The following is a 55607-nucleotide window of genomic DNA, read 5'->3' on the forward strand; positions in this document are numbered from 1 at the left end:
CACCCCAGCCCTCTCCCCCAGGGGGGCGAGGGGGAAAGGGAGCCGATCGGGGGATGCTCCAGTCCTGAGTTCAACACAAGATTTTCAGGTCGGTGTACTTCGAACATTCAACTCCGTCAGTCCCCTCTCCCTCGGGGAGAGGGCTAGGGTGAGGGGAACGGCTTCACGCGGTCGTGCTGACCAGCGAGCCAGACGTACTCGAATCAGACTCCTGCAACGCCGCCAACAACGCCGCCGTCGCCGTCTGCAACGAAGCCGAAGTCGTCGCGATCTGCGATTGCGCCGCCGCAACGTCCGCCGCCTTGGCATCCTGACTTTCCTGCTTGGCCTGTGCCGCTTGCAGAGCCTGTTGCTGTTCCTGCAATTGCTTCTGCAACTCGGCAATCTGCTTGCGCAGTTCTTTCACCGTATCCGATTCATCGCTGCTGGAACTGCTGTCACCCGACGGTGCAGCGCCGCCACCCGCCGCCACTTTGCTGGTGTCAGCTTTCACACCGGCGCTGGCCGCCGCAGTGGTCGAGGTGTCGTCGCCCGTGTCGGCGATCGAGGTTTTGCTGGTAGGCGTGGTGACGGTCTGATTAATCGAAACAGACGTGATGCTGACCATGGGAATTCTCCAATGACGGTTATGAATAACCGGCCATCGGCGGCGGCCTGCACGAATTGAGATCGACTGTGTACCGACTCGGTAACCGGGCCGGTACACAGTCACTGGCGGGTCAGACGCTCAGGCGAGCGGTGACGTCGTTCAGTTGGCCGGACAGACCGTGCAGGTTCTGGCTGGCGCTTTCGGTGCGCTGCACGTTGTCGAGGTTGGTGCTGGCGATCGACGTGATCTCGGTCAGGTTGCGCGAGATGTCCTCAGCCACCGACGTTTGCTCTTCAGCCGCCGTGGCGATCTGGCGGTTCATGTCGCGAATCGCTTCCACCGCGTGAGTGATGCGCTCGAGCATGGCGCCGGCCTGGGTCACTTGCTCGACGCTTTCATCGCTGCGGGTCTGGCCGCTGTCGATGGCGTGGGCCGCATCCACTGCGCCGGTCTGCACGCTCTGGATGATCTGGTTGATCTCGATGATCGACTCCGCCGTACGCTGCGCGAGGTTACGCACCTCATCGGCCACCACCGCAAAACCACGCCCCGCTTCACCGGCACGAGCCGCTTCGATGGCGGCGTTGAGCGCCAGCAGGTTGGTCTGCTCGGCGATCCCGCGAATCACTTCCAGCACCTTGCCGATGCGACCGCTGTCGGCTTCCAGACGACGGATGACCGTGGCGGTGTTGGCGATTTCGCCGCGCATCTGGGTGATGCTGTGGATGGTGCTCTGCATGACCTTTTCACCCTGCTGGGCGGACTGGTCGGCATCGTCGGCAGCACGCGCTGCGTCGGCCGCATGACGGGCGACTTCCTGGGCGGTGGCGGACATTTCGTTCATCGCCGTGGCTACCTGATCGGTGCGGTTGAACTGCTCGTTGGTACCGCCGGCCATCACGGTGGCGATGGCGTTCAACTCGCCGCTGGCGCTGTCCAGATCCTTGGCGCTGCGCTGCAGGTGGTTGAAGGTTTCAGCGAGGAAATCACGCAGGGTGTTGGCCGCGGCGGCCAGGTTGCCCAACTCGTCCTGACGGCTGCTGGACACACGCTCGACCAGACGGCCCTTGCTCAACTGGGTGACGTAGTCGATGAGCTTGCGGATCGGCTCGACCAGGTTGCGGTTGACCAGCCACAGGCTCAACAGACCGATCAACAGGCCGGATGCGAGCATCACCAGAATCCCCAGCAACACGGTGCGATCAGCACTGGCACTGATCAGCGCCGACTGTTCGGTGCCCTGCTTGCGCAGTTCGCCCACCAGTTCGCTCATCTGGTCGCTGGCGGCGCGGTCGACGCCTTTGACGGCGGTGTCGCCCGCGGTCGGATCTGCACCGGCGGCTACGTAGGCATCGCGACCTTTCTGGTAAGCGGCGCCGAGCAGACGGTGTTCTTCACGCAGGCGCTCGATACGGGTTTTCAGCGCAGGCTCAAGGCCTTTCTGATTGGCCAGTTCACCGAGGATGTTCTGCACATCGCGCTGGCGATCTTCGAACTGGCCCCAGTACTTGGCCAGGTCTGCCGGTTGTTTGCCGCGCAACAGGACGTTTTTCCACTCCTGCACCTGCACCTTGAATTGCAGGTTGGCTTCGTCGATCAGTTGCGACGTGTGCAAGGGGCCGGCAATCAACTGGCTGTAGTTCTGCACGCCGTTGGACAGGAAATGAAAGCAGGCCAGCGCGATCAACAGCATCGCCAACAGACTGCCGCTCAGCAGGGCGAGAATTTGCGCTCTCAGGGATTTTTGCAACATCGCAGGTACTCATGACAGGGATGAGGCACGTCCGGTAAGACGTGAATTGTGGCCGGACATCCGTGTCGGCGAACCTTGGCTCTTGGCCGAAGGCGCGCAACCTAACTCATGCGTGATCGGCGTGCCAGAGGGCTTCTTGAGAAAAATCCGACCACCGGTAAGGCATTGATTCTGGCGTCATTTAGCTGTCACCAAAACGTCACACCGCATTGCAATGATGCGGCTCAGGTGAATCTGCAAATCCCGCGACAGACGCCCTCCTCCCAGCGAGACTTCATGAACCACAGCCTCGATATCAGCCATCGCGATCCAGACCTGTTCGGTTTGCTCTACGGTTTCCGTTTCCGCCCCGGCGAGCGTGGTCGCGAAGTCGACTCGGCGACTGCCCTGCGCTGCCTGCAGGACGACAGCGATAGCGATGAGTTTCTCTGGCTGCACCTGAACCTGGCGCACGCCGCGTGCGAGCGCTGGATGAAAAGTCATCTGCAATTACCCGAAGAGTTTTTCGAAGCGCTGCATGAAGGCTCGCGCTCGACCCGTATCGAGCATGTCGATTCGGCGTTGCTGGCGGTGGTCAACGACGTGGTGTTCAACCTCAGCAGCATGGTGTCGTCGGACGTGTCGACGCTGTGGGTCTGCGTGCGCAGCAAACTGATCGTCAGTGCGCGCCTGCAACCGCTGCACTCGGTGGACAAGCTGCGTTCGTCGGTGAAGGCCGGCGAGTGCTTTCGCTCGCCGTCGGAATTGCTCGTGCACTTGCTGCGCGACCAGGGCGAAGTGCTGACCCAGATCGTGCGCAAGACCAGCATGAGCGTCGATCAGGTCGAGGACGAGTTGCTGTCTTCGCGACTGTCGACCAACCGCGCCGAACTCGGCGCCAACCGACGGGTGCTGGTGCGCCTGCAACGACTGCTGGCGCTGGAGCCGGGTTCGCTGCTGCGCCTGCTCAATCGGCCGCCACCGTGGTTGCAGAAGGAAGACGTGAAGGAGCTGCGCAAGTCCACCGAGGAGTTCGCGCTGATCATCAACGACCTCACGGCCCTCGGTGAGCGGATCAAGTTGTTGCAGGAAGAGATCGCCGCCAACCTCAATGAGCAGAGCAACCGCACGCTGTTCACCCTGACCGTGGTGACGGTGCTGGCGCTGCCGATCAACATCATTGCCGGTTTCTTCGGCATGAACGTCGGCGGTGTGCCGCTGGCCACTGATCCGGAAGGGTTCTGGATTCTGGTGGCGCTGGTGGTGACGTTTACCGTGATTGCCGGGCGCTGGGCGTTTCGCAAGCGCGGGGATTACTGAGCGCTGCCGAGCGCCGACACGCTCGTTCCCACGCTCCGCGTGGGAATGCATCAGGTGACGCTCTGCGTCACAGGGACGCGGAGCGTCCCGGGCGGCGTTCCCACGCAGAGCGTGGGAACGATCAGTCACTATTAAGCAAGACCAACGGCGCGGCTAATCCGCCAAACACTGACCTGCCGCAGTCTCTCTGTAATATTTAGCAACGATCATGGGCAACACTCCTTCCCCCGCTCAGGATTGTCCTCCCATGGCTACTCCCTCCCTGACCGCCAGCCCGGCCTCCGCCCCCAGCGGCAGGCCGGCGCTCGACAAGAAAACCGGCCCCTTCACTTACGTGGTGTTCTTCGCCGTGCTGGCCATGGGGATGCTGTTCACCGCCTACAGCCTGATGCACGACATGCACGAGCTCGGCACGGTGGTCACCACCTGGACCCCGTTCCTGCTGCTCGGCGTGGCGCTGTTGATTGCGCTGGGCTTTGAGTTCGTCAACGGTTTCCACGACACCGCCAATGCCGTGGCCACGGTGATCTACACCCACTCGCTGCCACCGAATGTGGCCGTGGTGTGGTCGGGTTTCTTCAACTTCCTCGGCGTGTTGCTTTCGAGTGGCGCGGTGGCGTTCGGCATCATCGCCCTGCTGCCGGTCGAGCTGATTCTGCAAGTCGGCTCGTCCGCCGGTTTCGCGATGATCTTCGCCCTGCTGATCGCCGCGATTCTGTGGAACCTCGGCACCTGGTGGCTGGGCCTGCCGGCCTCTTCGTCGCACACGCTGATCGGTTCGATCATTGGCGTCGGCGTAGCGAATGCCCTGATGCATGGCCGCGACGGTACCAGCGGTGTGGACTGGGCCCAGGCCACCAAGATCGGTTACGCACTGCTGCTGTCGCCGCTGGTGGGTTTCGGTTGCGCGGCGCTGTTGCTGCTGGCATTGCGCGCGTTCGTGAAGAACCGCTCGCTGTACAAGGCCCCGGAAGGCAACACCCCGCCGCCGTGGTGGATTCGCGGTCTGCTGATCCTGACCTGCACCGGCGTGTCGTTCGCTCACGGTTCCAACGACGGCCAGAAAGGCATGGGCCTGATCATGCTGATCCTCGTTGGCACCCTGCCGATGGCTTATGCGCTGAACCGCACCATGCCGGCGGATCAGGCGTTGCAGTTCGCCGCCGTGGCTGAAGTCACCCAACAGGCGCTGGTAAAAAGCGCACCGCTGCCGGCCCCGGCCGATCCGCGTCCGGTGCTCTCGGATTACGTGCGCAGCAAGCAAGCCTCGCCGCAACTGGTTCCGGCCCTCGCCGCACTGACCGGGCACATCGGTGAAGAAGTCAAAGGCTACGGTTCGCTGTCGAAAGTCCCGGCCGAGGCCATGGGCAACGTGCGGAACGACATGTACCTGGCCAGCGAAACCATTCGCCTGATGGACAAGAACAAGGTCGGCACCTTCGACGCCGACACCACCAACAAACTGCAATTGTTCAAGCAGCAGATCGACAACGCCACCCGGTTCATCCCGCTGTGGGTGAAGATCGCCGTAGCGATTGCATTGGGGCTGGGCACCATGGTTGGCTGGAAGCGGATCGTGGTCACGGTCGGCGAGAAGATCGGCAAGACCCACCTGACTTACGCCCAGGGCGCCTCGGCGGAAACCGTGGCGATGCTGACCATCGGCGCCGCCGACATGTTCGGCCTGCCGGTGTCGACCACCCATGTGTTGTCCTCAGGCGTGGCCGGGACCATGGTCGCCAACGGTGGCGGCCTGCAGATGAAGACCATCCGCAATCTGCTGATGGCGTGGGTGCTGACCTTGCCGGCAGCGATTCTGCTGTCGGGCAGCCTGTACTGGCTGTTCACCCAGATCTTCTGATCAACCGGAATCCCTGTGAGAGCCTTTGCTCCCACAGGGATTTGCGGCAGGAATCAGAGCGTCGAACGAATCAATTCCCCCAACCAGTCCATGAACACCCGCACTCGCAACGGCAAATGCCGCTGCCGGGCGTACAGCAGTGAAATGCCCATCGCCGGCGCGGTGTATTGCGGCAACACGGTCACCACCTCACCGGTGTCCAGATAGGTGTTCATGCCGGTACGCGGCACCTGGATCAGACCGAACCCACCCAGGCACGCCGACTCGTAGGCATCGGTGCTGTTGACCGTCACACTGCCCGCCATCGGCAAGCGGTAGATCTGCCCGTCCTGCTCATAGACAAACCCTTCCGATCGCGAACCCAGCACACCGACGTAATGCACCAGTCGATGCTGCGCCAGATCCTCAAGGGTCTGCGGCACACCGTAGCGCTGCAGATACGCGGGGCTGGCGCAGTTGATCATGCTGAAATCCCCCAGGTGTCGCGCCACCACCGACTGATCGGGTTGTGCGCCGATGCGCACCACGCAATCGAAGCCTTCGGCGAGCAGGTCGACCCGGCGATCGGTGCTGCTGATTTCCAGCTCCAGGTTCGGATGACGGGCCATGAATTCCGGCAACTTCGGCATGATCAGCCGCCGCGACAGAATGTTCGGCATATCGACCCGGATCCGCCCGGTCAGCGACGCTTCGTCCTGACGGAACAGGTTCTCGATTTCGTCCATGTGCGACAGCAGATCCTTGCTGCGCTCATACAACGCAAGGCCGTCCTGAGTCGCCTGGACCTTGCGCGTGGTGCGTTGCAGCAGACGCGTGCCGAGCAGGGTTTCCAGCGCCTGCACCTGCTCGGACACCGTCGAGCGCGGCAGCCCCAGACTCTCCCCTGCCATCGTAAAACTCGACAATTCGCTGACCCGGACGAAGGTGCGCAGCAGTTCCAGTTTGTTCATGGGCCACCCATTGATTGTTCGGACAATCCGACCAGTGATTCCGGTTTCAGTCTGTTTATCACCTCACGGCGGATAAATAAACTGGGCCCCATCAACCGTCACTGCCCTCGAGGAAGACCCATGAATCGCAAAATCGCATTGATCACCGGTGCCAGCCGTGGCCTCGGCAAGAACGCCGCCCTGCACCTCGCCGCGCAAGGCGTGGACATCATCGGCACCTACAACAGCCGCGCCGATGAAGCGCAATCGCTGGTCGAGGAACTGAAAACACTCGGCGCCAACGCCGTGATGCTGCAACTGGATGTCGGCCGCAGCGAAGGCTTTGCCGATTTCGCCGTGCGGGTCGGGCAAGCACTGCAACAGCTCGGGCAGTCGCGTTTCGACTTCTTGATCAATAACGCCGGGATTGGCGTGCATGCGTCCTTCGCCGAAACCACGCCGGAGCAGTTCGACCTGCTGATGAACGTGCAGTTGAAAGGGCCGTTCTTCCTGACTCAGCAATTGCTGCCGCTGATCAACGATGGCGGGCGGATCATCAACATCTCCAGCGGTCTGGCCCGTTTCACCCTGCCGGGTTATGCCGCCTACGCGGCGATGAAAGGTGCGATGGAAGTGCTGACCCGTTATCAGGCCAAGGAGCTGGGTGCGCGGCAGATCGCCGTGAATATCCTCGCACCGGGCGCCATCGAAACCGACTTCGGCGGCGGCGCGGTGCGCGACAATTCGGCGTTGAATGCGATGGTCGCCAGCAACACCGCACTGGGCCGTGCCGGGCAGCCGGATGACATTGGTGGTGCGCTGGCGCTGCTGCTGTCGCCGGGGGCGCAGTGGATCAACGGTCAGCGGATTGAAGCGTCGGGCGGGATGTTTCTCTAAACCCGGCAAAAATCCCGGACAAAAAAAATCGCAGCCCTCACAGGCTGCGATTTTTTTGTTTTCAGCTCTGGCAGACGCTGCGCATCACCAGCCGCTCGCGCACCACGTCATAACCCCAGTGATAGACGTAGGTGTACGGCAGGAAGAACAGCAGCACGCCAATGTCGAGCAGGAACGCCTGCCACAGGCTGACCGACAGCCACCAGGCAATCAGCGGCACGCCCATCACAATCAACCCGCCCTCGAACAGCAGCGCGTGCACCACCCGCACCCAGGCGTTGTGGGCGATGTTCCAGCGTTTGAGCAGACGGTCGAAGAAGCCGTTGAACACCACGTTCCAGCCCAGGGCCAGCAACGCGATGGCCATGGTGACGGCACCCATTTCGACCAGCGGTTTGCCCATGATCCACGCCAGCAATGGAGTACAGATCAGGATTGCCAGCAGTTCGAAACCGATGGCCTGGAAGATACGTTCAGTGATGGATTTGTTGGCAGTCATGGCCGAGTTCCTCTGTGAAGATGGTTGCCATGATCCAGCACCACACCGATACTTCATAACCAATAACCATCGATCAAGGCGATAGTTCATGGCCTCTCAGGAAGTGTTGCTCGCGTTTGTCCAGGCCGCCACTCAAGGCTCTTTTTCGGCAGCGGCGCGCAAACTCGGGCGCAGTCAGTCGACGGTGAGTGCGGCGGTGGCCAGTCTTGAGATCGATCTGGACCTGATCCTGTTCGACCGCAGCAGCCGCAAACCGACCCTGACCCCGGCCGGTCACGTGATGCTGCAACGGGCCGAGGCGATTCTGTCGGCCACCAGCCGACTGGAAATGACCGCGCGGCAATTGGCCCAGGGCGTCGAGCCGAAACTCACGGTGGCGATTTCCGACACTTATCAGTCCGACCGTTTCGAAGCCGCATTGGTGGGCTTCGAGCAGCGCTATCCGGATCTGGAGCTGGAATGCCTGATCGCCGAGTGCGATGACCTGATCGAACTGGTGCAACGCGGTCGGGCGCACCTGGCATTCGCCGAGATGCAGGACAACTACCCGCCGGACCTGGCGACCTCGACCGTCGCCGAACGCACTGAAATCGCCCTGTTCGTCGGCCGTAATCATCCGTTGGCGACGCAGGAATCCATCGATCAAACAGTCCTTGAACAGCATCGCGAGCTGCGCCTGGCCACCATCGTCAATCCCTATGACAGTCGCGGCAAAGGCCGGGTGTGGTCGGCGCCGAGTTATCTGATGCTGCTGGAGATGGCCGAAAAGGGCTTCGGCTGGGCACCGCTGCCGCGCTGGCTGGTGGAGCGTTTCGGTAACGATCTGCTGGTTGAGCTGAAGGTGCGCGGCTGGCCGAAACCGGTGTTCGTCGATGCGCTGTGGTCGCGGCTGTACCCGCCGGGGCCGGCGGGGAGCTGGTTGCTGAGCAAGATGCTCGAGTGACGATTCAAGCGGCAATCGCCGGCGGCCGATTGTGTTGAAAGTGCTCATGCAACCCGCGCATCGCCGGCAATTCCAGCGCCTGCGCCGCGTAGCACAACCCCACCCGCCGGGTCGGCGCCGGCAGGTGCAGCGCACGTACGACGATGCGTTCATGCCCGCTCACCAGCGACTGCGGCAACATCGCCACGCCGACACCCGCCGCCACCATGTGCAACGCCTGTTGCAGTGAACCGGCGTGCCCCGCCACCGCTTCCGGCGAGCGTCCGTAAAGCGCCATCAACCGCTGATGGGACGGATGTTGCGGGCAGGTGATCCAATCCTCGATCGGCGCCCAGCCTGCCTGCGCGTTGGCCATCGGATGGTCGAGTGGCAGCGCCATCACGTAAGACTCTTCCCATAGCGGCAGAAACAGTTCGTCCTCGCAGCACATTTCCTCGACCGCCAGCCGACCATCGCCGTGACAGCCTTCTTCCAGGGTCAGCAGCAGATTGGGCAACGCCTGATGGGCCATGCGCACAAAGGCTTCGATGTGACTGGCGGCGATGTCACCCTCGATGCCGAGGGTCAGCGGCGCGCGGTTTTCGCGGCCGCGAAACATCCGGCTCAGCGCCTCGGACTCGGCCACCATCCGTCGTGCCTGCGGATACAGCAGCCGCGCTTCGTCGCTGACCTCCACACCACGGGGCTGACGCACGAACAGCGTCGCGCCGAGTTCTTCTTCCAGCTGTTTGATGGTCACCGACAATGTGGGCTGACTGATGAACAGCCGTTGTGCGGCGGCGGTGATGTTGCGTTCCTCAAACACGGCGAGGAAGGCTTTGAGATGGCGGATATCCATAGGAGATTCCGATAGCAGACAGAGGAATAAGGCATTTTTCAGCCTCCAGCGGGCTAAATATACTGCGCTTCGAATCTGGTTATTTGTTTTTCTTATCTCAGGAGTTCAACCATGGGCAAGCCATTGATCATCATCACCGGCGCCAGCTCGGGCATCGGCGAAGCCACCGCACGGCGCTTGAGCGCTGCCGGTCACCCGCTACTGTTGCTGGCGCGGCGCATCGAACGCCTCGAAGCGCTGGCCCTGCCGAACACCCTCAGCCGCCGCGTCGACATCACCGACCGCGCCGCGTTGCTGGCCGCCGTTGCCGAGGCCGAAGCCCAATTCGGCCCGACCGATGCGCTGATCAACAACGCCGGGGTGATGCTGCTGGGCGAGATGAGCAAACAGGACCCGGCGCAGTGGGACCAGATGCTCGACGTCAACGTGAAAGGCTTGCTTAACGGCGTGCACGCGGTGGTCGCCGGGATGATCGAGCGCAAGCACGGCACCATCATCAACGTCAGCTCGGTGGCCGGGCGCAAGACGTTCCCGAACCATGTGGCGTACGTCGGCACCAAGTTTGCGGTGCACGGGTTGTCGGAAAACCTGCGTGAAGAGCTGTCGCCGCATAACGTGCGCGTGACCACGATTGCGCCGGGTGCGGTGGAGACCGAGTTGTTGAGCCACACCACGGATGAGGCGATCAAGACCGGGTATCAGGCGTGGAAGCAGGACATGGGTGGCACGGTGCTGAGCGCCGAGGATGTGGCGACGGCGATTGCTTATGCGTATGGGCAGCCGCAGGGGGTTTGTATTCGGGAGATTGTGATGGCGGCTACCCGCCAGCAGGCCTAAAGGCGAAAGGCAAAATCAAAAGTTCCCTCACCCCAGCCCTCTCCCGGAGGGAGAGGGAGCCGACCGAGGTGTCTTGCGTCTTACATCGACCTGAAAAATCGAGTCGATTATGGATTTAGAGCAAATCGCTCACGTCAGCACCGAGGTGTCTTGCGTGATACGCCGACCTGAAAGATCTGGTCGATTATGGATTCACGACGAATCGTTCAGGTCGGCGTATCTCTCCAATATCCCCGGATCGGTCCCCTCTCCCTCCGGGAGAGGGCTAGGGTGAGGGCAAGCGATCCAAAGCCGAAAGCCGCCCTTCAATAAACCGCCGCTCCGGCTCCTGCCGAGTCAATTCCAAGGCCCGCCGATAAGCCGCCCGAGCCTCCTCAACCCGCCCCAACTGCCGACAAAACTCCGCCCGCGCCGAATGCGCCAGGTGGTAATCCTGCAACTCCCCACGGTCCAGAATTCCTTCAATCAAGGTCAACCCGGCCAACGCCCCGTCACGCTTGGCCACCGCCACCGCCCGATTCAACTCGATCACCGGCGACGGCACCGCCCGCAGCAACACCTCATACAGCCCGACAATCTGTTCCCAGTCCGTCTCCCCTGCCGTCGGCGCTTCGGCATGCACCGCCGCAATCGCCGCTTGCAGGCAATACGGCCCGAAGCGTCCGGTGGTCAGCGCCTTTTCCACCAGATCACAGCCTTCGGCAATCAGTTCGGCATTCCACAATCCGCGATCCTGATCATCCAGCAGAATCAGCTCACCCTCGGGCGTCGACCGCGCCGACCGACGCGACTCATGCAGCAACATCAACGCCAGCAACCCCATGACTTCCGGGTCCGGCAACAACTCCAGGAGCAACCGCCCGAGACGAATCGCCTCACGGGTCAAATCCTCGCGGGTTACCTGGGCACCGCCGGACGCCGAGTAGCCTTCGTTGAACACCAGATAAATCACCCGCAACACGCTGTCGAGGCGCTCGGGCAACTCGCTCAGGCTCGGGACTTGATAAGGGATTTTTGCATCGCGAATCTTCGCCTTGGCGCGCACGATGCGCTGGGCAATCGCCGCCGGGGCCGAGAGAAATGCGCGGGCGATTTCCTCGGTGGTGAGATCGCAGACTTCGCGCAGGGTCAGCGGCACTTGCGCGTCCGCCGCCAGTGCCGGGTGGCAGCAGGTGAAGATCAGGCGCAGGCGATCGTCTTCCACGTCTTCAACGTCCCATTCGGACTGTTCCAGCTCCTCCAGTTGCGCCAGCAACAACGGCTGCGACGCTTTGAACCGTGCGCGCCGACGCAACACATCAATCGCCTTGAAGCGCCCGGTGGACACCAGCCACGCCCGCGGATTGTCCGGCACGCCGTCGCGTTGCCAACGCTCGACCGCAACGAAGAACGCCTCGTGCAAGGCTTCTTCGGCGAGGTCGAAATCGCCGAGCAGACGGATCAGGGTCGCAAGGATCCGCCGCGAGTCTTCGCGGTAGACCTGCGCGACCCGGGCCGCGACCTCAGACATTCAACTGCCGCACAGGACGCACTTCGACACTGCCGACCCGGGCCGCCGGAATGTTGCCGGCGACCTGGATCGCTTCGTTGAGGTCCCGCGCGTCGATCAGGTAGAAACCGGCCAACTGCTCCTTGGTCTCGGCGAACGGGCCGTCGGTGATCGACAACTTGCCGTTGCGCATGCGCACCGTGGTGGCGGTCTGCACCGACTCCAGTGCTTCGGCGGCGACCATCCGGCCGCTGCCCTGAATCGACTCGGCGTAGGCCCAGCATTCGGCGTCTTCCGGGCTGTCGGGCGACGAATGCAGCAGGCGCTCATCGCTGTAGACCAGGCATAAATACTTCATGGCGTTCTCCTGAATCGGACGGATCAACTATGGCTGAAGATCAGGGTTTCACATCAAACAGGGTCGAGCCAGTCATCGGATCGAACGGCGCCGACCAGTGTTCGTGGGCGATTTTCCACGCACCGTCGACCAGCCGATAGCAGGCGGTGGCGCGCATCCAGCAACTCTGGGTTTCGCCTTTTTCATTGGTGCCGCCGCAATTGGCGACCCAGTGGGCGAAGGCGATGTTGTCCCCGGTCTCGATGGCGATTTCGTGGAATTCGAAGATGTGCGGGCCAGGGCACATTTCCATGCAGGCCACCCAGTGGGCGCGGTAGGCCTCCTTGCCCTTGAATTGCAGGGCCTTGATCGCATCGAACGAGAGGATGTCGTCGGCGTACAGGGTCATGACCTTTTCCACGTCCTTGGTCATGACGGCCTGACGGTAGGTGTCGATCACGGCTTGAATCTGCGCTTGCGTACTCATGGGTTTTCTCCCTGGTTTTTGTTGTGAAGACACACTTGGTCGCTTGGCGATTGGCCGGATCGACAGCTGAAACAAAAAAATTCCAGAGAACGCAAAATCGCTAGAATCCGAGGCTCATCTTTGTAGGAAAAAGGAAATTCCCGTGTCAGCCCGACTCGTGCCTTACGAAAGCCTGAACGCCACCCAACGCCAACAGGTCGAGGCCATTGAAATCCACGCCGAGCAGATCAAGTTCTCCGGCGACATCCACGGCGCCCTGCACACGCTGCTGTCGAAACCCGGCCCCGGCGTGAAAGGTTTTGCCCTGCTGGCCGAGGAAGTGCCGGTGGCCTTCCTGCTGCTCAAGCGCCCGCCGGTGTTGCCGGAATGGGCCGATGAACACAGCGCCACCCTGCATGCGTTGCAGGTCGATCACCGGGCCCAGGGCAAGGGTTATGGCAAGGCCTGCCTGCTGGCGTTGCCGGAGGTTGCGCGCCAGGCCTGGCCGGAAATCAAAGGGCTGGAACTGTCGGTGGACGCTGACAACGATGCTGCGATTGCGCTGTATGCCAAGTACGGTTTCGTCGACAGCGGCGAAGCGTACAAGGGGCGCATCGGTTACGAGCGGCGCATGGGCCTGTTCTTTTAATCGTCGAGGGAGCAACGATGATCGATTCAATCGAAGCACTGGAAGCTATTTACGGATTGCCCCACGAACGGGCGGTGCGCAAACAGATCGGTTTTCTCAACGAGGACTATCAGGCGATGGTCCGGGTTTCGCCGCTGGTGATTGTCAGTTCGGTCGGCGCCGATGGCATCGACGGTTCTCCGCGCGGGGACGCGCCGGGGTTCGTGCGAATCATCAACGAGCGCACCCTGGCCCTGCCGGATCGCCCGGGCAACAACCGCATCGATACACTGCGCAACGTGCTGCACGATCCGCGAGTGTCGCTGCTGTTCATCATTCCGGGGATTGGCGAGACGTTGCGGGTCAATGGCACGGCGACCATCAGCGCTGATCCGGAGTTACTGGAAAGCTTCGCGGTCAACGGCAAACCGGCGCGCACGGTGTTGTTGGTGACGGTGGAGGCGGCGTTCTTTCATTGCTCGAAAGCGTTCGTGCGTTCGGACGCGTGGAATCCGCAAACCCACTTGCCGCGCTCGGCGCTGCCAACGGCAGGCGCGTTTCACAAGCGCCTGAACGAAGGTCAGTTCGATGCCGAGGCCTACGACCGTGAGGCCCCGGCGCGGGTGCGTGAAACCCTTTACTGACGCCGCCCATCGATCGTTCCCACGTCGAGGCGTCGAACCGTCTGCGTGGGAATGCAGCCTTTGACGCTCTGCGTCATGACGGTGCCAGGCGTTACATCAGCGGTGCGGCAGGAACGCGGAGCGTCCCGGTATGCATTCCCACGCAGAGCGTGGGAATGATCATGGGTCAGAGGGTCAGGATCATCTCGTGCCACGCCATCCCGCCGTGGTCGGACTCGGACGGTTTGATGTAGGCAAAACCGAATCCGGCGTACAGCGGGATGTGCCGTTCCTTGCACATCAGGTGAATCGTCGCCTTGCCCTGAGCGCGCATGCGCTCGATGAATTCGCCCAGCAGACGCTTGGCCAGGCCCAGGCCTTGATAGTCCGGGTGCACCACCACCGACATGATCACCACGTTCGGCCCCGCCGGATCGTGGCCGATCAGTTCCTTGAACGCCTCGTCGGACATCTGCACCTCGAACGCCGCGCCGGAGTTGATGAAGCCGGCCACCTGCCCGTCCACCTCGGCGACGATGAAACCGTCCGGCCAGGTGGCGATACGCGTGGCGATCTTCTCGCGGGTCGCGGCTTCGTCGCCCTCGTAGGCGAGGGTTTCGATGGCGTAGCAGCGATCCAGGTCGGCGGCGGTGACGTGGCGGATGACGGTGTTCATGGCGGCTCGAAATCAGTGGAAACAGGGCCGCCAAGGATAAAGGAATAAGGTGTTCATATCGATCCGCATGGGCGGCGTAAAGCCTGCGTATAAGCGCTTTTCTTCGGATTCGGGACGGTCTATTCCTGACCACTGTCTCTGATCACCCGAAGGGGAACAGTTTATGAGCAGCATGGAAATCGGTTTGTTGATGGTGTTGGGTATCAGCTTTTTCGGCTTCATCACCTTGGGCATCGACCTGTTGCGGGCACGACGGATCAAGGGCAAGTAAGGCTTGATCGGCAGCGCGAAGCGGGTTCGCGCTGCCGGTCGTTCATCAGGTTTTCTTTTCCACCGGGACGCAGATTTCCAGCTTGCCGGTATTGGTTTTCGGATTGAAATCGGCGCTGTAGCGTTCCAGCTCCGGGGCGTTAAGACCCTTGTATTCGGAGGCCGGCAGCCAGGTTTTGTAGATGTATTCAATGGTCTGCGGCAGAAGATCCAGCGAACCCTTGTGTTCGAATACCGCGTACTGGCGCGGGAGGACTTCGATCCACGGATACTTTTCCTGCGGGAAGTCATCCAGCTTGCGGATTTCGACCCCGGCCATGTAATCGAAACCGCCGTTGCCGTCGAAATTGCTGCAAACGCCGTAGGTCACTTCGCCCTTCTGACCCGGAATATTTCCGATGTGCGGGATCAGTTTCTCCCACAGCGCGGGGATGTCCTGGACGGTCTCTTTGGTAAAGCGATCGCGAAAACCTGCAATCAGCAGGAAGTGTCCATGTTCGAAGCGAGGTTCAGCCACTTCGACGCGTTTTTGCTCATCCATGACTCGACTCCTTGGAACGAAAAAAGTGGGTTCGGCTGGGAGTATAGAAGCCAAACCCGATTCGCACATTTACAGCGTGTGCAGGGCGTCGACGGCACCGGAACCGACGAACTCGTTATAACCGGATACGATCACGTAGACCGCGAAATAGCAGAAGATCGCCGCCGATGCCATGTAGGAATAGCGCAGCAGTTTGTCACCCAGCAGTTTGCCGCCATGGCTCGCCGCAAAGCACAGACCCGCCGACCACAACAGCCCGGCACACAGGAAGCCGCCAAGGAACAGCGCCGAACTGAGCGGACCGCCGCCACCGGAACGGGCGATCAACGTGCCACCCACCGCCGCGAACCAGAGGATGGCGCTCGGCGACGACATGGCGAGAAAAATCCCACGGAAGAATTCCTTGCGATGGGAGTTCTGGCCGACCTCCGCCGTCTCCGCCAAGAGCGCTTCGTGGTGGATCGCCGAATAGATCATCTTCGCCGCGAAGTAGATCAACAGCGCCGAACCGCCGATCCACAACACCCAGCGCACGGTTTCGTATTGCAGCAGAACGGTCATTCCGGCCAGGGCAAGAACGGCGTAGATCAAGTCGCCGACGCAGGTGCCGAGGCCCAGCGCGAAGCCCTGAAAATAGCCGCGCTGCATGGCCAGGGTGATCATCGCGATGTTGGCCACGCCGATGTCCAGGCACAGCGAAAGGCTCAGCAAGAAGCCGCTGGTGAATTCCATTAACCGTTTTCCTTGGGAAAAAATTGTTGTCGTGCACGCTGGACAGTCTGCCATCGCTGCCCTTATCTTCCGCCACAGGTCACCGCAGTGACCAGCGTCGCTCGGACGGTTCCGGGCGCTTACGTTATCCGAGGCAACAATGGCTGAACAAGGTTCGCCGCGCCGCTTTGCGCGCATAGATCGACTCCCCCCTTACGTTTTCAACATCACTGCCGAGCTGAAGATGGCCGCCCGACGTCGTGGCGAAGACATCATCGACTTGAGCATGGGCAACCCCGACGGCGCCACGCCGCCGCACATCGTTGAAAAACTGGTGCAGGTTGCACAACGCGAAGACACCCACGGTTACTCCACGTCCAAGGGCATTCCGCGCCTGCGCCGGGCGATTTCCAACTGGTACAAGGAACGCTACGAGGTCGATATCGACCCGGAAAGCGAAGCCATCGTCACCATCGGTTCCAAGGAAGGCCTGGCGCACCTGATGCTGGCGACCCTGGATCAGGGCGACACCGTGCTGGTGCCGAACCCGAGCTACCCGATTCACATCTACGGTGCCGTGATTGCCGGCGCCCAGGTGCGGTCGGTGCCGCTGGTGCCGGGCGTGGACTTCTTCGACGAGCTGGAACGGGCGATTCGCGGCTCGATCCCGAAACCGAAGATGATGATCCTCGGCTTCCCGTCCAACCCGACCGCGCAGTGCGTGGAGCTGGATTTCTTCGAACGGGTGATCGCCCTCGCCAAACAGTACGACGTGCTGGTGGTGCACGACCTGGCCTACGCCGATATCGTCTACGACGGCTGGAAAGCCCCGTCGATCATGCAGGTGCCGGGCGCCAAGGACATCGCGGTGGAGTTTTTCACCCTGTCCAAGAGCTACAACATGGCGGGCTGGCGCATCGGTTTCATGGTCGGCAACCCGGAACTGGTCAACGCCCTGGCGCGGATCAAGAGCTACCACGACTACGGCACCTTCACCCCGCTGCAGGTCGCTGCGATTGCCGCGCTGGAAGGCGATCAGCAATGCGTGCGCGACATCGCCGAGCAGTATCGCCAGCGCCGCAACGTGCTGGTCAAGGGCCTGCATGAACTGGGCTGGATGGTCGAAAACCCGAAAGCCTCGATGTACGTCTGGGCGAAGATTCCCGACGCCTACGCGCACCTCGGCTCGCTGGAATTCGCCAAGAAGCTGCTGGCCGAGGCCAAGGTCTGCGTCTCGCCGGGTGTCGGCTTTGGTGAGTACGGCGACGATCACGTGCGTTTCGCGCTGATCGAGAACCAGGACCGGATTCGTCAGGCCGTACGCGGGATTCGCGGGATGTTCCGGGCGGATGGCCTGGTCACCAAGTAACAGCCTCCGCAACCTGATCGTTCCCACGCAGAGCGTGGGAACGATCCAGGCACAAAAAAACCGCATCGCTGCGGTTTTTTTGTGTCTCGCGTTCGAGGTTAAACGAACAGCGACAGCAGCAGGATAAAGCCCAGCGCAACCACCGACAGGATGGTTTCCATCGCGGTCCAGGTCTTGAAGGTTTCCGCCACGGTCATGTTGAAGTACTGCTTCACCAGCCAGAAACCGGCATCGTTGACGTGGGACAGGATCAAGGAACCGGCACCGGTGGCCAGCACCAGCAACTCACGGTTCACGCCCGGGATCATCCCCACTACCGGCACCACAATGCCCGCGCCAGTAATGGTCGCCACAGTGGCCGAACCGGTCGCGATGCGGATCACCGCTGCCACCAGCCACGCCAGCAGGATCGGCGAGATCTGCGCGCTGACCGCCATGTGGCCGATCACGTCGCCCACACCGCTGGTCACCAGCATCTGCTTGAAGCCACCACCGGCACCGATGATCAGGATGATCGCGGCGGTTGGCGCCAGGCTCGCATCCAGCCATTTGAGCATCTGCTGAGAACCGATGCCCTGCTTGGCGCCGAAGGTGTACAGCGACAGCAGCAAGGCCAGCAGCAGCGCCGAGATCGGGTGACCGATCATGTCCATCCAGGTACGGAAGAAATGACCGTCCGGCAGCGCCACGTCGGCGAAGGTTTTCAGCAGCATCAGGAACACCGGCAGCAGCACGGTGACCAGGGTGATGCCGAAGCTTGGCAGCTTGGCCGAATCGGTTTCACGGGCCAGTTGATCAACCAGTTCCTGGTTCGGATGACCCGGGATGTGCTTGGCGATGAACGTACCGAAGATCGGACCGGCAATGATGGCGGTCGGCAGCGCGACGATCAGACCGTAGAGAATGGTCTTGCCGATGTCAGCACCGAACACGCCAATGGCCAGCAGCGGGCCCGGGTGCGGTGGCACCAGGCCGTGCACGGCGGACAGGCCGGCGAGCAGCGGGATACCGATCTTGATGATCGACACACCGGTGCGGCGGGCAACGATGAACACCAGCGGAATCAGCAGCACGAAGCCGATTTCAAAGAACAGCGGAATGCCCACCAGGAACGCGGCGAACATCATTGCCCACTGCACGCGCTCTTTGCCGAACGCGCGAATCAGGGTCTGGGCGATCTGATCGGCACCGCCGGATTCGGCCATCATTTTGCCGAGCATGGTGCCCAGCGCGAGAATGATGCCGACGAAACCGAGCACGCCACCGAAGCCGTCCTGGAACGCCTTGATGATGGTGCCGATCGGCATGCCGGACGTCAGGCCGAGGAACGCGGCGGCGATGGTCAGGGCAATGAAGGGATGGAGCTTGAACTTGGTGATCAGGACGATAAGCCCGATCACCGTGACCACTGCATCAAGCAGCAGGTAGGCGTCATGGGACATGCCAAACATTGGGGGTGTCTCCTGGTTTGTTGTTGTTATTAAAGCGGGTTAATCAGAAGTCGAAAGGACAGCGCTATCTTCGCAAACACGCTCATATCGCCTGTTTCAGGCCATGGGCCTGCCACCAGACGTGGGCTTGCGACGCCAGTTCTTCAACGCTGTGGATCGAAGCATTCAGGGCCAGGGTCAACGGCTCGCCCTTGGGCGATTCGAGGGTGGCGAACTGGCTTTCGATCAAGGTGGCCGGCATGAAGTGGCCCGGACGATGGGACACACGTTCGGCGGCAACTTCCGGCGTCAATTCGAGGAACACGAAGCCCAGGCCCGGCAAGGCGCTGCGCAGACGTTCGCGGTAAATGTGCTTGAGGGCCGAGCAGGTCAGCACCGGGCGTTCGCCCAGGGCATCGACGCGGCGCAGTTCATCGCACAGGCTGTCGAGCCAGCCGGCACGGTCTTCGTCGTTCAGGGGGATCCCCGCGCTCATCTTTTCGATGTTCGCGGCCGGATGGAAAGTATCGCCTTCAATGGCAGTGGCGCCGCTCAATTGGCACAGGGCCTCGCTGACGCACGTCTTGCCGCAACCGGCAACGCCCATGATGACCAGGGCGGTGATGGGATGATTCATGAAACACCTCAGCGCGCAGACAGCGCTACCTTTGCTAACTATGACTCTAGTGCACAGGCAGAAATTGCCGACGCCTTCTTGTCGTTTTTTTGGGTTGCAGCAGGTTGGGTCCCAACGCCAAAAAGCGAGGATCAGGCAGGACCTCGCTTACGCATTTGCAGCTGCATAAGGACAGCGCTACCTTAGTGCCTTGATTTTTGTTTGGCAAGCCGCCCGATGACCACCCCTAAAAACGATAAAAACACCCGCACCACCGGCCGTCCCACCCTCAATGAAGTCGCCCGGCTGGCTGGCGTCAGTCCGATTACAGCTTCTCGCGCCTTGCGCGGGGTCAGCACCGTCGCCACCGAACTGGTGGAAAAAGTCCAGAAAGCCGCGCTGGAACTCAACTACGTGGTCAACCCCGCCGCCCGCGCCCTGGCCTCGGCCCAGAGCCATTCAGTGGTGGTCCTGGTGCCTTCGCTGGCCAACCTGTTGTTCATCGACACCCTGGAAGCCATTCATCGGGTGCTCACGCCCAAAGGCTTCGAAGTGCTGATCGGCAACTTCCACTATTCCCGCGATGAAGAAGAAAACCTGCTGCGCAACTACATGGCTTATCAGCCACGGGGTTTGCTGCTGACCGGTTTCGACCGCACCGAAACATCGCGGCGGATGATCGAGGCCAGCAACATTCCCTGCGTGTACATGATGGAACTGGACAGCGCCGCCGGAGTGAACTGCGTCGGCTTCTCCCAGCTCAGCGCCGGGGAAACCGCCGCCGAACATTTGCTGTCCCGTGGCCGCAAGCGTCTGGCGTACATCGGCGCGCAGCTCGATCAGCGCACCCTGCTGCGCGGTGAAGGTTTTCGCAAAGCGTTGCAGAAGGCCGGTCGCTACGACCCGGATCTGGAAGTGCTGACCCCGCGTTCTTCGTCCGTGGGCCTGGGTGGCGAGTTGTTCCTGCAACTGCTGGCGGCGCATCCGGACGTCGATGCGATCTTCTTCGGCAACGACGACCTGGCCCAGGGCGCCCTGCTCGAGGCCCTGCGCAACGGGATCAAGATCCCCGAGCAAGTGGCGATCCTCGGCTTCAACGACCTGCCGATGTCCGAGCACATGGTGCCGCGCCTGAGCAGCATCAACACCCCGCGTGAGGCCATCGGCCGGCGTGCGGCGGAACAGATGCTGACCCTGATGGCCGGCAACAGCGTGGCGCGACCGGTCGAGGACATGGGCTTCGAACTGAAAATCCGCGAAAGCACCTGACCTCCGCGTTCGGCTCTGGAAGGGACGCGGAGCGTCCCGGGCTGCGTTCCCACGCAGAGCGTGGGAATGATCACCGGCCGAGTATTTCAACCAATGCCGCCGCCCCCTTCTGCAACGGCTGGCTCTTGAGCCACACCGCGTGCACCGGCAGCACCAGACCGTTCTCGATGTTGCGGAAGTTCAGCCGTTTCAATCGCCCCGAATCGAGCCACGGCTGCACCACCGACAACGGGAAATTGCCCCAGCCCAACCCCGCCTCGACCATCTCCAGCGCCGTCTCCAGGCTGTCGGTGCGCCAGTGGGATTCGGCCACCAGCGGCCGGGTTTCGCTGATCGGCAAGTCGCGACTGCCGACAACGATCTGCCGCACATGCACCAGATCTTCGAGAAACAGATCCTGCCCCTGCAACAGCGGACTGTCCGCCGCCAGCGTGGCGATCATCCGTTCACTGCCGACAAACTGAAACCGCTCCAGCACGTTCACGCTCAACCCGGCGAACGCCAGGCACACGCTGATCCGGCCGCTGTGAAGCATCGCCAGCACGTCATCCTGCGGCGCGGTCAGCACTTCGATGTCGAGCAGCGGGTGGCGCTCACTGATGTCCTTGATCGCCGCCAGCAAACGTCGCCGGTCGATATCCGCCGCCACGCCAATCGACAACTTGCTCTCCAGCCCCAGCGACAACTGCACCGCATGCACCTGCAATTGCTTGAGCTGATCGGCGATCAGTCGCGCATGGGGCACCAGCGACAGCGCCATCGCCGTGGGTTGCGGTTCGCGGTGACTGCGATCAAACAGCGGGTAGCCAAGTTCGGCCTCCAGATTGCCGATGGCCATGCTCACCGCCGACGGGACTTTGCCCAATGCCCTGGCTGCGGCGGAAAACGAGCCGCGCTCAATCACTGCGAGAAACAGTTCGATGCTTTCGCTGTTGAAATTCACATCATCTACCTATCAATAAAACTGAAAGCTACTGACTTTTTCTGTCATCACCATTGAAGCTATCTTTCGTCGCCTTCGCCAGCCCCGCTGGCCACCAGTCGCAAGAAAGAGGCAATTCCCCATGCAAGGCGCCAAACGCAAACTGGTCTACGTGTCGCTCTATGAAGTGATCGGCATGACCTTCTCGGCCCTCGGCCTGGCCCTGTTGTCCGGCACCTCGCCCGGCAGCACCGGCCCGCTGGCGGTGATCATCACCACCATCGCCGTGACCTGGAACTTCATCTACACCTCGCTGTTCGAGCACTGGGAAAGCCGTCAGGTGTCGCGCACCCGCACAGTCAAACGCCGTATCGCCCACGCGGTCGGCTTTCAATTGACGCTGATCGTGTTCCTGATTCCGCTGATCGCCTGGTGGATGAATATCAGCCTGGTGCAGGCCTTCCTGCTGGATCTGGCGCTGATCGTGTTCATCCCTTGCTACACCTTCGCCTTCAACTGGCTGTTCGATAAGGTGTTCGGTTTGCCGGCCTCGGCGCTGCCGGATCCCGTGCCCGCAGCATGAATCGCTAATTGGTAAGCGGATATTGCAAGAAATCGGCGGTTTTCCCGTACCAACCGCCGATATAAACAATCCTTGATTTCCGATAGCAGGCTAAGCTTTTCCATCATAAAAAAATGGATCGGCCCATGACTGCACACGCCCCCGCCGCCGCGCAAAGCGATGGCATCGACCCGATACGCGCCGCACAGGTTTCCGCCCGCATCGACCGTCTTCCGGCGGTCGCCACGATCTGGCGGCTGGTGGCGCTGTTGTCGATCGGTGGTTTCTTCGAACTCTATGACCTGTTCCAGACCGCCTATATCAGCCCCGGCCTGATCCGCGACGGCATCTTCGCCACCGGCAATCAGGGCGTGTTCGGGTTCTCCGATCAAGCCGCGTTCGCCTCGGCGACGTTCCTCGGGTTGTTTCTCGGCGCCAGTCTGCTCAGTCCGTTGGCGGATCGTTTCGGACGGCGGGCGATCTTCACCTTCGCGCTGGTCTGGTACACCGTGGCCACGGTGCTGATGGGCGTGCAGAGTTCGGCGCTGGGGATCATCTGCATGCGTTTTCTGGTGGGCATCGGCCTCGGCATCGAACTGGTGACCATCGACGCCTACCTCTCGGAACTGGTGCCCAAACGCATGCGCAGTTCGGCGTTCGCCTTCGCGTTTTTCGTGCAGTTCCTGTCGGTGCCGGCGGTGGCGCTGATGTCCTGGTGGCTGGTGCCGCAGGCGCCGTTCGGGGTGTCCGGCTGGCGTTGGGTGGTGCTGGCCAGTGCGGTGTTTGCGCTGTTCATCTGGTGGCTGCGCAAACGGCTGCCAGAGTCGCCGCGCTGGCTGGCCCAGCATGGCCGCTTCGATGAAGCGAACCGGATTCTCGATGGCATCGAGGCGCGCTGCGAGAAAGATCACCGTCAACCACTGGATGCGCCGGAAGCCGTGGCCGTCGACGTCGAAGGCAAGGGCCGTTTCGCCGATATCTGGCAGCCACCGTACCGGCGCCGGGCACTGATGCTGATCGTCTTTCACATCTTCCAGGCCATCGGTTTCTTCGGCTTCGGCAACTGGCTGCCAGCGTTGCTTTCCGGTCAGGGCGTCAGCGTCACCCACAGTCTGATGTACGCATTCATCATCACCCTCGCCTACCCGCTCGGGCCGTTGCTGTTCGTCAAATTCGCCAACCGCTTCGAGAACAAGTGGCAGATCGTCGGCTCAGCCTTGGGCGCCATGACCTTCGGCACCTTGTTCGCGTTGCAGACCAGCGCCTTCAGCCTGATCTTCTGCGGGGTGATGATCACCTTCTGCAACGCCTGGCTGAGCTTCAGTTATCACTCCTATCAGAGCGAACTGTTCCCGACCAACATCCGCGCCCGGGCGGTGGGGTTCTGTTACTCGTTCAGTCGTTTGTCGACGGTGTTCAGCAGCCTGTTGATCGGTCTGTTCCTCGACCACTTCGGCACACCGGGCGTACTGGCGTTCATTGTCGTCAGCATGTTGATCGTGATGCTGACCATCGGCTATTTCGGCCCCCGCACCCGCAACCTGGCGCTGGAAAACATCGCCCATCGCTGACGGGCAACGGTCATCTTCTGCCGCCGGACGGCAAAGGATGACCGCTTCCGAAAACCGTAAATTCCTTAATCTGCTGAATTCATGAGACTTATTCTGACGGCACGGTAATTGCTGTTTTACCGCCGACAGCAATTACCACAAGGTCCTTCATCATGTTGGTCAGTTCGAAACAGGCGAATTTGATTCATCTGCCCAAGCGCATCACCGAAGACGCCACCGCTTCGGCGGCTGCCGGTCTGCAAGGCGGGCTCCACGGCGCGATGCTGCAATCGCTGCAAAACCAGGCGCAGGCGCAAACCACTGACGCCACCAGTCAGATTCGAAGCTCGGCCACGCAACTCGCCACCCAGCAAGTCAACGAAGCCACGCGCATCAGCGACAACGTCGATGAAGCGTTCGCCAAGACCCGCGTCGGCCTGCAGACTTCTGACGCTTCGCAGACCAAGGCCACCGGCACTTCCGCCACCGACGAGTTCAAGGACTACATGAGCAAGTCGCCGGAACAGCGTCTGCGCGACAGCATCCTCAAGGAAATGGGTTTGACCGAAGACGACATCAAAGCCATGCCGCCAGAGAAACAACTGGCTGTCGGCAAAGAGATCGCCCAGCGCCTGCAAGACAAGATGCAACTGGCGCAGTCCGATAAAGAGAACCCTAACGACGTCAAGGACAGCGACAAGATGGCTGACAAGTTCCTCGCTTCGCTCTGACGCTCATCGCTCTGAAGGGTGGCGCAATGAAAAAAGGATCCCCACGGGGATCCTTTTTTTTCAGCCGTAAACCGTCAGTTCAACTGCAACGTCTCGTTGAACTGGCTGATCGCATCCACCACATGCCGCGAGCCCTGCTGAATCTCGCGGATCGCGTCGCCCGCCTCGTTCGCCAGTTCCACCCCGAGCCCGGTGCGGCTCAGGCTCGACTGCATGCTCGACACCGCACTCAGTGACAACTCATGGTTCTTGCGCACCACATCGACGATCTCCAGGGTCGCCTGACTGGTCCGCGCCGCGAGGCTGCGCACCTCATCCGCCACCACCGCAAAACCGCGTCCGTGCTCACCCGCCCGCGCCGCTTCGATGGCCGCGTTGAGTGCCAGCAGGTTGGTCTGGTCGGCAATCCCGCGAATGGTCTGGACGATGGTGCCGATGATGTCCGACTGCTTGCTCACCGCATCGATGCTCAGTGCCGCTTCGTTGAGGTCGCGGGAAATGTCCTGAATGATCTGCACCGTCTGCTGCACGACCTGTGAGCCTTTTTGCGCGCAGGCGTCGTTTTGTACCGAGGTGCTGTGGGCCGATTCCGCAGCGGTCTGCAAGGTGGTCATCTGGTGGGTGATGTCGCTGGCGAACTTCACCACTTTGTACAACCGGCCCTTGGCATCGAACAACGGGTTATACGAGGCTTCGAGGTAAACGGTCTGCCCGGACTTGTTCTTGCGTTCGAAGCGGTGCGAGTGATATTCGCCGCGATTGAGCGAGGCCCAGAACGCTTTGTATTGCGCGGATTCGGCTTCGGCGCGATGACAGAACAGGCTGTGATGATGGCCGACAATTTCGTTGAGCGAATACTGCATGGTCTTGAGGAAGTTGTCGTTGGCCGAGATCACATTGCCTTCCGGGGTGAATTCGATCACGGCCATCGAACGGCTGATGGCGGCGAGCATGCTCTCCTCTTCTTTTTCCTTGTTCACGCGCGCCGTGATGTCCGACGCCACTTTGATCACGCTTCTGACTTGTTTGTCCGGGCCATACACCGGCATGTAACTGGCCTCGAGCCAGATCTCCTGACCGCGCTTGTTCAAACGCAGGAAAGTCCCGCTGAGCGGTTCACCACGGGCCAGATCACGCCACAACTTGGCGTATTCCTCGCTGCGGTAAAACGCCTCTTCGCAAAAGACCCGGTGATGTTTGCCACGCACTTCCTCGGCGCTGTAACCCATGGTCTTGCAGAAGTTCTCATTGGCATCCAGAACGATGCCCTCGGGGGTGAATTCGATCATCGCCATCGAACGGCTGATCGCCTCCAACTTGGCGTTGGCTTCAGTCAGGGCACAACTGAAGCGTTCGATTTCCTGCAGGTCAGCCTTGTGATGTAGGTTGAACATGTCTCTATCACCTTCCGCGCGGTCTTTTGATTTGATGAAAGTTCAGGTCTTTCAGAATCCACCACTACGTTCCACAGAACAGGCACACGCATTCCTCCACAGGAGGAAGTTGTCAGGTGATCAACGATGATTAATCAAAGAGTCCATGCAGCGACGCTCTAATCAAGACATCCTTCTCTTGATAGCCCGCGGGCGGGCCATTCCTAACGTGCAGAAGAACTTCCATTTAAAAACATGCTCCTTGTCGGTTCAGTGTCGGTGCCTTGGATTGCGCACTCTGGCAGCTTTGTTCATGACTAACCGATTGCCGTCGAGGCGCATTGGATGGCGGTCGACATAGTTAGTTACGTGTGAGCATAGACAGCGCAAAGCCTTGCGCAAGGCCACTAGTCGGCCAGTACCACGGGGAGTTTGGACAAAAAACGGACAAGAATCGGTTCAGCGGGCGGGATGTTTGTTGCCATTGCGATAGACTCGCAATGGCAACTTTTGAAACTACGCAATTATCGGATAAGTACTACAGACTGCCACTGACTTTATTTGCCACTTCACCCGGCACCCACGACTTCCAGACTTGCGGTTGATCGCGCAGGAAGGCTTCGGCGACCTGACGTGGCTGCTGACGTTTCTCGCTCATCCCGGCCAGGGTCTGGTTCAGCAGATCGATCGGCAAATCGACCTTTTCAAAGAACGTCACCAGTTCCGGATACTGCGCCTTGAACGGTGCCGACACGCCAATCGCCAGGCTCGCCGGCATCGAGCGGGTGCCTTTCGGATGGGGGTTGTTGGCGTCGGCCAGGGTTTTCCAGGCTTCGGCGTCGAACGGTGGCTCTTCCAGCTTCACCAGTTTGAAGCGACCGAGCAACGGTGTCGGCGACCAGTAGTAGAACAGCACCGGTTTGCCACGCTTGATCGACGACGCCACCTCGGCATCCAGCGCCGCGCCGGAACCGGTGCGGAAGTTGACGAAGCTGTCGTTCAGTGCATAGGCCTTGAGCTTCTGGCTGTTGACGATTTCCGAGGTCCAGCCGGTCGGGCTGTTGAGGAAACGCCCGCGACTCGGGTCTTCCGGGTCCTTGAACACATCCTTGTAGCGCGGCAGGTCGGCCACGGATTTCAGCTCCGGTGCCAGCGGTTTGATCCCACGCTCGGGGTCGCCCTTGATCACGTATTCCGGCACCCACCAGCCTTCGGTGGCGCCCTTCACCGTGTCGCCGAGGCCGAACACCTTGCCTTCGGCGGCGGCCTTGACCCACGCCGGACTGCGCCCGGCCCACTCTTCACCGATCACTTGAATGTCGTTTTTTGCCAGCGCCGCTTCGAGGCTGACGGTGCTGCCCGGCAGCGTATCGGTCGGGTAGCCATAACCTTTTTCGACGATCAGGCGCAGCACTTCGGTGATGAAACTGCCGCTTTCCCAGGTGATGTCGCCGAAGTGGATCGGCGCGGTTTTTTCCGCTGCCACGGCGTGGCCGGCAGTCAGGGTCAGGGCCAGCAGCGAACTGCCGAGCAGGGTTTTGATCGATCTCATGCGGACCTCTTGTTCTGGGAGGAAATCAGGGTTTGGTTGGCGCTGTGGCGGTTGCACAGGGCCTGGGAACGGGTCATGTACATGCTTACCGAACGCTGGGAGATGCCCAGTTCGGCAGCGATTTGCGGGTAGGTCAGGCCGTCGATGCGCGCCAGCAGAAAGGTCGAGCGGACTTTGCCCGGCAGGCGCTGGAGCGTCCGGTCCAGATGCTTGAGGCTCTGCGACAGATCTGCCAGATCTTCGGGAGACGGCGCGTGATCGAGGTCACTCTGTTGCAGTTGATGCAGATGCCGACGCTCCAGATCGCCCCGCCGCCAGCGCTCATACAGCAGCCGCTGGGCGATGGTGGTGAGCAACGCGCGGGGTTCGCGGATGGCGGTCAGGCCCGGTGCTTCGAGCAGTTGCGCGAAGGTTTCGGCGGCGATGTCTTCGGCGCTGGCTGCATCATTCGATTGCCGGCGCAGACGTGTGCACAACCACTGGTAATGGTCGCGAAACAACGTATTCACATGATTGCGATGGGATGAGTCGGCGCCGGACATGGGGGCTCCTTGGTCAAGGGTCGCTGAATGTCCGGTCGTCCGGTGGCGCGATCCTAGCAAGGTGCCTTATGCGTTAAAAATACTTAAAAAGAATTTTTATATTCTATTAGTGAATTAGTGGAAATCGCTAACGCAAGCGGCCGTATCCCAGTTCTTCGGCCTCGCGTTGATAGTCCAGCAGGACGAGGTAATCGCTTTCGCTGGCAGGCAGGACTTCGGGCAGGCCGAGGATGCGGGCAACGTCGGGCAAGTCTTGAAGGCTGCGGTTCATCGCCCGGCGCAGCTGTTCGATCTGCGTGTCCGAAGCACTGGCGACGGTGATGAAAGGCAAGGTTGGGCTGAACGCACTGCGCGCCACCACCCGCAAGCCATTGACCTCTTCGGCGGCGTGCTGCGCCAGGTAGGCAAAGGTCACGCTGTCGATGGCCGCCAGATCGGCGCGATCTTCGCGCAACCAGCGCAGGCTTTCGCGATGGCCGCCACTGAGGCCGACCGAAGCGAAAAACTGACCGTCCCGCTGCAACGGCGCCAGACGCTGGCGCAACAGGTTCATGCCGCTGTTGGAGTCCTCGCTGTTGATCACCCCGCGACTGTCGAAGAACTCCGCCAGACTGCGGCGCGGATCATCGGCGCGGGCAAGGATCAGACTGCAATGATTGCCGGCAGTGGCATCCGGCAATTCGTAGCGCGGACGGCCGACAATCCGGACCTGGCCACGCAGCGCGGTCATCAGCGGATAGCCGCAGGTCTGGGTCAGCAGCAACTGCGGCGACAGCCAGAGGTCGGGCAGCGACAAGCCTTCGGCCTTGAGTCGCGAGCGGCCCAGGTGATCGAGAATCCGCGCCAGCCACTGTTCGTTCGCCGCGCGGATCGGCTCGGGGGCGATGTACATCAACAGCTCTGCGTAACCTGACGTCATGGTGGCCTCAAATAAACGGATGCTGCGGACTGTCGATCGGTTTGATGCCGTGCCGGCGCCACAGTTGCCCATAACCCTGCACCAGAAATCCACCGCTGCGCGCGACCCATTGCTCCCGGCGCATGCGATAGGCCGTGGGCAAGTCGTACCACGCCAGCTTCGGCAAATCGTGGTGCACCAAATGGAAATTCAGGTTCAGGAACAGCCAGCGCCACGGCCATCCGGCTTCGTTGAGCACTGTGCGTTGTTCCGGTTGTGCGTGCGGCCGGTGTTCATAGTAAGAGCGAACCATCGCAATCGACAGCGCCGGCACGCTGATCAAAAACAGGTAATGCCCCACCGGCAATACGCTGTAGCGGGCGATGAAAAACAGCATCAGCACGGTCAGGGTTCCGTGGGTCAGCCACATCAGCCAGGCCTGGCGTTCGCCGCTTTTCAAGCGTTGCAGTTGTTCATTGGCCAGCGCCAGCAACGCCAGCGGTGCGCCAAGAATGAATCGGCCGAGCACGGTCTTGTTCAGCCAGTGCAGGCTGCGTTCGAGCAGCGAACTGCCGTGCCAGCGCTCGGCGCTCAGGTAACGGCTTTCGGGGTCGACGCCGGGGATCGTCAGGTCCTCATCGCGATGGTGCTGCAAATGGCTGTCGCGATAGAGCGTGTACGGATACCACACCGCAAACGGCGCGTAGCCGAGGACTTTGTTCACCGAAGTCCAGCGCGTCGGATGACCGTGGAGCAATTCGTGCTGCACCGACAGCCACAGCACCAGCAACGGAATCAGCAGCAGCGTGCTCCACCAGAGGCCCAGCCATTCGCTGCCCAACACAATCGCGAACCAACCGGCATACACGCCGATCAGCAACAGCCAGGTCGGCCAGTCGGTGCGGGCGGTGAAGCGTTGGCGCAGGGCTTCGATCTGTTGGCGATGGGCATCGTCGAAATAATGGGGCATGGCGTGGCTCGGAACGAGGGTCTGATCGTTCTGTGCAACACCAGCGGAAAATCTTGCAGATTATTTTTGCGAGGTTTTTACGGGCGAGACAGGAGCCTGGGAACCAGGCTCCTGAAGGAGGTGATCAATGACCGAAGATGTCGACTTTTTTCGCCCTTTTCTCGTGGCGTTTCTCGATGGCGGTCTTGGCCGGTTTCTTCTTCGCGGCTTTCTTCGAATCCATACCTTTGGACATGATGCGTACTCCACTCAGAGGGGATGTGAGATCAGGTATACACCTATCCCGGCGAGCACGTTGTTTTATAATCCGCGGCTTTTGCACCGGCAGTCCGATTCATGACCGACATCCGTTACAGCCAGCTCGACGACCTGTCCTGGCCCTTGATGAACAAGTTCTACCGCCAACATCAATCGTCGATGAAAGCGGTGCGCGAGGCGCAATTGTGGGTGGCAAGGCGCGAGGAAATCGTGGCTGCTTTATGTCTGCGACTGGTGTCAGGCGGGTATTGGCTGACCGGGTTGTTCGTCGACCCGACCTGCCGCGAACAGGGTATTGCCGCGCAATTGATTGCCGAAGCGGTGAAGGACGTCGAGGCGCCTGTCTGGTTGTTCTGCCACCCGGACCTGCGCGGTTTCTACGAACGGCGCGGCTTCACTTTCGACCCCGCCCTGCCCCAGGCGATGGCCGAGCGCTTGAGCCGTTATGCGCGGAGCAAGCCGATGATTGCCATGGAGCTTGCGCCGCGCGCGGACTAGTCAGTCGTCGGCGTTGGGGTCGAGATCCGGGAACATCACTTCGGTGTAACCGAACTTGCTGAAATCGGTAATGCGCGACGGGTACAACCGCCCGATCAGGTGATCGCACTCGTGCTGCACCACCCGTGCATGGAAGCCCGAGGCCACGCGCACGATCGGCTGCCCCTTGGGATCGACACCTTCGTAGCGGATCTGCTGATAACGATCTACCGCGCCCCGCAGGCCGGGCACCGACAGGCAGCCTTCGAAGCCCTCTTCCATCAAGGGACTCAACGGCGTGATCAGCGGATTGATCAGGATCGTCTGCGGCACCGCTTCGGCGTCCGGGTAACGTTCGCTGTGCTCGAAGCCGAAGATCACCAGTTGCAGGTCGACGCCGATCTGCGGCGCGGCCAGGCCGACACCGCCGACGCTTTCCATGGTCTGGAACATGTCGTCGATCAGTTGCCACAGCTCAGGGCTGTCGAGCATCTCGGCGGGCACCGGCGGGGCAATGCGCAGCAGGCGTTCATCGCCCATCTTCAGGATTTCACGGATCATGATCAGGCTTCGTCTGTGTTCGGGTTGAGCGAATGATCGCGCCCAAGTCCGGAAACGTGTTGTTTGGGATGTTCATCGAGTTCGCCGGGGACTTTCTCGCCCGGGTCCTTGCCCTCGCTGGACATGTGTTCGATCACGGCATTCATCTCCGCGCCCAGCAACAGCACGGCAGCGGAAATGTAGAAATACAGCAACAGCACGATGATCGCACCGATGCTGCCATACATGGCGTTGTAGTTGGCGAACGTCTTGACGTAAAACGCGAACCCCAGAGACGCGATGATCCACACCACCACCGCCAGCACCGAGCCCGGGGTGATGAAACGGAATTCCTGTTTGACGTCGGGCATCACGTAGTAGATCAAAGCGACGGCGACCATCATCAGGATCACGATCACCGGCCAGCGGGCGATGGTCCATACGGTGACGATGAAGTCTTCCAGCCCGACCTGCCCGGCGATCCAGCCCATCACCTGCGGCCCGAGCACCATCAGCGCGGCAGCGGCCAGCAGCATGCCGGCAATGCCGACGGTGTAGATGATCGACAGCGGGAAGCGCTTCCAGATCGGCCGGCCCTCGACCACGTCGTAGGCCGCGTTCATCGCGCTCATCATCAGGCGCACACCGGCGGACGCGGTGTACAGGGCGACGACGATACCCACGGACAGCAGACCACCCTTGGATTGCTGCAACTGGTCGATCACCGGGTTGACCTGCTCCAGCGCCTGGGGCGGCAACACCAGCTCCGATTGCAGGCGCAGCCAGGAGAAGAAGTCCGGCAGGTGCAGGAAACCGATCAGGGCAATCAGGAACAGAATGAACGGGAACAGCGAGAACAGCATCTGGTAGGCCAATGCCGAGGCATAGGTCGACATCTCGTCGTCCATGAACTCGGTGACGGTGCGCACGATGACCCGGTGCAGGGGCAGGCCTTTCATGTCGGGGAAAATCATTCGCGTCTCCTTTCGCCGCAAAACAGGTTGAAGTCGTGGCGACTCAGGGGCCGTTTTTCTCTCATCAAAGTAGCTTACTTGGCGACTTTGAAACACTGTGATCCGTGACTGTATGTGAACGGGACACGAAAACGGCCATCCTTGGATGGCCGCTTTGTTGTTTCGTTCAAGGCTGGATCAAGCCTTGTCGACGCCTTTCTTGATCGCGTCCTTGGCTTTGCCCACCGCTTGCTGGGCCTCGCCTTTCTTCTCTTGCAGTTTGCCTTCGACTTGCAGTTTGGTGTTGTCGGTGGCTTTACCGATGCCCTGCTTGACGTTGCCGACCGCTTCGTTGGCCATGCCTTTTACTTTATCGCCTGTGCTACTCATGGTGTTTCTCCTTGGTGCATTGAAGGGGAAAAGTCAGTACGTAACGATTGACTGGCCCGGTTTGCGCCAAGTTTCATTTATTTTCAGGGCTTCATTTCGTCGCGGCGTGCAGGTTGCGCTTTATGTTTGCGAGCGTAGCCCCGAGAATGCCCACCATAAGGGCGCCAGGCGCCACAGAACCGATCCCGCAGGAATGTTATGAAACTCGATAAAAAGCAGGCCATCGCCCGTCGCAACCAGGAACTGGGCGGTGCCGTGCTCGGCACCAACAACTGCCACTTCGCCGAACTTAACCGCAACCGCAACATCTGGTGGTTCGATCTGCCGGTGTCGCGCCTGGCCATCGGTCAGTACGAGTGGATTCACCTGTTGATGCACACCCCGGCCACCGACGAGCTGCTGCACTTGAAAGTGCCGACCGTGTTTCTGCGCGAGAAGCTCGAAGGCCTGGTGATCCGCAACGAAGGCAAGCGCAAGGCAGCCCTGAGCCTGGAACTGAGCGCCGACAAGGACTCGTACCTGCAGGACATGCGCCCGGCAGGCACCAACGTGAACTTCGCGCCGTTCCGTCAGTAATCGATTCCTGCACCAACAAAAAGCCCCGCATCTGCGGGGCTTTTTATTTTATGCGGCGTTCTTCGCCTTGATCTTCTTCAGCTCTTCGTCGCGCAACTCGCGACGCAGGATCTTGCCGACATTGGTGGTCGGCAGCGCATCGCGGAATTCCACCGAACGCGGCACCTTGTAGCCGGTGACGTTGGCGCGCATGTGCTCCATCACCGTTTCCTTGGTCAGCGTGACGCCTGGCTTGGCGACGATAAAGATCTTGATCGCCTCGCCCGACTTCTCGTCCGGAATACCGATGGCCGCGCACTGCAACACGCCCGGCAGGGTCGCCAGCACGTCTTCCAGTTCGTTCGGGTACACGTTGAAACCGGAGACCAGGATCATGTCTTTCTTGCGATCGACAATGCGCATGTAGCCGTCCGGCTGAATCAGCGCGATGTCACCGGTCTTCAGCCAGCCTTCGCTGTCGAGCATCTCGTCGGTGGCTTCCTGACGCTGCCAGTAGCCCTTCATCACTTGCGGGCCCTTGACGCACAGCTCGCCGATTTCACCCAGCGGCTGCTCGACGCCGGCATCGTCGATGACTTTGCACAGGGTCGACGGCACTGGAATGCCGATGGTGCCGATCTGGATGTTCTGGATCGGGTTGACCGTAGCCACCGGGCTGGTTTCGGTCATGCCGTAACCTTCGCAGATCGGGCAACCGGTGACCGCTTTCCAACGCTCGGCGGCGGCCAGTTGCAACGCCATGCCACCGGACAGGGTGACTTTCAGCGCCGAGAAATCCAGCTTGCGGAAACCTTCGTTGTTGCACAGGGCCACGAACAGCGTATTGAGGCCGACGAAACCGCTGAACTTCCACTTCGACAGTTCCTTGACCATCGCCGGCAGGTCGCGCGGGTTGCTGATCAGGATGTTGTGGTTGCCGATCAGCATCATCGCCATGCAATGAAAGGTGAACGCATAGATGTGGTACAGCGGCAGCGGGGTGATCAGGATCTCGCAACCTTCATTGAGGTTGGAGCCCATCAGCGCCTTGCACTGCAACATGTTGGCGACGAGGTTGCGATGGGTGAGCATCGCGCCCTTGGCCACGCCGGTGGTGCCGCCGGTGTATTGCAGCACCGCGACATCGCCGCTGTCCGGGTTGGCTTCGGCGACCGGTTGACCCTGGCCCTTGCTCAGCACGTCGTTGAACTTGACGGCTTTTGGCAGGTGATAGGCCGGCACCATTTTCTTCACGTACTTGATGACGCTGTTGATCAGCAGACGCTTGATCGGCGGCAGCAGGTCGGCGACTTCGGTGACGATGACGTGTTTGACGCCGGTTTTCGGCACCACGGCTTCGGCCAGGTGCGCCATGTTGGCCAGGCACACCAGCGCCTTGGCACCGGAGTCATTGAACTGGTGTTCCATTTCCCGCGCGGTGTACAGCGGGTTGGTGTTGACCACGATCAGCCCGGCACGGATGGCACCGAAGACGGCGACCGGGTACTGCAACACGTTGGGCAGCTGCACGGCGATTCGATCACCGGGCTGCAAATCGGTATGCTGTTGCAGATAAGCGGCAAACGCACCGGACAATTCGTACAGTTCACCGTAGGTGATGGTCTTGCCCAGGTTGCTGAACGCCGGTTTGTCGGCGAAGCGTTGGCAGGATTGCTTCAACACTGCCTGAATATTCGGGTACTCGTCTGGATTGATGTCGGCAGCAATTCCAGCGGGGTACTTATCCTTCCAAAAGTCTTCGATCATGGAAGCCCACTCCTCAGCAACGCGAATTCAGCACCGCATTTGATGCGATTATTATTGGTGTTTGTTTATTGGTGAGTCTGGCTTTTTACAAGGCCGAGAAGTCACAAAGCGCGCCGAGAGTAGCAGCTTTGCCAAGGGTCGACTAGAGCCAAAAGCGGCCCCTACAGTCATTTTCATGACTCAAGAACTACTGGCAGTCATTTTAGAGCAAAAATCCTATAACTCTCTAAAAGCCCCGGAATTCCGGGACAAAAAGCAAAAGATCGCAGCCTTCAGCGGCTTCAAGGAAGCCACCAGAGGCTGCGATCTTCAGGCCTCAACGCGAATGCGTCAGGCGCAGTCATTCAGCGATCAGGCGATATCGCGCAACTCACGCCGCAGAATCTTCCCGACAGGCGTCATCGGCAACGACTCACGCAGCACGATGTGTTTGGGCACCTTGTACGCGGTGAAATTCTCTTTGCAGTAGGCCTTCAGTTCTTCCAGGCTCACGCCGGTTTCCCGCGCCACCACAAACAGCTTCACCGCTTCCCCGGAGCGCTCGTCCGGGACGCCGATCACCGCGCAGTTGGCGACTTTCGGGTGGGCCATCACCACGTCTTCGATCTCGTTCGGGTACACGTTGAAACCGGAGACGATGATCATGTCTTTCTTGCGGTCGACGATGCGCACGAAACCGTCCGGGTCGATCACCGCGATGTCACCAGACTTGAACCAGCCCTCGGCATCCAGCACCTCGGCGGTGGCCTCGGGTTTCTGCCAATAGCCCTTCATGATCTGCGGGCCCTTGATGCACAGTTCGCCGCGCTCGCCCAAAGGCTGTTCGACGCCGTCGTCATTGATGACTTTCAACCGGGTGCCCGGCACCGGCAGGCCGACCGTGCCGATTCGTGACAGATCGCCGTACGGGTTGGTGCAGGCCACCGGCGAGGTTTCGGTCAAGCCGTAGCCTTCGGTGATGCGGCAACCGGTGATCTGCTCCCAGCGCTCGGCGGTGGCCTTGACCAGCGCAGTACCGCCGGAGTTGGTGAGTTTGAGGGTGGAGAAGTCCAGGGTCTTGAAGTCCGGATGATCCATCAGCGCGACAAACAGCGTGTTGAGCCCCAGCAGCGCCGAGAACTTCCAGTTCTTCAGCTCCTTGATGAAACCGCCGATGTCACGCGGGTTGGTGATCAGCACGTTGTGGTTGCCGGACACCATCATGCACATGCAATTCGCGGTGAAGGCATAGATGTGGTACAGCGGCAGCGGCGCGATCATCACTTCCTGCCCTTCGCGCAGCAGTGGCTGGCTATCGCTGCCGAACTGGGCGAGACAGGCGCGAACCTGCTGCATGTTGGCCACCAGATTGCCGTGGGTGAGCATCGCGCCCTTGGCCAGGCCGGTGGTGCCGCCGGTGTATTGCAGGACGGCGATGTCGTCCAGGCCGACCTTCAGCGGCTTGATGCCCAGGCCCCGCCCCATGCGCAACGCGCTCTTGAAGGAAATCGCCTGGGGCAGCGAGTACGCCGGGACCATTTTCTTCACTTTGCTGACCACGGTGTTGACCAGCCAGCCCTTGGCGGTGGGCATCAGGTCGCCCATCTTCGCTTCGATCAGGTACTGGATGTCGGTGTCCGGCAGCACTTCCTGGACCTTCTGGCCGAACATGTTCAGGTACACCAGCGCCCGGGCACCGGAGTCCTTGAACTGGTGACGCATCTCCCGCGCGGTGTATAGCGGGTTGGTGTTGACCACGATCAGCCCGGCACGCAGCGCGCCGAACACGGCAATCGGATAATGCAGGACGTTGGGCATCTGCACCGCGATGCGATCCCCCGGCACCAGATCGGTGTGGGCTTGCAGGTAACCGGCGAACGCGGCGCTGTAGCGCTCGAGTTCGGCGTAGGTCAGGGTCACGCCCATGTTGCTGAACGCCGGGCGATCAGCGAATTTCTTGCAGGAACGCTCGAACACCTCGATCACCGACTTGAATTCACCCACGTCGATGTCCAGGGGTACGCCCGCCGGGCGTTTGTCATTCCAGAAATCAGGTTGCATTGTTCTTGTCCTCTTTACCTGAGCCGATCCGGGGCCGCTTCGCTGTCATTTTTCTCTTGTCCTTGAAAAAGCCGAAAGCAAAAAGCGGGGCTTCACGGACACTAGCAGCTATGGTCATTCAGGCAAATATGGGCGACGTCCTCATTGATCGTGTGAATCTTCCAGCCGTGGCGTGAGCTGATCGGACGCGCTATACAATGCAACCTCTGCTGGCCCCTGCAGCAAAAGCATGCAGCAAAAGGAATAGCCATGATCCACGACACTTTCTGGCTGGACGCGAGTGACCGCAGCCGCCTCTTCATCAACCAGTGGCTGCCGAACGCACCGCTGAAGGCGGTGATTCTGCTGGCCCACGGCATGGCCGAGCACAGCGGTCGTTATGCGCGACTGGCAGAGTCGTTCTGCGCCGAAGGTTACGGTGTGTATGCGCCCGATCTGCGCGGCCATGGCAAAACGGCCGATCAAGGGACGCTCGGGCATTTCGCCGACGACGATGGCTGGTGCAAGGTGGTCGGCGACCTGGCCAGCCTCAACCAGCACATCGGCCAGCGTCATAGCGACGTACCGATCGTGCTGCTCGGGCACAGCATGGGCAGCTACATCGCGCAGGCTTATTTACTGCATCACAGCGCCAGCCTGCACGGCGCGATTCTCAGCGGCTCGAATTTCCAGCCGGTTGCGCTGTACCGCGCAGCCCGGCAGATCGCCCGGTTCGAAAAGCTGCGCCAGGGCGCCAAGGGCCGCAGCGCGCTGATCGAGTGGCTGTCGTTCGGCTCGTTCAACAATAAATTCAAACCGGCGCGCACCGCGTTTGACTGGCTGAGTCGCGACCCGGCCGAAGTCGACAAGTACGCCACCGATCCGCTGTGCGGCTTTCGCTGCACCAATCAGTTGTGGATCGACCTGCTCGGCGGGTTGCAGCAAATCAGCAAAGCGTCCAATCTCGCCCAGATCGACCCGGGCCTGCCGCTGCTGGTGATTGGCGGCGAATGTGATCCGGTGAGCGAAGGCAAGCGTCTGACTGATCTGGCCAATGCCTTGCGCTCGGCCGGCAGCCAGAACCTGCAACTGAAGATCTACCCGCAGGCGCGGCACGAATTGTTCAACGAGACCAACCGCGACGAAGTGACCGCCGATGTGCTGGCCTGGATCGACCAGACGCTCAGCCATCGCCGCCCTCAACGCAGCGAATAATTTTTTTTTGGATTCATTTAATCCGTCACAGGAATTCAGACTCATGACCCAGGTTACCAACACCCCTTACGAAGCGCTCGAAGTCGGCCAGACCGCCAGCTACAGCAAGCACGTCGAAGAGCGTGACATCCAGCTGTTCGCCGCGATGTCCGGCGACCACAACCCGGTGCACCTGGACGCCGAGTTTGCCGCCGCCAGCATGTTCAAGGAACGCATCGCCCACGGCATGTTCAGCGGCGCGCTGATCAGTGCGGCCGTGGCGTGCGAGCTGCCTGGGCCGGGCACCATTTATATCGGTCAGCAGATGAGCTTCCAGAAACCGGTAAAGATTGGCGACACCCTGACCGTGCGCCTGGAAATCCTCGAGAAACTGCCGAAATTCCGCGTGCGCATTGCCACTCGCGTATTCAACCAGCGCGATGAATTGGTCGTGGACGGTGAAGCCGAGATTCTGGCTCCACGTAAACAACAGACCGTTACCCTGCCGACCTTGCCGGCCATCAGCATCGGCTGATCAATCTCGGTTAAATCCGGACACAAAAAAACGCCAGACTAGCTGGCGTTTTTTCTTGGCCCCGAACGCTTAAGAGCGTGCGCGAGCCTGGTTACGCAGGGCTTTCACTTGATCGTGATTGCGTTGCACGCCGTGGTACTGGCGTTCGACCAGATCACGGATGCCCACCAGGTTGTGCTTGTTGATCTTCTCGATCGCTTCACGATAAGCCTTCAGGGCATGGTCTTCACCGCGCTCGGCCTCGTTGAGCACCGCTTCTTCGTCCTTGCCGGTAAACACGGCTTTGACGTCGACCCAGCGACGATGCAGATCGCCGCTGACGCTGGTGGAAGTTTCCGGATCGCCACCCATTGAACGCACGGTCGCCTGCAATTCGGCGGCAGCCGTAGCGCAGTCGGCGGAGCGTTTCACGAACAGGGTTTTCAGTTCAGGGTGTTTGATGTCTTCTGCACAGGTCTTGAACCCTTCCTGACCGTCCTTGCTGGTTTCAATCAGGTCGTTGAGGACGGAGATGGCTTCTTTATTGAGGTCAGTCATTTTTCAATTCCTTGCGTTCGGTGGAAGGTGCAAGGAGTGTTGCAGTGGCCGTGCCAGTTTTTTCTATTGAATTTATTCTTTTATTTTCAATAACTTACTTATAAAGACGAAATCTGTATGCCTGTTATTTGCATGATCTGTCATTTGGCCTGCATGCAGAATGCCTGTATTTTCCAGACTGTTTTGAACTCAGACGATCCGTGCAATGAATCCCGAAAAACTCGAACTGCTGATTACCCGCGAAATGCCCTTCGGCAAATACAAGGGACGGATCATCGCCGACCTCCCCGGCCCGTACCTGAACTGGTTCGCCCGGGAAGGTTTCCCCCACGGCGAACTCGGCGGCCTGTTGGCGCTGATGCAGGAAATCGATCACAACGGCCTGTCGGAGCTGCTTGAACCGCTGCGCGCCAAACATGGCAAACCCGCCCCGCGCCACTGAGGCGCATCCTGATCCGAGTCGACCATGCCCGATAACACCCGCCGCGCCCGAGACGAAGCCTTCTGGCAAACCTTCGCCGACCGTTACGACCGCCACCCCGGCCCCATGAACCTGGAAAACGGCTACTTCGGGCGCATGTCGCGCACCGTGGTCGAGGACTATCAGCGCCACATCGAGCTGATCAACAACAGCAACTCGATCTACGTACGCCAACGCTTTGAACAGCACGACAGCCTCGACATCCGCGCGCAACTGGCCGAACTGATCGGTGTGCGTGCGCAAAGCATCGCCTTCACCCAGAACGCCACCGCCGGCCTGCAGTCGCTGATCCGCAACTACAACCGTCTCGAACCTGGCGATCAGGTGCTGATCTGCGATCTGGAATACGACACGGTCAAGGGCGCCATGCGTTGGCTGGCCCGCCATCGCGGGGTCGAGGTGATCGAGATCGAGCACGCGCACCCGGCCAGCTTCGACAGCCTGCTGGCGACCTACCGCGAAGCCTTCACTCGCTATCCGAAGCTCAAGCTGATGGCGCTGACCCACGTCACCCACCGCACCGGACTGGTGATGCCGGTGCAGGCCATCGCCTCGCTGGCCAAGGAACATGGCGTCGATATCATCCTCGATGGCGCCCATGCCCTCGGCCAGATCGAGTTCGATCTGGAAGCGCTGGGCATCGCCTTCGCCGGGTACAACCTGCACAAATGGATCGGCTCGCCGCTGACCCTGGGCTTTCTGTATATCGCCCCGCAACGCTTGGCCGACATCGACCCGGACATGGGCGAGATGCATTTCCCGCTCAACGACATCCGCTCGCGCACACCCCACAGCACGCCGAACATTCCGGCGCTGATGACCCTGCCGCTGGTGTTCGAGGAACACCGCTCACTCGGTGGCGCGGCGGCCAAGGGCGCACGGGTCAATTACCTGCGCAACCTGTGGGTCAGCGCCGTGCGTAACCTGCCGGGCATCGAAGTCATGACCCCGGACGATCCGCGGCTGTATTGCGGCATCACCTCGATGCGTTTTACCCGGCATGCCGACCAGCAGGCGATGGTCGAACGCCTGCTCAACGACTACAACCTGTTCACCGTCGTGCGCAACGGCGCAGCCTGCGGGCCATGCATCCGCATCACGCCGTCGTTGACCACGACGGCGGCGGAGATCCAGTCGCTGGTTCTGGCGCTGAATGAACTGCGTTAAACCGTGTACTTGTCGAAGTCCTCGGGCTTGATCTGCGACGACACCGCAAAGGTGTCGATGCCGATCGTGAGGTGGCCGAAGTAACCGTCCTCGTGGGAGTCGCGGCCGATCGGCCACACGGTCAGGGTCGAGGCCTCCCCACCCATGTTGGCGTAATAGACATCGTTGGCATTGCACACAGGCTCCGAGCCGCGCCCGCGATACGCCTTGGCGTTGAGCACCCCGCGAGAAACCACCTCGGGGAAGTACAGCTGTCCGACCCAGGCCACATTGCGCTCGTCCAGGTATTCGTTGCCGGCGACGATGCGCACCGCCACGTGAATGTGCAGGGCACGTCCGGCATAAAACCCCGGATAGATCGTGGTGAAGCGCACCCTGCCCTTGTGATCGCTGAACTGACCGCCGCGCAGGTAGGTGTCGTCGTCGGTTCGCGGGATCGAACCGATGTCTTCGACATCGACTTCCTGGTCCGGGTTGACCCGACTCCAGCCGGAATAGGCGCCCCGTGCGTTGCAGTGCCAGATATCCACCAGTGCCCCGCTGACCGGTTCGGCGGTCATCGCATCGACGATGGTCAGGCGCAACAGCAAAGGCAGGCCCTCGGCACCTTCGCTGATGTTGCGGCGCAGCAGTTTGGGATTGCGAAAATACGGCCCGGCGACTTGCTCGGGGGCCAGTTGATAAATCGATGGCGCTGAAGGCTGGTTATCCATGACGCGTTCTCTCTTCCATAAGATGAACGCAGGTTAGCGCCCCACGCGAAGCCGGGTGCGGTAACTATGTATCTCCAGATAACGTATCTCGAGATAACGAAGGTTTTTTGCGGGCAAAAAAAAACGGTGCACCGACCAAGCGCACCGTTAAAGCCGTAGAACACACAACGAAGTGTCAGGAAAAAACTATTTCAGAAACATCAGTCCAGCAGCGCCAGAGCCTCGGCGGTGCATTCCTGAATGCGCGCCCAGTCGCCGTTCTTGATCCACTCAGGATCCAGCATCCAGCTACCACCCACGCACATGACGTTTTTCAGCGCCATGTAGCTCTTGATGTTGGCCGGGCCGACGCCGCCAGTCGGGCAGAATTTCACTTCGCCGAACGGGCCGCCCAGAGCCTTGATGGCCGCCACGCCGCCGCTGACTTCAGCCGGGAACAGCTTGAAGCGGCGATAACCCAGGCCATAGCCTTCCATGATGCCGGAGGCGTTGCTGATGCCCGGCAGCAGCGGGATCGGGCTTTCGACGCTGGCTTCCAGCAGGTCACGGGTGATGCCCGGGGTGACGATGAATTGCGAACCAGCCGCTTCGGCCGCGGCCAGCATGTTGCGGTCGAGCACGGTGCCGGCACCGGTCACCAGCTCCGGGCGCTGTTCGCGCAGGATCTGGATCGCCTTGAGGCCGAACTGCGAACGCAGGGTCACTTCCAGCGCGGTCAGACCACCGGCGGCCAGGGCATCGGCCAGCGGCAACACGTCCTGTTCACGGGCGATGGTGATCACCGGCAGGATCCGCGCCTTGGCGCAGAGGCTGTCGATCAGGGCAACTTTGTCCGCCATGGAAACGGTCGGGGATGGGGTTGTCATAGCGGCTGTTCCTTGGCTCATGGGCACCAGTAAATCTCTAACGTAGGTTGCAGAAACGCGCGAACCGGCATGGCGGCGACGTCGTTGGATGCCAGTGCGGCATTCAGGGTGGTCAGTTTCGACTGACCGGAAATCGACAGAATCTTGTGCCGCGCCGAGGCCAGCAGCGCCCGGCTCATGGTCAGGCGTTGACGCGGCACGCTTGGCGCCAGCATCGGCCAGCAGCGACGGGTGCCATCGGCTTGCAGGGCTTCAGTCAGGTTCGGGCTGTCCGGGAACAACGACGCGGTGTGACCGTCATCGCCCATGCCCAACACCAGCACGTCGATGGGCGGCAACTCGGCGAGCAACCGATCGGCCTGCTCCGCAGCCTGCTCGACGTTGGCCGCCGCGCTGTAAAGGCTGAGGAACTGCGCCTTGGCCGCCGGGCCCTTGAGCAGATACTGCTTGAGCAGACCGGCGTTGCTGTCGGCGTGTTCGACCGGCACCCAGCGCTCGTCGGCCAGGGTCACGACGACCTTCGACCAGTCCAGCGCCTGCTTGGCCAGGTGCTGGAAAAACGCCACGGGGCTGCGACCGCCGGACACCACCAGCACAGCGTTGCCGCGCGCTGCCAATGCATCGCTCAACTGCTTGGCGACATTCAGCGCCAAGCCTTCGGCGAGCAACACCGGGCTCTTGAATTCGTGGGCATTTACGCCCGCGGGCAGTTTCACATCAGATATCGCCATACCACGACCTCCCGTCCCGCGTGATCAATGCAATGGAGCTCATCGGCCCCCACGACCCGGCCGCATACGGCTTGGGCGCGTCACCGGACTTTTTCCACCCGGCGATCAACTGGTCACACCACTTCCACGCGGCTTCGATTTCATCTTTACGGACAAACAGGTTCTGATTGCCGTTCATCACTTCCAGCAACAACCGCTCGTAGGCGTCGGGGATCCGCGCGCTGCGCCAGGTGTCGGAGAAATTCAGTTGCAACGGGCCGCTGCGCAGCTGCATGCCCTTGTCCAGGCCTTGATCCTTGGTCATCACACGCAGGGAAATGCCTTCGTCCGGTTGCAGACGGATGATCAGTTTGTTGCTGATCTGCAGGCGCTGCTCCGGGGCGAAGATGTAGTGCGACGGTTCCTTGAAGTGGATGACGATCTGCGACAGTTTCTGCGGCATGCGCTTGCCGGTGCGCAGGTAGAACGGCACGCCGGCCCAGCGCCAGTTGCGGATATCGGCACGCAGGGCGACGAAGGTTTCGGTGTCGCTCTGGGTGTTGGAATTCGGTTCTTCGAGGTAACCCGGTACGGATTTGCCTTCGCTGTGGCCGGCAATGTACTGGCCGCGCACCACTTGAGTGGTCAGGCCTTCCGGGCTGATCGGCGCCAGCGCCTTGAGCACTTTCACTTTTTCGTCACGGATGCTGTCGGCGGACAGGTCGGCCGGCGGGTCCATGGCGATCAGGCAAAGCAGTTGCAGCAGGTGGTTCTGGATCATGTCGCGCAGCTGGCCGGCCTTGTCGAAATAGCCCCAGCGGCCTTCGATGCCGACCTTCTCGGCCACGGTGATTTCCACGTGGGAGATGTAATGCTGGTTCCATTGGGTTTCGAACAGGCTGTTGGCGAAACGCAGGGCGATCAGGTTTTGTACCGTCTCTTTGCCCAGGTAGTGGTCGATGCGGTAGGTGCGGTTCTCCGGGAAGAACTGCGCCACGGCGTCGTTGACCTTGCGCGAGGATTCCAGGTCCGAGCCGATCGGCTTTTCCAGCACCACGCGGGTGTTTTCGGCCAGACCGACTTTCGCCAGGTTCTCGCAGATCGCGCCGTACACCGCCGCCGGGGTGGCGAAGTAGGCAATCATGCGTTGTTTGGTGCCCGCCAGTTCGGCCAGCGCCGCGTAATCTTCAGCCTTCAGGAAGTCGACGTGCAGGTAGGTCAGGCGCGCCAGAAAGCGCTCGGCCACGGCCTCGTCCAGTTCCTTGCCCACGTAGCGGCGCAGTTCGGCGGCAATGAATGCCATGTGCTGCTGTTCGGTGCCTTCTTCACGGGCCAGCGCGATAATACGCGTGTCCTCGTGCAGCAGGCCGGCGCCATCCAGGTGATAAAGGGCAGGAAACAGCTTGCGCAGGGCCAGATCGCCCAAGGCGCCGAACAAGGCGAAGGTGCACGGTTCAACCGTAATCGAAGGCATGATGTTTGTTCTTTTATCAAGTTAAGCTACAAATACCTTTTTTCAAGGCATCACTCAAGGGAAAATGTAGTAATAACCACAACATTTTCGCAAAATACAGATTCCGAGTGGTGGTCGGTCGGAGCCATCAGTAGGATAGGCCACCGTCACGGGCCACATCAAAGGCCCAATTTGCATAGCCGCGCGCTTATCGGCGCCGGTGAATCTAGGAATTCTTATGGACCGCGTGCGAAATTTACTGGAACAAATCCAGAGTCGCCTTGAAGAGCTGAACAAGGCCGAACGCAAAGTCGCCGAAGTGATCCTGCTCAACCCACAGCAGGCCACCCGCTTCAGTATCGCCGCCCTCGCCCAGGCGGCGTCGGTCAGTGAACCGACGGTCAACCGTTTCTGCCGTTCGTTCGGTGTCAGCGGCTACCCTGAACTCAAGCTGCAACTGGCCCAGAGCCTGGCCAGCGGCGCGGCGTATGTCAGCCGTGCAGTGGAAGCTGATGACAATCCCGAAGCCTACACACAGAAAATTTTCGGCAGCGCCATCGCCTCGCTCGACAGCGCCTGCCAGGCGCTGGACCCGAACCTGATCAGCCGCGCCGTCGACCTGTTGATCCAGGCCCGGCAGATCCACTTCTTCGGCCTGGGCGCCTCGGCCCCGGTGGCTTTGGATGCGCAACACAAGTTCTTCCGTTTCAACCTGGCGGTGACCGCGCACGCCGATGTGCTGATGCAACGGATGATTGCGTCGGTGGCGCACACTGGCGAGCTGTTCGTGATCATTTCCTACACCGGGCGCACCCGCGAACTGGTGGAAGTGGCACGCATCGCCCGGGAGAACGGCGCTTCGGTACTGGGCCTGACCGCCGAGAACTCGCCACTGGCTAAGGCCAGCACCCTGAGCCTGAACATTCCGCTGCCGGAAGACACCGACATCTACATGCCGATGACTTCGCGGATCATTCAGTTGACGGTGCTGGATGTGCTGGCGACGGGGATGACGTTGCGTCGCGGGGTGGATTTCCAGCCGCATCTACGCAAGATCAAAGAGAGTTTGAATGCTAGCCGGTATCCGGTGGGTGACGAGTTCAACTGAAGATCAAAAGCCCCTCACCCCAGCCCTCTCCCGGAGGGAGAGGGAGCCGACCGAGGTGTCTTGCGTTATACATCGACCTGAAAGATTGGGTCGATTATGGATTCGGTACTGCAATTTCACGTCGGCGTAACTCGCCAGCATCCCGCGGTCAGTCCCCTCTCCCTCCGGGAGAGGGCTAGGGTGAGGGCAGCAGTGGAACTGACCCACTCAAGCAGCAGCCCAAGCCTGCAAACTCAAATGCGCCTTCTCCCCCGGCGCCAGATGCAGACTGTCAGTCCCACCCGCCGCTGCTTCAACACAGACAAATTCCGAGATCTCATCCCAAGTCACGCCCAGCAACGGCCGCGCCCCCGGGTGCCACACCACCGTGTCCGCGCTGTCACCGGTATCGATGCACAACTCGCGCTGCCAGGCGTGATCCTTGAGCTGCAATTCGCCGTCGTGCTGGAACACGCGCTGACAGCCGCCATCGACCCGTAATTCGCCTTCCTGCTGACAAATCTCACGGTTCAACTGATCGTAACCCTGCGCCCCTTCGAGCCCAGACAGCGCTATCTCACTCACATCGCCAATACGCCAGTAAGCGTGCAAAGCCTGGCTCAACTGGCACGGCATGTCGTCCTGATGCTCGGTGCTCAGGCGCAATTCCATGCGTTCACCCAGGTGCGCGTGCAGGTCCACCTGCCAGTCGCACAGCTGCAATTGCCAATGCAGGCGCACGCCGTCATCGCTGGTGCTGCTGTCGAGCAGTTTCCAGTCCAATAGTCGAGCCCAGCCGTGGGACGGCCACGCGTTTTCGCTCGGATGACGGCCATACCACGGCCAGCAAACCGGCACACCGCCACGGATTGCGCCGACATGCGGCCACTTTGCCGCGCACCATAGCCACGGTTTTTGCCCGCGCGGTTGAAAATGCAGCAACTGCGCGCCCTGACGACTGAACACCGCCTGACACAGCGGATGGTCGATCACCAGCACATCGCGCATCTGATAGCGCTCCCAGGCGAACACCGGTCGTTCGCGCAAGGATTTGAAGAAGCGTTGCAGCGGATGCTCATGCATGGGCCACGGTTCCAGATTCAACTTTCATGGGCTGCGACGCCCCTTTGCAAAAAAAAGCGGACAGCCTGGGCTGTCCGCAAATATGCGCACATAGAGAGGAGCTTATCGCAGACGCGTTAGAACGTAGACTGAATTTTCAGGCCAGCGACCAATGCGTTGTCCACTTGATCCACGCCACCCGGGTGAGTGATGTATTGCAGGTTAGGACGCACGGTCAGCCAGTTGGTGACGTGGAAGCCGTAGTTGATCTCGTAGTTGTATTCGGTCTCGCGAATCGGCGAGAACACCGGATTGTCGTAGTCCGAAACACCGTTGGAAGCGTTCAGCAGCTCGGCGTTTTTCTTCACGTCGTCGTTGACATGGATACGCGCGGCACCGATACCGACGTCATCCTTCGGACGTGCATCGAACGGGCCCTTGTAGACAAACATCACCGACTGATAGTTGTCGATGAAGTTGGTGTCCTTGTCGTGGAACGTGGCGTTGGCCGCGATGTTCAGACCACGGGAAGCGTCGCCGTTGTGGCTGGTGAGCTGCTGTTGCGCAACGAACCAGTAGCCGTGTTTGCTGCTGTGGGTGCGGTAGGCGTTACCGGTGGTTGCTGCGTCGTTGCCGTTGATGTCTTCACGGACGTCATTGGCATCAGCCGTGCTCTTGTAGTAACCGACGCGGTATTCGCCCGGCAGGCTGTTGACCTTCGGCGACCAGACCAGTTCGACCGGCAACACGGTACCGGCGGTGCCGCTGCCGCTGAGCTTGAAGCCGTTGCCGTGTTCCAGCTGCGACGGGTTCTGGTTGTACGCGCCGATCTGCGCGTAGAGCTCGTCGTTGATGTTGTACTTCACGCGGATCGCGGCCTGGCTGACGGGCCAGTTGTACCAGATGTTGGTCGCCCAGTTACCCACCTGCGAGCCGCAGAACGCCAGGTTCTGGAATTCGCACGGGAAGGTATTGAAGTCTTCGCCTTCACCGAAGTAACCGGCCTTGACGTCGAGTTTGTTGTCGAAGAACTGGTGCTGAATCCACAGTTGGGTCAGACGCACCATATGGCCACGACCGTAGACTTCCTGCGAGGAAGACAGGGTGCCGGCACGCGGATCGCCAACGCGGTCGTTGGAGATGTTCTGACCGTTACGGTTGGTCAGTTGGATCTTGGCCTGAGTGTTGTCCCAGCCCCAGAGTTTTTGCAGGTCCAGTGCCACGCCCAGACCGAACTGGTCGCTGTAGCGGCCGGTCTTGTCGTCGTTGTAGCCGCCATGCAGGTTGGCGCCCATTTCCCCAACGTAGTCGGCCTTGATGTCGATGCCTTGCTCGATCAGCTTGGTCCGCTCACCACCCCAGTCGCCCGTCATCCACTTGGAATCGGAGCTGAATGCATCGGCGGCCATGGCATTGCCGGCCAGAACCAATGCGGCCGCAGCTGACATTTGGCAGATCAACCGGGCATTGACGTGTTTCTTTTTCATCCCTACATCCTCGTCTTTATTGTTATTAACTGTTTTTTTCCAACGCGGTTTACATCCCCTGCAGAAATGAGCCTGTTGCAGGCTCATTCCCACATTGATTTCTTACCGACCTTTGAACTGAGCAACGTTGGCGCTGTGCGCTTCAGACTTCGGCAGACCGGCAACCCCCAGGCGTTCGCCGCTCTTGGCATCGAACAGCAGCACTTTCGACGGATCGAATTGCAGGGTCAGGGTCTCGCCCACCTGCGGCGCCACGTCCGGGGCCAGACGGCAGCAGACCTTGGTGTCGTTGAGGTTGACGAACACCAGGGTGTCCGGACCGGTCGGCTCGGTGACTTGCACTTCAGCCTTGATGCTCGGCAGGCCGTTGCCCTCGCCGTTCGCCAGAACAATCTGCTCCGGACGCAGGCCGAGGATCACTTCGCGGTCTTCGAGACCGGCGTCCTGCATCGCCATCGGCAGCTCGCAACGGGCCTGGCCGCTGTCCAGCAGCGCCACCAGACGGCCGTCCTTGCGTTGCAGGCGCAGCGGGATGAAGTTCATCGGCGGCGAACCGATGAAGCTCGCCACGAACAGGTTGGCCGGGTCGTTGTAGATCTCTTTCGGCGTACCGAACTGCTGGATGATGCCGTCCTTCATCACCGCCACCTTGTCGCCCAGGGTCATCGCTTCGATCTGGTCGTGGGTCACGTAGACCGTGGTGGTTTTCAGGCGCTGGTGCATCAGTTTCATTTCGGTGCGCATCTCGACGCGCAGCTTGGCGTCGAGGTTGGACAGCGGTTCGTCGAACAGATAGATCTTCGGTCGACGCGCCAGTGCACGGCCCATCGCCACGCGCTGTTGCTGGCCACCGGAGAGCTGGCCCGGCTTGCGATTGAGCAGGTGCTCGATCTGCAGCAGCTTGGCCACGCGGGCGACTTCTTCGTCGATGGCCGACTGGCTCATCTTGCGGATCTTCAGACCGAACTCGATGTTCTCGCGCACGCTCATGGTCGGGTACAGCGCGTAGGACTGGAACACCATGGCGATGTCGCGATCTTTCGGGCTCATGCCGCTGACGTCCTGGTCACCGATCATGATTGCGCCGCCGGTGATGGTTTCCAGGCCGGCGATGCAGTTCATCAGGGTCGACTTGCCGCAGCCCGAAGGCCCGACAAGGATCAGGAACTCACCGTCCTTGATCGACAGTTCGATGTTCTTCAGGGTGTCCGGCAGGCCGGCACCGTAGGTCTTGTTTACATTGCGAAGTTCGAGCGTAGCCATGATTACCCCTTGACTGCGCCGGCCGTCAGCCCGCGCACGAAATACTTGCCTGCGACCACATAGACCAGCAGGGTCGGCAGCCCGGCGATCATCGCCGCCGCCATGTCCACGTTGTATTCCTTGGCCCCGGTGCTGGTGTTGACCAGGTTGTTCAGCGCCACCGTGATCGGTTGCGAATCACCGCTGGAGAACACCACGCCGAACAGGAAGTCGTTCCAGATCTGGGTGAACTGCCAGATCAGGCAGACCATGATGATCGGCGTCGACATCGGCAGGATGATCATGCGGAAGATGGTGAAGAACCCCGCACCGTCCAGGCGTGCCGCCTTGATCAGCGCATCCGGAATGCTCACGTAGTAGTTACGGAAAAACAGCGTGGTGAACGCCAGACCGTAGACCACATGGATGAACACAAGGCCGGTGGTGGTGCTCGCCAGGCCCATCTTGCCGAGGGTGAACGACGCCGGCAGCAGCACGGTCTGGAACGGCAGGAAGCAGCCGAACAACAGCAGACCGAAGAACAGCTGCGAACCGCGGAAGCGCCAGAACGACAGCACGTAGCCGTTCAACGCACCGATGGCGGTGGAGATGATCACGGCCGGAACGGTGATCTTGATCGAGTTCCAGAAGTAACCGTCAACAGTCGCCCAGGCTTTCACCCAGCCGATGCCGCTGACCACGGTCGGCCAGCTCAGCAGGTTGCCGGTGGAGATGTCTTCCGGGGTCTTGAAGCTGGTCAACAGCATGACCACCAGCGGTACCAGATACAGCAGGACCGCGAGGATCAGCACCGCGTAGATCGCGATGCGGCTCAGGCTGATGGAAGGTTTGGCAGCGAGACTAGTCATGACGCTTGGTCCTCAGCTCGGAGTACAGGTAAGGCACGATGATCGCGAGGATCGCACCGAGCATCAGAATCGCACTGGCCGAGCCCATGCCCATCTGCCCACGACTGAACGTGAACGAATACATGAACATCGCCGGCAGGTCGGAGGAATAACCCGGGCCGCCGGCCGTCATGGCCGCCACCAGGTCGAAGCTCTTGATCGCAATGTGCGCCAGGATCATCACCGCACTGAAGAACACCGGACGCAGGCTTGGCAGCACCACTTTCCAGTAGATGCGCGGCATGCTCGCGCCGTCGATCTGGGCGGCACGGATGATCGACTGATCAACGCCACGCAAACCGGCGAGGAACATCGCCATGATGAAGCCCGAAGCTTGCCAGACCGCCGCGATCACCAGGCAATACACCACGCGATCCGGGTCGATCAGCCAGTCGAGACGGAAGCCTTCCCAGCCCCAGTCCCGCAGCAATTTGTCCAGGCCCATGCCCGGGTTGAGCAGCCATTTCCACGCGGTACCGGTGACGATCATCGAGAGCGCCATCGGGTACAGGTAAATGGTGCGGATGAAGCCTTCACGACGGATTTTCTGGTCGAGGAAAATCGCCAGTGTCACGCCGATCACCAGGGTGATGCCGATGAACATGCCGCCGAACACGGCCAGGTTCTTGCTCGCCACCCACCAGCGGTCGTTGTCGAACAGCCGCGCGTATTGCGCCAGCCCTGCCCACTTGTAGTTCGGCAGGAAGGTCGACGTGGTGAACGACAGGACAAACGTCCAGAGGATATAGCCATAGAAGCCCACCAGAACGATGAACATGCTCGGCGCCAGCACCAGTTTCGGTAGCCAGCGCTGCAATGCGTCGAACGGCGAGGCCTTGCTGAACACAGCAACAGAACTCATGGGAAGATCCAGTAAAGAAGATGAGGGACCGCTGCAAGCTGCCAGCCTCAAGCCGATGCGCGACTTGAAGCTGGCGGCTGCTCTACGCTGGTGTTACTTGGCAGCCTTGATGGCGGTGCCGAGTTTCTTCGCAGCGTCGGCCGGGTCGGCTTTCGGGTCGTTGATGTAGTTGGTCACGACATCAAAGAACGCACCCTGTACGGCCAGCGTGGTCGCCATGTTGTGCGCCATGCTCGGCTGCAGGCCGCCGTTCTTGGCGTCTGCCAGGAAGTCCTTGGCAGCGGTCTGGGCGCAGGAGTCGAAACCGTACTTGCCCATGTCGGCGAGCATGTCGTTGCGCACCGGGATCGAGCCCTTGTTGATGCTGAAGACTTTCTGGAAGTTTTCACCCAGCACGACTTTGGCGATGTCCTGCTGACCGGCCGCGGTGCCCGCGTCCTTCTGCTTGAACACGGCCAGGGAATCGATGTTGTAGGTGAACGCCTTGTCGGTGCCCGGGAAGGCTACGCACTCGTAATCCTTGCCGGCGACTTTCTTGGCGGCGGTCCATTCGGACTTGGCCCAGTCACCCATGATCTGCATGCCGGCCTTGCCGTTGATGACCTTGGCCGCTTCCAGGTTCCAGTCCTGGCCTTTGCCGTCCTGGTCCATGTAGGTCGCGACTTTCTTCAGTTCGGTCAGGGCCTTGACCATTTCCGGGCCGGTCAGGGCAGCGTTGTCCAGGTCGACCAGGGCTTTCTTGTAACCATCAACGCCCATCACCGACAGCACGACCGCTTCGAACACGGTGCTGTCCTGCCAAGGCTGGCCACCGTGGGCCAGCGGGATGAAACCCGCAGCCTTGAGCTTGTCACCGGCAGCGTAGAATTCTGCGAGGGTGGTCGGGGCTTTTTCGATACCGGCTTTCTTGAAGACTTCCGGGTTGATCCACAGCCAGTTCACACGGTGAATGTTCACCGGCACGGCCACGTAATCACCTTCGAACTTCACGGTGTCGGAGACTTTCTTGTCGAGCAGGCTGTCCCACTTCTCGGACTTGGAAACATCCTTCAGCACGTCAGTGCTGAGCAGACCGGTCGACGCCCATTCCTGGATGTCCGGGCCTTTGATCTGGGCAACGCCCGGCGGGTTGCCGGCGACGGCACGGCTTTTCAGCACGGTCATGGCAGTCGCACCGCCACCACCGGCGACAGCGCCGTCTTTCCAGGTGAAACCGTCTTTTTCCACTTGTGCCTTGAGCACATCGACGGCGGCTTTTTCGCCACCGGACGTCCACCAATGCACGACTTCCACCGAACCTTTGGATTCGGCAGCGGAAACACTCAGGGGCAGCACAGCGAGCGGGAACAGGGAGGCGACAGAAATGACAGTAGCGAGGCGAGAAATCGCATTCATCTGAGATGTACCTTTCTTGTTGTTATGCATGCAAGTCTGGTGCTTGCGCTGCACACGAGTTTAAACAGAGCGCTTCCCTTCGCAGGTAACGAAGGGACGCGCAAATGTCACCGCATGGTTACACAGGAACGGGCCGGGACAACTGTGCCAGCGCAGTCGCCATGCTCGGCGCCAGCGGCAGACGCGGGATCAGTACGGCTTGCCAGGCGTGATACAGATCCGGTTTGCCCGCCCAGATATCGGCACTTGGACGGTTTTGCGGATCGAGTTCGTGATGCCAGCTGCCGTCGCAACGGTCGATGAAATTCGCTTCGCAAAATTCCCAGAACAGTCGGTACCAGGTTTCGTACTGGGCATCGCCGGTACGTTTGAGCAAGGCGCTGGCAGCGGCGCTGGCCTCGGCGTGGGTCCAGTGCAGGCGATGGCGCACCACCGCTTTGTTGTCCCAATCGAGGGTGTAGACGATGCCCGGGGCGCCATCGACGTCCCAGCCATGACGGCAGTTGTTCTCGAACAGCTTTTGCGCATCGGTGGCCAGCCAGCCCGGCGTGAGCATCCCGGCCTGAACCCGCGCCGCTTCGAGGTGCAGCAACAGCCGCGCCCACTCGAAGCCGTGGCCCGGCGTGGTGCCGTACGGGCGGAAACCGTCGGCGGGATTGTCGTGGTTGTATTCGCGCAGTGGCTGCCAGTTTCGGTCGAAATGCTCGATCACCAGGTAGTCGTTGGCGGCGGCGTGACCATGAATCACCCGCTCGACGATGCGCTGCGCACGTACCAGCCAGCGCGGGTCTGCGGTGACATCGGCCAGCGCAAGGAACGCTTCGGTGGCGTGCATGTTGCTGTTGGCGCCGCGATAGGCTTCTTCCTCGCTCCAGTCACGGTTGAAGAATTCGCGCATGGCGCCCTCTTCTTCGCTCCAGAACCAGGTGTCGATGATGTCGATGGCGTCATCCAGCAACGCCTGTGCGCCAGGACGCTGGGCGACCACCGCGGAACTGGCCGCGAGGGCCACGAAAGCATGCAGATAGGCGTTCTTGCCGGTGTTGCCGTCGCGGTGTTCGGCGACGGCAAACCAGCCGCCATGCAGCGCATCGCGCAACGGGCCGCGCAACGCCTGGATGCCGTGATCGACCAGCTCGGCAAACCCCGGCAGGCCCTGAATATGGGCCATGGCGAAGCTGTGGGTCATGCGCGCGGTGTTCATGGTTTCGGCTTGCGCACCGACCTGAAGCTGGCCGCGCTCATCGAGATTGCCGAAGCCTTCGGGCAGTCGCGAAGCCTTGGCGAATGCCAGCAGGCGCAGGCCTTCGTCGGCGAGCCATTGCTGGTGGGCAGGGGCGTTCAGCCAACTGCTGAAGCCCGGATTGAAGTGATCCATGGAAGGCCTTTTTTGTTGTTATGACTGCGGGCAGTCTAAACAACGGGCCGGGGTGGGCTTGTAACGAAGGGGACGGGTTTTGTCACCGACCGGTGACATTCAGATCAATCCGCCGAACGCGGCAATTGCAGGGTCACGCGCAATCCACCCTCACGCAAATTCTGCAACGTCACTTCACCGCCATGGCTATGAGCAATGTTGCGGGCGATCCCCAAACCGAGACCATACCCCTGCTGCTGCCCCGCCAAACGGAAGTGCGGCTCGAACACCTGCTCCAGCCGCTGCTCCGGCACGCCCGGGCCTTCGTCGTCGACATGCAGCACGAACGCACTCTCGTCGTCATCGATATGCAGATGCGCGTTCTGCCCGTACTTCAGCGCATTGTCGATCAAGTTGCCGATGCAGCGCTTGAGCGCCAACGGCTTGCCCGGATACGCCGCCAGCGCCCGCCCCTGCTGGGTGACGCGGCCATTGCCGTTGGGCGCCAGATACGGCTCCACCAGGCAGTCGAGCACATGGTTCAGATCCACCGGCTCGATGTTTTCGTGGATGTCGGTGTCCTTCACGCATTGCAGCGCGCCTTTGACCAACAGCTCCAGCTCATCCAGGTCGCGGCCGAACTTGGTTTGCAGTTGTTCGTCTTCCAGCAGTTCGACCCGCAGACGCAGGCGGGTGATCGGCGTGCGCAGGTCATGGGAAATTGCGCTGAACAACTGGCTGCGCTCAGTGAGGTAACGGCTGATGCGCTCGCGCATGGTGTTGAACGCGCGGCCCACCTCGACCACTTCGCTGCCGCCACCCTCGGCCACCGGCTCGACGTCGGCGCCCAGCGACAAGTCCCGCGCGGCCCGCGCCAGACGCTTGAGCGGCCGGCTCTGCCAATGCACCAGCAGGCCGATGAACAACAGCAGAAAGCCGCTGGTGAAGACGATGAACCACACCTGCTGGGTCGGCAGGCCTTGCTCTTCGAGACTGGTGTAGGGCTCGGGCAGCAGCGAGGCGATGTACAGCCATTCACCCGGTGCCAACTGGATCTGGGTCACCAGCACCGGCGGATTCACCGGTTCCAGGGTCAGCGCGTAATGCGCCCAGGAGCGCGGCAACTCATCGAGTTTCAACCCGGCATTGAAGATCCGCAGGTCATCGGGGCTGACGAAGGTCACCAGAATATCGGTGTCCTGGCCCAACGACTGACGCAGCACCTCATCCACCGCCTGAAGCACCGCCGCCTTGCGCGGCGTGACCGGCAACACGTCCATGCCCAGCGGTTTGTCATTCAGCGTCACCACAAAACGCGTGCCGCCCATGCTGCGCAACTGATCAAGCACCAACGGCCGGTAAGCCACCGGCAACGAGCGGAAATAGCTGACGCTGGCGGTCATCGAATGGGCGAGGCTGCGGGCGCTGGTGACCAGGCCTTCGAGCTGGGTCGCGCGCAATTGGGACACCCAGATCACACTGGACAAGGTCTGGGCAAACAACACCGCCAACAACGTCAGCAGCAGCATCCGCCCAAGCAGCGAGCGCGGCATCGGCACTTTGCGTGCGGTGTTGCGCAGGAACTCAGTGACCATTGCCGGCAACCACGTTGGCTGCCAGTT

Annotated in this window: 57 protein-coding genes and 2 pseudogenes (1 of these 59 running past the window's edge); 19 read left to right on the forward strand and 40 right to left on the reverse strand. The window is 60.8% G+C overall.

Annotated features, from left to right (window positions below; all coding sequences use genetic code 11):
* Positions 1-163: 163 nt before the first annotated feature.
* The 3 genes and pseudogenes from AC3WRD_RS23400 to AC3WRD_RS23410 all read right to left on the reverse strand — a co-directional run.
* Positions 164-607, reverse strand: coding sequence for a hypothetical protein (locus AC3WRD_RS23400; RefSeq protein ID WP_102621321.1), 444 nt, complete (start codon positions 605-607; stop codon positions 164-166).
* Between the two features lie 112 nt (positions 608-719).
* Positions 720-1487, reverse strand: a complete 768-nt coding sequence (locus tag AC3WRD_RS23405; protein ID WP_371859721.1) for a methyl-accepting chemotaxis protein — start codon at positions 1485-1487, stop codon at positions 720-722.
* 165 nt (positions 1488-1652) lie between these two features.
* Positions 1653-2342: pseudogene (locus AC3WRD_RS23410) on the reverse strand (methyl-accepting chemotaxis protein); the annotation flags it as partial.
* Positions 2343-2618: 276 nt separating this feature from the next.
* Here AC3WRD_RS23410 and AC3WRD_RS23415 point away from each other — a divergent pair.
* Together AC3WRD_RS23415 and AC3WRD_RS23420 are read left to right on the forward strand one after the other, a co-directional pair.
* Positions 2619-3641 carry a transporter gene (locus AC3WRD_RS23415; protein WP_096818170.1) on the forward strand — a complete coding sequence of 341 codons (1023 nt, stop codon included), beginning with the start codon at positions 2619-2621 and terminating at the stop codon, positions 3639-3641.
* A 247-nt stretch (positions 3642-3888) separates the two neighbouring features.
* Complete coding sequence (locus AC3WRD_RS23420) at positions 3889-5502, forward strand: inorganic phosphate transporter (RefSeq protein WP_102621319.1); 1614 nt, start codon at positions 3889-3891, stop codon at positions 5500-5502.
* A 53-nt stretch (positions 5503-5555) separates the two neighbouring features.
* On the opposite strand, the gene AC3WRD_RS23425 is transcribed toward AC3WRD_RS23420, so the two are convergent.
* Positions 5556-6452 (reverse strand): LysR family transcriptional regulator, encoded by an 897-nt coding sequence (locus tag AC3WRD_RS23425; protein WP_102621318.1) that lies wholly within the window; start codon positions 6450-6452, stop codon positions 5556-5558.
* Positions 6453-6572: 120 nt separating this feature from the next.
* On the opposite strand from AC3WRD_RS23425, the gene AC3WRD_RS23430 reads away from it, so the two are divergent.
* Positions 6573-7328: an SDR family NAD(P)-dependent oxidoreductase gene (locus AC3WRD_RS23430; RefSeq protein WP_096818176.1), complete on the forward strand. Its 756-nt coding sequence runs from the start codon at positions 6573-6575 to the stop codon at positions 7326-7328.
* Between the two features lie 61 nt (positions 7329-7389).
* Here the strand turns inward: AC3WRD_RS23430 and AC3WRD_RS23435 are convergent, their stop codons facing one another.
* Positions 7390-7827 carry a multidrug/biocide efflux PACE transporter gene (locus AC3WRD_RS23435; protein WP_102621317.1) on the reverse strand — a complete coding sequence of 146 codons (438 nt, stop codon included), beginning with the start codon at positions 7825-7827 and terminating at the stop codon, positions 7390-7392.
* A gap of 88 nt (positions 7828-7915) precedes the next feature.
* Between AC3WRD_RS23435 and AC3WRD_RS23440 the strand changes: the two genes are divergently transcribed.
* Positions 7916-8770, forward strand: a complete 855-nt coding sequence (locus AC3WRD_RS23440) for a LysR family transcriptional regulator (RefSeq protein ID WP_102621316.1) — start codon at positions 7916-7918, stop codon at positions 8768-8770.
* A 4-nt stretch (positions 8771-8774) separates the two neighbouring features.
* Here AC3WRD_RS23440 and AC3WRD_RS23445 read toward each other — a convergent pair whose 3' ends face one another.
* Entirely contained in the window at positions 8775-9608 is an 834-nt protein-coding gene (locus AC3WRD_RS23445) for a LysR family transcriptional regulator (protein WP_102621315.1), read from the reverse strand.
* Between the two features lie 111 nt (positions 9609-9719).
* Here AC3WRD_RS23445 and AC3WRD_RS23450 point away from each other — a divergent pair, with 111 nt between their 5' ends.
* Positions 9720-10445 carry an SDR family oxidoreductase gene (locus tag AC3WRD_RS23450; RefSeq protein WP_102621314.1) on the forward strand — a complete coding sequence of 242 codons (726 nt, stop codon included), beginning with the start codon at positions 9720-9722 and terminating at the stop codon, positions 10443-10445.
* 265 nt (positions 10446-10710) lie between these two features.
* Here AC3WRD_RS23450 and AC3WRD_RS23455 read toward each other — a convergent pair whose 3' ends face one another.
* From AC3WRD_RS23455 to AC3WRD_RS23465, 3 genes are read right to left on the reverse strand one after another with little or no spacing between them, the layout of a single operon-like run.
* Positions 10711-11955, reverse strand: a complete 1245-nt coding sequence (locus AC3WRD_RS23455) for an RNA polymerase sigma factor (RefSeq protein WP_102621313.1) — start codon at positions 11953-11955, stop codon at positions 10711-10713.
* Complete coding sequence (locus AC3WRD_RS23460; protein WP_007951101.1) at positions 11948-12292, reverse strand: YciI family protein; 345 nt, start codon at positions 12290-12292, stop codon at positions 11948-11950. Before AC3WRD_RS23460 ends, AC3WRD_RS23455 begins: the two co-directional genes overlap by 8 nt.
* Before the next feature lie 40 nt (positions 12293-12332).
* Entirely contained in the window at positions 12333-12758 is a 426-nt protein-coding gene (locus AC3WRD_RS23465) for a YybH family protein (protein WP_102621312.1), read from the reverse strand.
* A gap of 142 nt (positions 12759-12900) precedes the next feature.
* Here AC3WRD_RS23465 and AC3WRD_RS23470 point away from each other — a divergent pair, with 142 nt between their 5' ends.
* Together AC3WRD_RS23470 and AC3WRD_RS23475 are read left to right on the forward strand one after the other, a co-directional pair.
* Complete coding sequence (locus AC3WRD_RS23470; protein WP_102621311.1) at positions 12901-13386, forward strand: GNAT family N-acetyltransferase; 486 nt, start codon at positions 12901-12903, stop codon at positions 13384-13386.
* Positions 13387-13403: 17 nt separating this feature from the next.
* Positions 13404-14009, forward strand: coding sequence for a pyridoxamine 5'-phosphate oxidase family protein (locus AC3WRD_RS23475; protein ID WP_102621310.1), 606 nt, complete (start codon positions 13404-13406; stop codon positions 14007-14009).
* Between the two features lie 166 nt (positions 14010-14175).
* On the opposite strand, the gene AC3WRD_RS23480 is transcribed toward AC3WRD_RS23475, so the two are convergent.
* From AC3WRD_RS23480 to AC3WRD_RS23490, 3 genes are all read right to left on the reverse strand, one after another.
* On the reverse strand, positions 14176-14664 hold the full coding sequence (locus AC3WRD_RS23480; RefSeq protein ID WP_085730321.1) for a GNAT family N-acetyltransferase: 489 nt from the start codon (positions 14662-14664) through the stop codon (positions 14176-14178).
* A 316-nt stretch (positions 14665-14980) separates the two neighbouring features.
* Entirely contained in the window at positions 14981-15475 is a 495-nt protein-coding gene (locus AC3WRD_RS23485) for a GyrI-like domain-containing protein (protein ID WP_102621309.1), read from the reverse strand.
* Between the two features lie 69 nt (positions 15476-15544).
* Positions 15545-16207, reverse strand: coding sequence for a LysE family translocator (locus AC3WRD_RS23490; RefSeq protein ID WP_102621308.1), 663 nt, complete (start codon positions 16205-16207; stop codon positions 15545-15547).
* A 139-nt stretch (positions 16208-16346) separates the two neighbouring features.
* Between AC3WRD_RS23490 and alaC the strand changes: the two genes are divergently transcribed.
* Entirely contained in the window at positions 16347-17555 is a 1209-nt protein-coding gene (gene alaC / locus AC3WRD_RS23495) for an alanine transaminase (RefSeq protein ID WP_102621307.1), read from the forward strand.
* Positions 17556-17653: 98 nt separating this feature from the next.
* On the opposite strand, the gene AC3WRD_RS23500 is transcribed toward alaC, so the two are convergent.
* Positions 17654-19006 (reverse strand): GntP family permease, encoded by a 1353-nt coding sequence (locus AC3WRD_RS23500; RefSeq protein ID WP_096818205.1) that lies wholly within the window; start codon positions 19004-19006, stop codon positions 17654-17656.
* A gap of 82 nt (positions 19007-19088) precedes the next feature.
* A complete protein-coding gene (locus AC3WRD_RS23505; RefSeq protein ID WP_102621306.1) occupies positions 19089-19622 on the reverse strand; it encodes a gluconokinase in 534 nt (177 codons plus the stop codon).
* A 216-nt stretch (positions 19623-19838) separates the two neighbouring features.
* On the opposite strand from AC3WRD_RS23505, the gene gntR reads away from it, so the two are divergent.
* Positions 19839-20870 (forward strand): HTH-type transcriptional regulator GntR, encoded by a 1032-nt coding sequence (gntR, locus tag AC3WRD_RS23510; protein WP_096818207.1) that lies wholly within the window; start codon positions 19839-19841, stop codon positions 20868-20870.
* Between the two features lie 70 nt (positions 20871-20940).
* Here gntR and AC3WRD_RS23515 read toward each other — a convergent pair whose 3' ends face one another.
* Positions 20941-21813, reverse strand: coding sequence for a LysR family transcriptional regulator (locus AC3WRD_RS23515; RefSeq protein WP_102621305.1), 873 nt, complete (start codon positions 21811-21813; stop codon positions 20941-20943).
* 121 nt (positions 21814-21934) lie between these two features.
* On the opposite strand from AC3WRD_RS23515, the gene AC3WRD_RS23520 reads away from it, so the two are divergent.
* From AC3WRD_RS23520 to AC3WRD_RS23530, 3 genes are all read left to right on the forward strand, one after another.
* Entirely contained in the window at positions 21935-22375 is a 441-nt protein-coding gene (locus AC3WRD_RS23520; protein ID WP_102621304.1) for a PACE efflux transporter, read from the forward strand.
* A gap of 125 nt (positions 22376-22500) precedes the next feature.
* The gene (locus AC3WRD_RS23525) at positions 22501-23925 is read left to right on the forward strand and encodes an MFS transporter (RefSeq protein WP_102621303.1); all 1425 of its coding nucleotides are present in this window, start codon (positions 22501-22503) and stop codon (positions 23923-23925) included.
* 152 nt (positions 23926-24077) lie between these two features.
* Positions 24078-24635, forward strand: a complete 558-nt coding sequence (locus tag AC3WRD_RS23530; protein ID WP_102621302.1) for a hypothetical protein — start codon at positions 24078-24080, stop codon at positions 24633-24635.
* A 74-nt stretch (positions 24636-24709) separates the two neighbouring features.
* Here the strand turns inward: AC3WRD_RS23530 and AC3WRD_RS23535 are convergent, their stop codons facing one another.
* The 6 genes and pseudogenes from AC3WRD_RS23535 to AC3WRD_RS23560 all read right to left on the reverse strand — a co-directional run bounded on the left by AC3WRD_RS23535 (position 24710) and on the right by AC3WRD_RS23560 (position 29970).
* On the reverse strand, positions 24710-25249 hold the full coding sequence (locus tag AC3WRD_RS23535; protein ID WP_371320920.1) for a methyl-accepting chemotaxis protein: 540 nt from the start codon (positions 25247-25249) through the stop codon (positions 24710-24712).
* Between the two features lie 9 nt (positions 25250-25258).
* Positions 25259-26029, reverse strand: a pseudogene (locus AC3WRD_RS23540) (PAS domain-containing protein); the annotation flags it as partial.
* A 517-nt stretch (positions 26030-26546) separates the two neighbouring features.
* Positions 26547-27560, reverse strand: coding sequence for an ABC transporter substrate-binding protein (locus tag AC3WRD_RS23545; RefSeq protein ID WP_096818220.1), 1014 nt, complete (start codon positions 27558-27560; stop codon positions 26547-26549).
* Positions 27557-28102: a sigma-70 family RNA polymerase sigma factor gene (locus AC3WRD_RS23550; RefSeq protein WP_102621301.1), complete on the reverse strand. Its 546-nt coding sequence runs from the start codon at positions 28100-28102 to the stop codon at positions 27557-27559. The genes AC3WRD_RS23545 and AC3WRD_RS23550 overlap by 4 nt, the downstream gene beginning before the upstream one ends.
* Before the next feature lie 127 nt (positions 28103-28229).
* The gene (locus AC3WRD_RS23555) at positions 28230-29021 is read right to left on the reverse strand and encodes a phosphate/phosphite/phosphonate ABC transporter substrate-binding protein (protein ID WP_102621300.1); all 792 of its coding nucleotides are present in this window, start codon (positions 29019-29021) and stop codon (positions 28230-28232) included.
* Between the two features lie 7 nt (positions 29022-29028).
* Positions 29029-29970 carry a fatty acid desaturase gene (locus AC3WRD_RS23560; protein ID WP_102621299.1) on the reverse strand — a complete coding sequence of 314 codons (942 nt, stop codon included), beginning with the start codon at positions 29968-29970 and terminating at the stop codon, positions 29029-29031.
* A gap of 336 nt (positions 29971-30306) precedes the next feature.
* On the opposite strand from AC3WRD_RS23560, the gene AC3WRD_RS23565 reads away from it, so the two are divergent.
* Positions 30307-30726 (forward strand): GNAT family N-acetyltransferase, encoded by a 420-nt coding sequence (locus tag AC3WRD_RS23565; RefSeq protein WP_102621298.1) that lies wholly within the window; start codon positions 30307-30309, stop codon positions 30724-30726.
* On the opposite strand, the gene def is transcribed toward AC3WRD_RS23565, so the two are convergent.
* From def to AC3WRD_RS23580, 3 genes are all read right to left on the reverse strand, one after another.
* Positions 30727-31266 carry a peptide deformylase gene (def, locus tag AC3WRD_RS23570; RefSeq protein WP_096818225.1) on the reverse strand — a complete coding sequence of 180 codons (540 nt, stop codon included), beginning with the start codon at positions 31264-31266 and terminating at the stop codon, positions 30727-30729. It lies immediately after the preceding gene.
* A gap of 2 nt (positions 31267-31268) precedes the next feature.
* On the reverse strand, positions 31269-32219 hold the full coding sequence (locus tag AC3WRD_RS23575) for a YihY/virulence factor BrkB family protein (protein WP_096818226.1): 951 nt from the start codon (positions 32217-32219) through the stop codon (positions 31269-31271).
* A 177-nt stretch (positions 32220-32396) separates the two neighbouring features.
* Positions 32397-32588, reverse strand: coding sequence for a CsbD family protein (locus AC3WRD_RS23580; protein WP_096818227.1), 192 nt, complete (start codon positions 32586-32588; stop codon positions 32397-32399).
* Positions 32589-32786: 198 nt separating this feature from the next.
* Between AC3WRD_RS23580 and AC3WRD_RS23585 the strand changes: the two genes are divergently transcribed.
* Positions 32787-33164 (forward strand): hypothetical protein, encoded by a 378-nt coding sequence (locus AC3WRD_RS23585; protein WP_007951149.1) that lies wholly within the window; start codon positions 32787-32789, stop codon positions 33162-33164.
* A 48-nt stretch (positions 33165-33212) separates the two neighbouring features.
* Here AC3WRD_RS23585 and fadD1 read toward each other — a convergent pair whose 3' ends face one another.
* The gene (fadD1, locus tag AC3WRD_RS23590) at positions 33213-34910 is read right to left on the reverse strand and encodes a long-chain-fatty-acid--CoA ligase FadD1 (RefSeq protein ID WP_096818229.1); all 1698 of its coding nucleotides are present in this window, start codon (positions 34908-34910) and stop codon (positions 33213-33215) included.
* Positions 34911-35261: 351 nt separating this feature from the next.
* Entirely contained in the window at positions 35262-36950 is a 1689-nt protein-coding gene (fadD2, locus tag AC3WRD_RS23595; RefSeq protein WP_102621297.1) for a long-chain-fatty-acid--CoA ligase FadD2, read from the reverse strand.
* A gap of 249 nt (positions 36951-37199) precedes the next feature.
* Here fadD2 and AC3WRD_RS23600 point away from each other — a divergent pair, with 249 nt between their 5' ends.
* Positions 37200-38144 carry an alpha/beta hydrolase gene (locus AC3WRD_RS23600; protein ID WP_102621296.1) on the forward strand — a complete coding sequence of 315 codons (945 nt, stop codon included), beginning with the start codon at positions 37200-37202 and terminating at the stop codon, positions 38142-38144.
* 43 nt (positions 38145-38187) lie between these two features.
* Positions 38188-38658, forward strand: coding sequence for a MaoC family dehydratase (locus AC3WRD_RS23605; protein WP_044464608.1), 471 nt, complete (start codon positions 38188-38190; stop codon positions 38656-38658).
* A gap of 69 nt (positions 38659-38727) precedes the next feature.
* Here the strand turns inward: AC3WRD_RS23605 and AC3WRD_RS23610 are convergent, their stop codons facing one another.
* The gene (locus AC3WRD_RS23610) at positions 38728-39195 is read right to left on the reverse strand and encodes a PA2169 family four-helix-bundle protein (protein ID WP_096818237.1); all 468 of its coding nucleotides are present in this window, start codon (positions 39193-39195) and stop codon (positions 38728-38730) included.
* A 205-nt stretch (positions 39196-39400) separates the two neighbouring features.
* Between AC3WRD_RS23610 and AC3WRD_RS23615 the strand changes: the two genes are divergently transcribed.
* Both AC3WRD_RS23615 and AC3WRD_RS23620 read left to right on the forward strand, forming a co-directional pair.
* Complete coding sequence (locus AC3WRD_RS23615; protein WP_003213031.1) at positions 39401-39637, forward strand: DUF3820 family protein; 237 nt, start codon at positions 39401-39403, stop codon at positions 39635-39637.
* 24 nt (positions 39638-39661) lie between these two features.
* Positions 39662-40843, forward strand: a complete 1182-nt coding sequence (locus AC3WRD_RS23620) for an aminotransferase class V-fold PLP-dependent enzyme (RefSeq protein WP_102621295.1) — start codon at positions 39662-39664, stop codon at positions 40841-40843.
* Here the strand turns inward: AC3WRD_RS23620 and AC3WRD_RS23625 are convergent.
* The 4 genes from AC3WRD_RS23625 to zwf all read right to left on the reverse strand — a co-directional run bounded on the left by AC3WRD_RS23625 (position 40840) and on the right by zwf (position 44606).
* Positions 40840-41556, reverse strand: a complete 717-nt coding sequence (locus AC3WRD_RS23625; protein ID WP_102621294.1) for an intradiol ring-cleavage dioxygenase — start codon at positions 41554-41556, stop codon at positions 40840-40842. The two genes, AC3WRD_RS23620 and AC3WRD_RS23625, sit on opposite strands and share 4 nt — an antisense overlap.
* A 200-nt stretch (positions 41557-41756) precedes the next feature.
* Complete coding sequence (locus AC3WRD_RS23630; protein WP_011335602.1) at positions 41757-42422, reverse strand: bifunctional 4-hydroxy-2-oxoglutarate aldolase/2-dehydro-3-deoxy-phosphogluconate aldolase; 666 nt, start codon at positions 42420-42422, stop codon at positions 41757-41759.
* A 17-nt stretch (positions 42423-42439) separates the two neighbouring features.
* Entirely contained in the window at positions 42440-43153 is a 714-nt protein-coding gene (gene pgl / locus AC3WRD_RS23635) for a 6-phosphogluconolactonase (RefSeq protein ID WP_096818242.1), read from the reverse strand.
* Positions 43140-44606, reverse strand: coding sequence for a glucose-6-phosphate dehydrogenase (zwf, locus tag AC3WRD_RS23640; RefSeq protein WP_085709658.1), 1467 nt, complete (start codon positions 44604-44606; stop codon positions 43140-43142). The genes pgl and zwf overlap by 14 nt, the downstream gene beginning before the upstream one ends.
* Before the next feature lie 226 nt (positions 44607-44832).
* Between zwf and AC3WRD_RS23645 the strand changes: the two genes are divergently transcribed.
* On the forward strand, positions 44833-45693 hold the full coding sequence (locus tag AC3WRD_RS23645; protein WP_169842436.1) for a MurR/RpiR family transcriptional regulator: 861 nt from the start codon (positions 44833-44835) through the stop codon (positions 45691-45693).
* Between the two features lie 207 nt (positions 45694-45900).
* Here AC3WRD_RS23645 and AC3WRD_RS23650 read toward each other — a convergent pair whose 3' ends face one another.
* From AC3WRD_RS23650 to AC3WRD_RS23690, 9 genes are all read right to left on the reverse strand, one after another.
* Positions 45901-46755 (reverse strand): D-hexose-6-phosphate mutarotase, encoded by an 855-nt coding sequence (locus AC3WRD_RS23650; protein ID WP_102621293.1) that lies wholly within the window; start codon positions 46753-46755, stop codon positions 45901-45903.
* A gap of 116 nt (positions 46756-46871) precedes the next feature.
* Complete coding sequence (locus AC3WRD_RS23655; RefSeq protein ID WP_102621292.1) at positions 46872-48221, reverse strand: carbohydrate porin; 1350 nt, start codon at positions 48219-48221, stop codon at positions 46872-46874.
* Between the two features lie 102 nt (positions 48222-48323).
* Positions 48324-49484, reverse strand: a complete 1161-nt coding sequence (locus AC3WRD_RS23660) for an ABC transporter ATP-binding protein (protein WP_102621291.1) — start codon at positions 49482-49484, stop codon at positions 48324-48326.
* A 2-nt stretch (positions 49485-49486) separates the two neighbouring features.
* Positions 49487-50332: a carbohydrate ABC transporter permease gene (locus tag AC3WRD_RS23665; protein ID WP_096818250.1), complete on the reverse strand. Its 846-nt coding sequence runs from the start codon at positions 50330-50332 to the stop codon at positions 49487-49489.
* A complete protein-coding gene (locus AC3WRD_RS23670; protein WP_085697145.1) occupies positions 50325-51233 on the reverse strand; it encodes a carbohydrate ABC transporter permease in 909 nt (302 codons plus the stop codon). Before AC3WRD_RS23670 ends, AC3WRD_RS23665 begins: the two co-directional genes overlap by 8 nt.
* A gap of 93 nt (positions 51234-51326) precedes the next feature.
* Positions 51327-52628, reverse strand: a complete 1302-nt coding sequence (locus tag AC3WRD_RS23675; RefSeq protein ID WP_102621290.1) for an ABC transporter substrate-binding protein — start codon at positions 52626-52628, stop codon at positions 51327-51329.
* 118 nt (positions 52629-52746) lie between these two features.
* Positions 52747-54006: a D-mannose isomerase gene (locus AC3WRD_RS23680; protein WP_102621289.1), complete on the reverse strand. Its 1260-nt coding sequence runs from the start codon at positions 54004-54006 to the stop codon at positions 52747-52749.
* A gap of 104 nt (positions 54007-54110) precedes the next feature.
* Positions 54111-55538 carry an ATP-binding protein gene (locus AC3WRD_RS23685; protein WP_173861378.1) on the reverse strand — a complete coding sequence of 476 codons (1428 nt, stop codon included), beginning with the start codon at positions 55536-55538 and terminating at the stop codon, positions 54111-54113.
* A gap of 31 nt (positions 55539-55569) precedes the next feature.
* Positions 55570-55607 carry the final stretch of a response regulator gene (locus tag AC3WRD_RS23690; protein WP_025112821.1) on the reverse strand. Its footprint extends 694 nt past the window's final position, so the window shows 38 of its 732 coding nt (coding positions 695-732); the start codon falls outside the window, past its right edge — the gene reads right to left on this strand; the stop codon is at positions 55570-55572.

Source organism: Pseudomonas sp. FW215-R2, from assembly GCF_058789255.1.

Bases quoted from the DNA above. Each gene is read 5' to 3' on its own strand.
- AC3WRD_RS23615 (WP_003213031.1), top strand. From the start codon at position 39,401: ATGAATCCCGAAAAACTCGAACTGCTGATTACCCGCGAAATGCCCTTC.
- AC3WRD_RS23630 (WP_011335602.1), bottom strand. From the start codon at position 42,422: ATGACAACCCCATCCCCGACCGTTTCCATGGCGGACAAAGTTGCCCTG.
- AC3WRD_RS23525 (WP_102621303.1), top strand. From the start codon at position 22,501: ATGACTGCACACGCCCCCGCCGCCGCGCAAAGCGATGGCATCGACCCG.
- AC3WRD_RS23400 (WP_102621321.1), bottom strand. From the start codon at position 607: ATGGTCAGCATCACGTCTGTTTCGATTAATCAGACCGTCACCACGCCT.
- AC3WRD_RS23610 (WP_096818237.1), bottom strand. From the start codon at position 39,195: ATGACTGACCTCAATAAAGAAGCCATCTCCGTCCTCAACGACCTGATT.
- AC3WRD_RS23555 (WP_102621300.1), bottom strand. From the start codon at position 29,021: ATGACGTCAGGTTACGCAGAGCTGTTGATGTACATCGCCCCCGAGCCG.
- AC3WRD_RS23530 (WP_102621302.1), top strand. From the start codon at position 24,078: ATGTTGGTCAGTTCGAAACAGGCGAATTTGATTCATCTGCCCAAGCGC.
- fadD1 (WP_096818229.1), bottom strand. From the start codon at position 34,910: ATGATCGAAGACTTTTGGAAGGATAAGTACCCCGCTGGAATTGCTGCC.
- gntR (WP_096818207.1), top strand. From the start codon at position 19,839: ATGACCACCCCTAAAAACGATAAAAACACCCGCACCACCGGCCGTCCC.
- AC3WRD_RS23420 (WP_102621319.1), top strand. From the start codon at position 3,889: ATGGCTACTCCCTCCCTGACCGCCAGCCCGGCCTCCGCCCCCAGCGGC.
- AC3WRD_RS23415 (WP_096818170.1), top strand. From the start codon at position 2,619: ATGAACCACAGCCTCGATATCAGCCATCGCGATCCAGACCTGTTCGGT.
- AC3WRD_RS23580 (WP_096818227.1), bottom strand. From the start codon at position 32,588: ATGAGTAGCACAGGCGATAAAGTAAAAGGCATGGCCAACGAAGCGGTC.
- AC3WRD_RS23620 (WP_102621295.1), top strand. From the start codon at position 39,662: ATGCCCGATAACACCCGCCGCGCCCGAGACGAAGCCTTCTGGCAAACC.
- AC3WRD_RS23650 (WP_102621293.1), bottom strand. From the start codon at position 46,755: ATGCATGAGCATCCGCTGCAACGCTTCTTCAAATCCTTGCGCGAACGA.
- AC3WRD_RS23520 (WP_102621304.1), top strand. From the start codon at position 21,935: ATGCAAGGCGCCAAACGCAAACTGGTCTACGTGTCGCTCTATGAAGTG.
- AC3WRD_RS23460 (WP_007951101.1), bottom strand. From the start codon at position 12,292: ATGAAGTATTTATGCCTGGTCTACAGCGATGAGCGCCTGCTGCATTCG.
- AC3WRD_RS23445 (WP_102621315.1), bottom strand. From the start codon at position 9,608: ATGGATATCCGCCATCTCAAAGCCTTCCTCGCCGTGTTTGAGGAACGC.
- AC3WRD_RS23585 (WP_007951149.1), top strand. From the start codon at position 32,787: ATGAAACTCGATAAAAAGCAGGCCATCGCCCGTCGCAACCAGGAACTG.
- AC3WRD_RS23405 (WP_371859721.1), bottom strand. From the start codon at position 1,487: ATGGCCGGCGGTACCAACGAGCAGTTCAACCGCACCGATCAGGTAGCC.
- AC3WRD_RS23440 (WP_102621316.1), top strand. From the start codon at position 7,916: ATGGCCTCTCAGGAAGTGTTGCTCGCGTTTGTCCAGGCCGCCACTCAA.
- AC3WRD_RS23430 (WP_096818176.1), top strand. From the start codon at position 6,573: ATGAATCGCAAAATCGCATTGATCACCGGTGCCAGCCGTGGCCTCGGC.
- AC3WRD_RS23575 (WP_096818226.1), bottom strand. From the start codon at position 32,219: ATGATTTTCCCCGACATGAAAGGCCTGCCCCTGCACCGGGTCATCGTG.
- AC3WRD_RS23490 (WP_102621308.1), bottom strand. From the start codon at position 16,207: ATGGAATTCACCAGCGGCTTCTTGCTGAGCCTTTCGCTGTGCCTGGAC.
- AC3WRD_RS23485 (WP_102621309.1), bottom strand. From the start codon at position 15,475: ATGGATGAGCAAAAACGCGTCGAAGTGGCTGAACCTCGCTTCGAACAT.
- AC3WRD_RS23670 (WP_085697145.1), bottom strand. From the start codon at position 51,233: ATGAGTTCTGTTGCTGTGTTCAGCAAGGCCTCGCCGTTCGACGCATTG.
- AC3WRD_RS23665 (WP_096818250.1), bottom strand. From the start codon at position 50,332: ATGACTAGTCTCGCTGCCAAACCTTCCATCAGCCTGAGCCGCATCGCG.
- AC3WRD_RS23660 (WP_102621291.1), bottom strand. From the start codon at position 49,484: ATGGCTACGCTCGAACTTCGCAATGTAAACAAGACCTACGGTGCCGGC.
- AC3WRD_RS23565 (WP_102621298.1), top strand. From the start codon at position 30,307: ATGACCGACATCCGTTACAGCCAGCTCGACGACCTGTCCTGGCCCTTG.
- AC3WRD_RS23625 (WP_102621294.1), bottom strand. From the start codon at position 41,556: ATGGATAACCAGCCTTCAGCGCCATCGATTTATCAACTGGCCCCCGAG.
- AC3WRD_RS23535 (WP_371320920.1), bottom strand. From the start codon at position 25,249: ATGACCACCTTGCAGACCGCTGCGGAATCGGCCCACAGCACCTCGGTA.
- AC3WRD_RS23675 (WP_102621290.1), bottom strand. From the start codon at position 52,628: ATGAATGCGATTTCTCGCCTCGCTACTGTCATTTCTGTCGCCTCCCTG.
- AC3WRD_RS23505 (WP_102621306.1), bottom strand. From the start codon at position 19,622: ATGAATCATCCCATCACCGCCCTGGTCATCATGGGCGTTGCCGGTTGC.
- AC3WRD_RS23500 (WP_096818205.1), bottom strand. From the start codon at position 19,006: ATGTTTGGCATGTCCCATGACGCCTACCTGCTGCTTGATGCAGTGGTC.
- AC3WRD_RS23605 (WP_044464608.1), top strand. From the start codon at position 38,188: ATGACCCAGGTTACCAACACCCCTTACGAAGCGCTCGAAGTCGGCCAG.
- fadD2 (WP_102621297.1), bottom strand. From the start codon at position 36,950: ATGCAACCTGATTTCTGGAATGACAAACGCCCGGCGGGCGTACCCCTG.
- def (WP_096818225.1), bottom strand. From the start codon at position 31,266: ATGATCCGTGAAATCCTGAAGATGGGCGATGAACGCCTGCTGCGCATT.
- AC3WRD_RS23450 (WP_102621314.1), top strand. From the start codon at position 9,720: ATGGGCAAGCCATTGATCATCATCACCGGCGCCAGCTCGGGCATCGGC.
- AC3WRD_RS23425 (WP_102621318.1), bottom strand. From the start codon at position 6,452: ATGAACAAACTGGAACTGCTGCGCACCTTCGTCCGGGTCAGCGAATTG.
- AC3WRD_RS23550 (WP_102621301.1), bottom strand. From the start codon at position 28,102: ATGTCCGGCGCCGACTCATCCCATCGCAATCATGTGAATACGTTGTTT.
- AC3WRD_RS23480 (WP_085730321.1), bottom strand. From the start codon at position 14,664: ATGAACACCGTCATCCGCCACGTCACCGCCGCCGACCTGGATCGCTGC.
- AC3WRD_RS23435 (WP_102621317.1), bottom strand. From the start codon at position 7,827: ATGACTGCCAACAAATCCATCACTGAACGTATCTTCCAGGCCATCGGT.
- AC3WRD_RS23685 (WP_173861378.1), bottom strand. From the start codon at position 55,538: ATGCCGCGCTCGCTGCTTGGGCGGATGCTGCTGCTGACGTTGTTGGCG.
- AC3WRD_RS23655 (WP_102621292.1), bottom strand. From the start codon at position 48,221: ATGAAAAAGAAACACGTCAATGCCCGGTTGATCTGCCAAATGTCAGCT.
- AC3WRD_RS23465 (WP_102621312.1), bottom strand. From the start codon at position 12,758: ATGAGTACGCAAGCGCAGATTCAAGCCGTGATCGACACCTACCGTCAG.
- AC3WRD_RS23545 (WP_096818220.1), bottom strand. From the start codon at position 27,560: ATGAGATCGATCAAAACCCTGCTCGGCAGTTCGCTGCTGGCCCTGACC.
- AC3WRD_RS23600 (WP_102621296.1), top strand. From the start codon at position 37,200: ATGATCCACGACACTTTCTGGCTGGACGCGAGTGACCGCAGCCGCCTC.
- AC3WRD_RS23455 (WP_102621313.1), bottom strand. From the start codon at position 11,955: ATGTCTGAGGTCGCGGCCCGGGTCGCGCAGGTCTACCGCGAAGACTCG.
- pgl (WP_096818242.1), bottom strand. From the start codon at position 43,153: ATGGCGATATCTGATGTGAAACTGCCCGCGGGCGTAAATGCCCACGAA.
- zwf (WP_085709658.1), bottom strand. From the start codon at position 44,606: ATGCCTTCGATTACGGTTGAACCGTGCACCTTCGCCTTGTTCGGCGCC.
- AC3WRD_RS23680 (WP_102621289.1), bottom strand. From the start codon at position 54,006: ATGGATCACTTCAATCCGGGCTTCAGCAGTTGGCTGAACGCCCCTGCC.
- AC3WRD_RS23560 (WP_102621299.1), bottom strand. From the start codon at position 29,970: ATGCCCCATTATTTCGACGATGCCCATCGCCAACAGATCGAAGCCCTG.
- alaC (WP_102621307.1), top strand. From the start codon at position 16,347: ATGGCTGAACAAGGTTCGCCGCGCCGCTTTGCGCGCATAGATCGACTC.
- AC3WRD_RS23475 (WP_102621310.1), top strand. From the start codon at position 13,404: ATGATCGATTCAATCGAAGCACTGGAAGCTATTTACGGATTGCCCCAC.